At 41.5% G+C, this 57,671-nt stretch carries 52 protein-coding genes and 1 pseudogene (1 of these 53 running past the window's edge); 28 read left to right on the top strand and 25 right to left on the bottom strand.

The features are described from left to right. Together V7K53_RS16155 and V7K53_RS16150 are read left to right on the top strand one after the other, a co-directional pair. Positions 1 to 855 carry the 3' portion of a baeRF3 domain-containing protein gene (locus V7K53_RS16155; protein WP_335198519.1) on the top strand. The gene continues 318 nt to the left of window position 1, outside the view, so 855 of the gene's 1,173 nt are visible here — the last part of the coding sequence; its start codon lies beyond the left edge, outside the window; the stop codon is at positions 853 to 855. 51 nt (positions 856 to 906) lie between these two features. Then, positions 907 to 1,725 (top strand): hypothetical protein, encoded by an 819-nt coding sequence (locus V7K53_RS16150; RefSeq protein WP_335198518.1) that lies wholly within the window; start codon positions 907 to 909, stop codon positions 1,723 to 1,725. A gap of 36 nt (positions 1,726 to 1,761) precedes the next feature. Here V7K53_RS16150 and V7K53_RS16145 read toward each other — a convergent pair whose 3' ends face one another. Further along, a complete protein-coding gene (locus tag V7K53_RS16145) occupies positions 1,762 to 4,110 on the bottom strand; it encodes a putative PEP-binding protein (protein WP_335198517.1) in 2,349 nt (782 codons plus the stop codon). Between the two features lie 704 nt (positions 4,111 to 4,814). Here V7K53_RS16145 and V7K53_RS16140 point away from each other — a divergent pair. Next, positions 4,815 to 5,285 carry an MgtC/SapB family protein gene (locus V7K53_RS16140; protein ID WP_335198516.1) on the top strand — a complete coding sequence of 157 codons (471 nt, stop codon included), beginning with the start codon at positions 4,815 to 4,817 and terminating at the stop codon, positions 5,283 to 5,285. Between the two features lie 62 nt (positions 5,286 to 5,347). On the opposite strand, the gene recF is transcribed toward V7K53_RS16140, so the two are convergent. Both recF and V7K53_RS16130 read right to left on the bottom strand, forming a co-directional pair. Continuing rightward, positions 5,348 to 6,469, bottom strand: a complete 1,122-nt coding sequence (recF, locus tag V7K53_RS16135) for a DNA replication/repair protein RecF (RefSeq protein WP_335198515.1) — start codon at positions 6,467 to 6,469, stop codon at positions 5,348 to 5,350. Positions 6,470 to 6,619: 150 nt separating this feature from the next. Beyond that, positions 6,620 to 9,478, bottom strand: coding sequence for a cation-translocating P-type ATPase (locus V7K53_RS16130; RefSeq protein ID WP_335198556.1), 2,859 nt, complete (start codon positions 9,476 to 9,478; stop codon positions 6,620 to 6,622). 439 nt (positions 9,479 to 9,917) lie between these two features. On the opposite strand from V7K53_RS16130, the gene V7K53_RS16125 reads away from it, so the two are divergent. Further along, entirely contained in the window at positions 9,918 to 11,588 is a 1,671-nt protein-coding gene (locus V7K53_RS16125; RefSeq protein WP_335198514.1) for a transglutaminase family protein, read from the top strand. Between the two features lie 204 nt (positions 11,589 to 11,792). Here V7K53_RS16125 and V7K53_RS16120 read toward each other — a convergent pair whose 3' ends face one another. The 3 genes from V7K53_RS16120 to V7K53_RS16110 form a co-directional block, all read right to left on the bottom strand. Beyond that, positions 11,793 to 12,488, bottom strand: a complete 696-nt coding sequence (locus V7K53_RS16120; RefSeq protein WP_335198513.1) for a hypothetical protein — start codon at positions 12,486 to 12,488, stop codon at positions 11,793 to 11,795. A 64-nt stretch (positions 12,489 to 12,552) separates the two neighbouring features. Beyond that, positions 12,553 to 13,269 carry a hypothetical protein gene (locus tag V7K53_RS16115; protein ID WP_335198512.1) on the bottom strand — a complete coding sequence of 239 codons (717 nt, stop codon included), beginning with the start codon at positions 13,267 to 13,269 and terminating at the stop codon, positions 12,553 to 12,555. A gap of 229 nt (positions 13,270 to 13,498) precedes the next feature. Beyond that, positions 13,499 to 14,362 (bottom strand): PD-(D/E)XK nuclease family protein, encoded by an 864-nt coding sequence (locus V7K53_RS16110; protein ID WP_335198511.1) that lies wholly within the window; start codon positions 14,360 to 14,362, stop codon positions 13,499 to 13,501. Positions 14,363 to 14,508: 146 nt separating this feature from the next. On the opposite strand from V7K53_RS16110, the gene V7K53_RS16105 reads away from it, so the two are divergent. From V7K53_RS16105 to V7K53_RS16090, 4 genes are all read left to right on the top strand, one after another. Next, a complete protein-coding gene (locus tag V7K53_RS16105) occupies positions 14,509 to 15,933 on the top strand; it encodes a phosphoglucomutase/phosphomannomutase family protein (protein ID WP_322663061.1) in 1,425 nt (474 codons plus the stop codon). Between the two features lie 138 nt (positions 15,934 to 16,071). After that, positions 16,072 to 16,347, top strand: a complete 276-nt coding sequence (locus V7K53_RS16100; RefSeq protein WP_335198510.1) for a LapA family protein — start codon at positions 16,072 to 16,074, stop codon at positions 16,345 to 16,347. A 13-nt stretch (positions 16,348 to 16,360) separates the two neighbouring features. Then, a complete protein-coding gene (locus tag V7K53_RS16095; RefSeq protein WP_335198509.1) occupies positions 16,361 to 16,567 on the top strand; it encodes a DUF433 domain-containing protein in 207 nt (68 codons plus the stop codon). Then, entirely contained in the window at positions 16,564 to 16,758 is a 195-nt protein-coding gene (locus V7K53_RS16090; protein ID WP_335198508.1) for a DUF29 family protein, read from the top strand. Before V7K53_RS16095 ends, V7K53_RS16090 begins: the two co-directional genes overlap by 4 nt. 2 nt (positions 16,759 to 16,760) lie before the next feature. On the opposite strand, the gene V7K53_RS16085 is transcribed toward V7K53_RS16090, so the two are convergent. Together V7K53_RS16085 and V7K53_RS16080 are read right to left on the bottom strand one after the other, a co-directional pair. After that, entirely contained in the window at positions 16,761 to 17,165 is a 405-nt protein-coding gene (locus tag V7K53_RS16085; protein ID WP_335198507.1) for a hypothetical protein, read from the bottom strand. Between the two features lie 2 nt (positions 17,166 to 17,167). Next, entirely contained in the window at positions 17,168 to 18,139 is a 972-nt protein-coding gene (locus V7K53_RS16080; protein WP_335198506.1) for a hypothetical protein, read from the bottom strand. Between the two features lie 141 nt (positions 18,140 to 18,280). On the opposite strand from V7K53_RS16080, the gene V7K53_RS16075 reads away from it, so the two are divergent. From V7K53_RS16075 to V7K53_RS16065, 3 genes are read left to right on the top strand one after another with little or no spacing between them, the layout of a single operon-like run. After that, positions 18,281 to 18,415 carry a hypothetical protein gene (locus tag V7K53_RS16075; protein WP_335198505.1) on the top strand — a complete coding sequence of 45 codons (135 nt, stop codon included), beginning with the start codon at positions 18,281 to 18,283 and terminating at the stop codon, positions 18,413 to 18,415. 18 nt (positions 18,416 to 18,433) lie between these two features. Beyond that, positions 18,434 to 18,655, top strand: a complete 222-nt coding sequence (locus V7K53_RS16070) for a hypothetical protein (protein ID WP_335198504.1) — start codon at positions 18,434 to 18,436, stop codon at positions 18,653 to 18,655. Further along, complete coding sequence (locus V7K53_RS16065; protein WP_335198503.1) at positions 18,655 to 19,026, top strand: type II toxin-antitoxin system PemK/MazF family toxin; 372 nt, start codon at positions 18,655 to 18,657, stop codon at positions 19,024 to 19,026. Before V7K53_RS16070 ends, V7K53_RS16065 begins: the two co-directional genes overlap by 1 nt. A 98-nt stretch (positions 19,027 to 19,124) precedes the next feature. Here V7K53_RS16065 and V7K53_RS16060 read toward each other — a convergent pair whose 3' ends face one another. Continuing rightward, a complete protein-coding gene (locus tag V7K53_RS16060; protein ID WP_335198502.1) occupies positions 19,125 to 19,847 on the bottom strand; it encodes a hypothetical protein in 723 nt (240 codons plus the stop codon). 150 nt (positions 19,848 to 19,997) lie between these two features. Beyond that, positions 19,998 to 20,720 carry a Uma2 family endonuclease gene (locus V7K53_RS16055; protein WP_335198501.1) on the bottom strand — a complete coding sequence of 241 codons (723 nt, stop codon included), beginning with the start codon at positions 20,718 to 20,720 and terminating at the stop codon, positions 19,998 to 20,000. A 406-nt stretch (positions 20,721 to 21,126) separates the two neighbouring features. Between V7K53_RS16055 and V7K53_RS16050 the strand changes: the two genes are divergently transcribed. From V7K53_RS16050 to V7K53_RS34060, 3 genes and pseudogenes are all read left to right on the top strand, one after another. After that, the gene (locus V7K53_RS16050) at positions 21,127 to 23,727 is read left to right on the top strand and encodes an ATP-binding protein (RefSeq protein WP_335198500.1); all 2,601 of its coding nucleotides are present in this window, start codon (positions 21,127 to 21,129) and stop codon (positions 23,725 to 23,727) included. A gap of 46 nt (positions 23,728 to 23,773) precedes the next feature. After that, positions 23,774 to 24,207: pseudogene (locus V7K53_RS16045) on the top strand (hypothetical protein); the annotation flags it as partial. A 22-nt stretch (positions 24,208 to 24,229) separates the two neighbouring features. Then, positions 24,230 to 24,364, top strand: coding sequence for a DUF4351 domain-containing protein (locus V7K53_RS34060; protein WP_442940496.1), 135 nt, complete (start codon positions 24,230 to 24,232; stop codon positions 24,362 to 24,364). A 192-nt stretch (positions 24,365 to 24,556) separates the two neighbouring features. On the opposite strand, the gene V7K53_RS16040 is transcribed toward V7K53_RS34060, so the two are convergent. Then, positions 24,557 to 26,134, bottom strand: a complete 1,578-nt coding sequence (locus V7K53_RS16040; RefSeq protein ID WP_335198499.1) for an NAD(P)H-quinone oxidoreductase subunit 4 — start codon at positions 26,132 to 26,134, stop codon at positions 24,557 to 24,559. 369 nt (positions 26,135 to 26,503) lie between these two features. On the opposite strand from V7K53_RS16040, the gene V7K53_RS16035 reads away from it, so the two are divergent. From V7K53_RS16035 to V7K53_RS16025, 3 genes are all read left to right on the top strand, one after another. After that, positions 26,504 to 26,755: a hypothetical protein gene (locus V7K53_RS16035; protein WP_335198498.1), complete on the top strand. Its 252-nt coding sequence runs from the start codon at positions 26,504 to 26,506 to the stop codon at positions 26,753 to 26,755. A gap of 80 nt (positions 26,756 to 26,835) precedes the next feature. Next, a complete protein-coding gene (locus V7K53_RS16030; protein WP_335198497.1) occupies positions 26,836 to 27,027 on the top strand; it encodes a hypothetical protein in 192 nt (63 codons plus the stop codon). 66 nt (positions 27,028 to 27,093) lie between these two features. Continuing rightward, positions 27,094 to 27,963 carry a hypothetical protein gene (locus V7K53_RS16025; protein ID WP_335198496.1) on the top strand — a complete coding sequence of 290 codons (870 nt, stop codon included), beginning with the start codon at positions 27,094 to 27,096 and terminating at the stop codon, positions 27,961 to 27,963. 37 nt (positions 27,964 to 28,000) lie between these two features. On the opposite strand, the gene V7K53_RS16020 is transcribed toward V7K53_RS16025, so the two are convergent. The 5 genes from V7K53_RS16020 to V7K53_RS16000 form a co-directional block, all read right to left on the bottom strand. After that, positions 28,001 to 28,621, bottom strand: coding sequence for a hypothetical protein (locus V7K53_RS16020; RefSeq protein ID WP_335198494.1), 621 nt, complete (start codon positions 28,619 to 28,621; stop codon positions 28,001 to 28,003). Positions 28,622 to 28,876: 255 nt separating this feature from the next. Further along, complete coding sequence (locus V7K53_RS16015) at positions 28,877 to 30,979, bottom strand: NAD(P)H-quinone oxidoreductase subunit 5 (protein WP_335198493.1); 2,103 nt, start codon at positions 30,977 to 30,979, stop codon at positions 28,877 to 28,879. Continuing rightward, positions 30,979 to 31,113, bottom strand: a complete 135-nt coding sequence (locus V7K53_RS16010; RefSeq protein WP_322663086.1) for a hypothetical protein — start codon at positions 31,111 to 31,113, stop codon at positions 30,979 to 30,981. Before V7K53_RS16010 ends, V7K53_RS16015 begins: the two co-directional genes overlap by 1 nt. A 303-nt stretch (positions 31,114 to 31,416) precedes the next feature. Beyond that, a complete protein-coding gene (locus V7K53_RS16005; RefSeq protein ID WP_335198492.1) occupies positions 31,417 to 31,803 on the bottom strand; it encodes a thioredoxin family protein in 387 nt (128 codons plus the stop codon). A gap of 604 nt (positions 31,804 to 32,407) precedes the next feature. Then, complete coding sequence (locus tag V7K53_RS16000; protein WP_335198491.1) at positions 32,408 to 33,124, bottom strand: NnrU family protein; 717 nt, start codon at positions 33,122 to 33,124, stop codon at positions 32,408 to 32,410. 212 nt (positions 33,125 to 33,336) lie between these two features. On the opposite strand from V7K53_RS16000, the gene V7K53_RS15995 reads away from it, so the two are divergent. Beyond that, the gene (locus V7K53_RS15995) at positions 33,337 to 34,350 is read left to right on the top strand and encodes a LysR family transcriptional regulator (protein WP_335198490.1); all 1,014 of its coding nucleotides are present in this window, start codon (positions 33,337 to 33,339) and stop codon (positions 34,348 to 34,350) included. A 304-nt stretch (positions 34,351 to 34,654) separates the two neighbouring features. Continuing rightward, on the top strand, positions 34,655 to 36,055 hold the full coding sequence (locus V7K53_RS15990) for a serine/threonine-protein kinase (protein WP_335198489.1): 1,401 nt from the start codon (positions 34,655 to 34,657) through the stop codon (positions 36,053 to 36,055). Positions 36,056 to 36,154: 99 nt separating this feature from the next. Here V7K53_RS15990 and V7K53_RS15985 read toward each other — a convergent pair whose 3' ends face one another. Further along, complete coding sequence (locus V7K53_RS15985; protein WP_335198488.1) at positions 36,155 to 36,316, bottom strand: hypothetical protein; 162 nt, start codon at positions 36,314 to 36,316, stop codon at positions 36,155 to 36,157. 60 nt (positions 36,317 to 36,376) lie between these two features. On the opposite strand from V7K53_RS15985, the gene V7K53_RS15980 reads away from it, so the two are divergent. Continuing rightward, positions 36,377 to 37,774 carry an ABC transporter substrate-binding protein gene (locus V7K53_RS15980; RefSeq protein WP_335198487.1) on the top strand — a complete coding sequence of 466 codons (1,398 nt, stop codon included), beginning with the start codon at positions 36,377 to 36,379 and terminating at the stop codon, positions 37,772 to 37,774. 287 nt (positions 37,775 to 38,061) lie between these two features. Further along, positions 38,062 to 39,108, top strand: coding sequence for a PstS family phosphate ABC transporter substrate-binding protein (locus tag V7K53_RS15975; protein WP_335198486.1), 1,047 nt, complete (start codon positions 38,062 to 38,064; stop codon positions 39,106 to 39,108). Positions 39,109 to 39,164: 56 nt separating this feature from the next. Here the strand turns inward: V7K53_RS15975 and V7K53_RS15970 are convergent, their stop codons facing one another. Further along, entirely contained in the window at positions 39,165 to 39,884 is a 720-nt protein-coding gene (locus tag V7K53_RS15970; protein ID WP_012412419.1) for a Crp/Fnr family transcriptional regulator, read from the bottom strand. Between the two features lie 525 nt (positions 39,885 to 40,409). Here V7K53_RS15970 and V7K53_RS15965 point away from each other — a divergent pair. Further along, positions 40,410 to 41,081, top strand: a complete 672-nt coding sequence (locus V7K53_RS15965) for a DALR anticodon-binding domain-containing protein (protein ID WP_335198485.1) — start codon at positions 40,410 to 40,412, stop codon at positions 41,079 to 41,081. A 180-nt stretch (positions 41,082 to 41,261) separates the two neighbouring features. Here V7K53_RS15965 and V7K53_RS15960 read toward each other — a convergent pair whose 3' ends face one another. Together V7K53_RS15960 and V7K53_RS15955 are read right to left on the bottom strand one after the other, a co-directional pair. Beyond that, positions 41,262 to 42,113, bottom strand: a complete 852-nt coding sequence (locus V7K53_RS15960) for a Cof-type HAD-IIB family hydrolase (protein ID WP_335198484.1) — start codon at positions 42,111 to 42,113, stop codon at positions 41,262 to 41,264. A 319-nt stretch (positions 42,114 to 42,432) separates the two neighbouring features. After that, positions 42,433 to 43,134 carry a choice-of-anchor E domain-containing protein gene (locus V7K53_RS15955; protein ID WP_335198482.1) on the bottom strand — a complete coding sequence of 234 codons (702 nt, stop codon included), beginning with the start codon at positions 43,132 to 43,134 and terminating at the stop codon, positions 42,433 to 42,435. Positions 43,135 to 43,685: 551 nt separating this feature from the next. Between V7K53_RS15955 and polA the strand changes: the two genes are divergently transcribed. The 3 genes from polA to V7K53_RS15940 all read left to right on the top strand — a co-directional run bounded on the left by polA (position 43,686) and on the right by V7K53_RS15940 (position 48,609). Continuing rightward, entirely contained in the window at positions 43,686 to 46,628 is a 2,943-nt protein-coding gene (polA, locus tag V7K53_RS15950; protein WP_335198481.1) for a DNA polymerase I, read from the top strand. 311 nt (positions 46,629 to 46,939) lie between these two features. Then, positions 46,940 to 47,863, top strand: coding sequence for an ABC transporter substrate-binding protein (locus V7K53_RS15945; protein WP_335198480.1), 924 nt, complete (start codon positions 46,940 to 46,942; stop codon positions 47,861 to 47,863). A gap of 173 nt (positions 47,864 to 48,036) precedes the next feature. Continuing rightward, entirely contained in the window at positions 48,037 to 48,609 is a 573-nt protein-coding gene (locus tag V7K53_RS15940) for a hypothetical protein (RefSeq protein ID WP_335198479.1), read from the top strand. A 216-nt stretch (positions 48,610 to 48,825) separates the two neighbouring features. Here V7K53_RS15940 and V7K53_RS15935 read toward each other — a convergent pair whose 3' ends face one another. The 5 genes from V7K53_RS15935 to V7K53_RS15915 all read right to left on the bottom strand — a co-directional run bounded on the left by V7K53_RS15935 (position 48,826) and on the right by V7K53_RS15915 (position 53,467). Further along, positions 48,826 to 49,263, bottom strand: coding sequence for a hypothetical protein (locus V7K53_RS15935; protein WP_335198478.1), 438 nt, complete (start codon positions 49,261 to 49,263; stop codon positions 48,826 to 48,828). Between the two features lie 279 nt (positions 49,264 to 49,542). After that, a complete protein-coding gene (locus V7K53_RS15930) occupies positions 49,543 to 50,511 on the bottom strand; it encodes an FTR1 family iron permease (RefSeq protein WP_335198477.1) in 969 nt (322 codons plus the stop codon). A gap of 127 nt (positions 50,512 to 50,638) precedes the next feature. Beyond that, positions 50,639 to 51,073: a ferritin-like domain-containing protein gene (locus V7K53_RS15925; protein WP_322663110.1), complete on the bottom strand. Its 435-nt coding sequence runs from the start codon at positions 51,071 to 51,073 to the stop codon at positions 50,639 to 50,641. Between the two features lie 159 nt (positions 51,074 to 51,232). After that, a complete protein-coding gene (locus V7K53_RS15920) occupies positions 51,233 to 52,270 on the bottom strand; it encodes a helix-hairpin-helix domain-containing protein (protein ID WP_335198476.1) in 1,038 nt (345 codons plus the stop codon). 171 nt (positions 52,271 to 52,441) lie between these two features. Then, on the bottom strand, positions 52,442 to 53,467 hold the full coding sequence (locus V7K53_RS15915) for a multicopper oxidase domain-containing protein (RefSeq protein ID WP_335198475.1): 1,026 nt from the start codon (positions 53,465 to 53,467) through the stop codon (positions 52,442 to 52,444). A gap of 702 nt (positions 53,468 to 54,169) precedes the next feature. Here V7K53_RS15915 and V7K53_RS15910 point away from each other — a divergent pair. The 3 genes from V7K53_RS15910 (at position 54,170) to cofH (ending at position 57,596) form a co-directional block, all read left to right on the top strand. Continuing rightward, a complete protein-coding gene (locus V7K53_RS15910) occupies positions 54,170 to 54,361 on the top strand; it encodes a CbtB domain-containing protein (RefSeq protein WP_335198474.1) in 192 nt (63 codons plus the stop codon). A 415-nt stretch (positions 54,362 to 54,776) separates the two neighbouring features. Further along, a complete protein-coding gene (locus V7K53_RS15905; RefSeq protein ID WP_335198473.1) occupies positions 54,777 to 55,946 on the top strand; it encodes a hypothetical protein in 1,170 nt (389 codons plus the stop codon). Positions 55,947 to 56,435: 489 nt separating this feature from the next. Beyond that, positions 56,436 to 57,596, top strand: coding sequence for a 7,8-didemethyl-8-hydroxy-5-deazariboflavin synthase subunit CofH (gene cofH / locus V7K53_RS15900; protein WP_335198472.1), 1,161 nt, complete (start codon positions 56,436 to 56,438; stop codon positions 57,594 to 57,596). The last annotated feature ends 75 nt before the right edge of the window (positions 57,597 to 57,671 follow it).

The raw sequence follows: 57,671 nt of genomic DNA, 5'->3' as shown, positions 1-57,671 counted from the left end.
TTAGTCGTGGTTACAGACCGATTTCACATCAAACCACTGCTACCCATTTTAAATGGCAATGGTCGCTTCTATATCCTGGCTTTGAGCCAACAAGATGTCAGGTTCTTTGAAGGAACACGCTACAGCGTCAAAGAGGTAGAAGTAGAAAATCTCCCTAAAAGTCTAGATGAAGCTTTGCAAAGAGACGAGACTGCTAAAGAAGGCCAGTTTCGCATTGCAACACCAAAAGGGGGAACCTCCAATTCTTTTTCGCAGCCGGGTACGTTTCACGGACAAGGAAGCCCTGACAGGGATAAACACCAAGAAGACATCCTCCAATTCTTTCAAATTGTCGATCGCGCATTACACGAAAAACTGAAATTGCAAAAAGCGCCTTTGGTGCTGGCTGGGGTAGAGTATCTCTTGCCTTTGTATAGACAGGCAAATACTTACCAGCATTTGATGGATGAAGCTATTATCGGTAATCCAGAAATTCTCAGCGCCCAAGAATTACACGATCAAGCTTGGCCGATTGTCGAGGCTGATTTCCAAAAGTCACAGCAAGCAGTTTTGGAGCAATTTCACGAACTGTTTGGTGGTGATACTGGTAAAGCATCTAACAACCTCCAAGAAGTTATCTCAGCAGCTTATTACCAACGCGTGGATTCATTACTAGTTGCAGTTGGTCAGCAACAGTGGGGTTTATTCGATCCAACCTCAGAAACGGTTTATTTGCACCCAGAAAAAGAAGCTGGTGATGAGGATTTGTTGGATTTTGTTGCTGCTCATACTTTATTAAACGGTGGCACGGTTTACGCTCTTCCCTTTGAAGAGATTCCATATAGCACAGCCGTTGCGGCAATTTACCGATATTGAACATTTTGCTGGTGTTGTATAAAGTTGAATGTGCTATATACAACACCAACGATGATTACTATTCGCTCCTTTCGCAGTCAATCTTTAATCGGTTTAGCTCTTTTGAGTGCAGCGGCTATATTTACCCAGACGGCAATAGCAGAAACAATAACTGGGCAATCAGGCAATGTTCGGGCAGAAATATCTTACGAGAAGCCAGAGGAATATCAGTATAAAAATGTCCGCTTGAAAATTATCCGAGCAGATAAAACTGTTTTGGATCGAGAACTGCCGCAAGAAGATGAATATGACAGACCTGTAGGGAATATATCTGGACAAGAAAATAACTTACCAGTGCGAGACTTGGACGGTAACAAAGAACCAGAAATAATTGCCGATTTCTTTACAGGTGGAGCGCACTGTTGTACTTATTCATTGATTTATCGCTACGACAGCAAATCTCAAAAGTATCTTAAGATTCGTCATGAATGGGGCAATGGTGGTTATCAACTTAAAGATTTAGACAAAGATGGACTGCCAGAGTTTGATAGTCGAGACGATCGCTTTGCCTATGCTTTTACAGCTTATGCTGCTTCTGCCTACCCTCTGCAAATTTGGCGTTATCGCCAAGGGAAAATGGTGGATGTGACTCGTAGCTATCCCAAATTAATCTCCAATCATGCCTCAGAGCTATGGCAAACTTATACTCAGGCACGACAACAAGGCGATGATGGCAAGGGCTTTTTAGCAGCTTATTTGGCAGATAAATATTTGCTGAATCAAGGAAAGGATGGTTGGCAACGGGTACAACAAGCTTATAAAAAAAGCGACCGTACCAAATTCTTTGCCGATTTACGGAAGTTTTTGCGCGAAACTGGCTACATTAAATAAATTAGCAGCGAGCAATTAATTCATAACTCCTAACTCCTAATTAAGTTTTCGTCGTGCTGCTGCTAAAATGAGACGTTGTTCAGCACGAGCGATCGCTTGGTATGTTCGCTCGACTGCTTCCGGTTCAACAGAAATGGAAGTTATACCCCATTCCACTAACTTATCGATAATTTCTGGATAAAGGGCTGGTGCTTGACCGCAGATTGAACAAGGGATATCGGCACTTTTAGCCATCTGGATCAGTTGAGCGATCGCACTCATAACTGCTGGATGACGTTCATTAAATACTTTTGCTAGCTGTCCTTGTTCTCGATCCACTCCGAGCAATAATTGGGTCAGGTCATTTGTACCAATAGAAATTCCGGCTGCACCTGCTTTCACATATTCTGGTAATAAAAACAGTACACTCGGCACTTCTGCCATCATCCACAATTGAAACTGCGCCACCTCGGTTAAAAAAGCTTGCTCAACTTTGCGACGGCAAAAGACAAATTCTTCTACAGTCCGCACAAAGGGTAACAGTAGATTGACATTGGTGTAGCCAGCTTCCTGTACACTCGCCAAAGCTTTCAGTTCCAACTCAAATACTGCGGGATTTCGTAAATAGCTAAAAGTGCCGCGTTCACCTAACATCGATTGTGGTGAAGATTCTAAACTATCACGCAATGATGGTAAATCTTGCGATCGCCAATCTAAAGAACGATAAAAAACTGGTCTTGGTGCAAAAGCACGAGCAAATTGCATAATCTGCTCAGACCATAGCTCTAACAATTCTGCCTGACGCCCGCTTAAAATCCAACTATTAGGATGTTGCCCGTTCAATATATTTAGTACCATCAATTCGGAACGCAACAATCCCACTCCATCCACAGGCAGGTTTTGCACTTGTTCTATTAAAGTGGATTGACTCAAGTTAACCAGCAGTTGGGTAGCAATCATAGGTAGATGAGACGTAACAGCAGGATGAGGCGCTTTCGCGTTGGGGTGATGGAAGGGAAGAAGATTTTCTTCTCTCCCTCTGTCCATCTCCTCCTTTGAGTCTCCTTTGATGCGATAAACTTCTCCTCTGTCGCCATCAAGCAGCAATCGTTCGCCAGTTTGGATTAAAGTTGTGGCAGATGTTGCATTTACTACTGCTGTGATCCCTAATTCTCTAGCCAGAATTGCCGCGTGACTGGTTAATCCCCCTTGTTCTGTGATAATACCACCAACTTGTTGCAATAATGGCAACCAATCGGGTGTAATCGTTGGTACTACTAAAATTACTCCTTTAGGTAGTTGTTCGGGTTTTTGTTGCGGATTAGTAATTACTAGGGCGGTAGCTACAACACGTCCTCCTGCTGCTCCTAGTCCCTTAATGAAGTGTGTGTGGGAAATTGATTTTGAAGGACTCACTTGTGTTATGTAGAGCTTGCCAGATGTAATTTTCCCGGCGATAGTCCATTTAATGGTAAAGGTTTTACCTAGTTCGCTTACCAGTTGAGTTCCCAGAGCAATTATTTGTTGTAAGTATTCTTCTTGTAAAGAGTACTGTTTTTGTTGTGCTTCTGGAAGCATATAGGTAATCAGACAGGTACGATCTGGTGTTAACGCTGAGTTCGGCATGGGTTGCAAAAAAGCTCCAGAGGCTGCATCATCAACGCCATAACCCAGCATTTTATTGCCCAGTTGTTGCTCAAGCACAACCCCAGTTCCCGGTTGAATGTAGTAAACATCTGGCTGGACTTCACCAAGAGCGATCGCAATTCCTAATCCCAAAGTAGCTTCAATTTCCCACCCAGAGGCATTGGTTGTGAGCGAACCACTGGCGATCGCATTTTCAACAGGTTGTACCAAAACTGCGAGATTAATTTGTTGCAGATTAATTCCTAAGTGCTGCCAATATAATAGACTCCGGGCCCGAAAGATTTGACTCCAGGTACGCTTTAGAGCCAGTGCGATCGCTTCTGGTTCGCACTGGCAAAATACCGACTCCAGTAAACCCGATATATTGTTGTTTATACCTGGAGTAGCAGTTGATACTGCCAAAGAAGGTCGAAGAATCAAACAGCTAGTTTGCCATTCCCTAGCGGCTTGGAAAATTGGACTCACCCACTCCTGGGTTACAGTCGCAGTCAGAATTTCTTGGCGCAAGCGACTAGCCACCTGCTGAAGTTGACGCCAATTAGTGACATCCAGGTGTAGCGAAGAATGGGGTAAGTCAGCCACTAATGATTCTGAACTATTGAGATGTTCGAGAAATTGCCACAAAATTTCTGCCGAAACTACAAAACCAGGCATCACCGGATAGCCACGCTGGATAATTTTGCTCAAGTAAAAGGCTTTGTCACCTACTTTGGCACGGTCTTGTAGTTTAATTTGATCTAGCCAGTAGAGTTTATTCACTCAATTTGTTAGTTGTCTATTTGTAGCCACAGCCATTTCTTTTTGGTATGTTATCAGGTTAATCCATTGACTTCTGAATAAAAACTACTCAGGACTTACAGCAGTTTTCTTTTGCATAAATTACAAAGGTACGGGTTTTGAAGCAGGATAGAGGAGAATTCGGAATGGGCTACGCCCCGCTACGCTAACAGGAGTCAGAAATCAGAATTAAAACAGGCTTGATAGCTGGCTTTGAGACGAATCGTTGTGTACTTTAGTAACTTTAAATACGCTGTATAGCTGATTTGCTCTACTTATACATGGTCGTATCGTATTTAATTGTTGAGTATATAGGTTAAATCTAACAATTTAAGGTATAATTTCGTGGCTCAGTCATTTTAAATAGTCAAACAACTATTTAATAAACTTAAAATTCATGTAGTTTGCCCAAATGACTATCGTTGCCACAATTTAACAATGCAAATCTCCATTTATTGACCAGAATAATATTATCTTGTTACAAAATAATCCTAATAATGGAAAATATTAATTCTCTGTTTCAAAACCATTCCTAAATTGATAGATTCCAAATATTGAGGTAGGCTATTGCACTACACCCATTGGATCAAACTCCATTAATAAAACATTAGAATAGTTTTGTACTTTTTTCATAAAAATATTACGATTTAACCTAGCATATAGAATTCTCCATATCAGACTAAACATTGTCAAATACTTACTACCTTGCAACTAATGATTGGCTGAATATCAGCTTCCGGCTATGTATTGCATTGCTTATTGGAGCAATCATTGGCTTAGAACGTCAAATTAGGCGCAAACCAGCTGGTTTAAGAACTCACATGCTGGTGAGTTTAGGTTCAGCCTTATTTACCTTGATAATCATGCAAACAGAGGGACTGCAAGCTAGTCCTGATGCACTTAGCCGCGTGATTCAAGGGATTGCAGCTGGTGTAGGATTTCTCGGTGCTGGAGAAATTGTGCGCCAATCTTCCCAAGACTCACAGCAACTTGAAATTCACGGACTCACCTCAGCAGCGGCTATTTGGGTTTCGTCTGCATTGGGAATTGCTGCTGGCTGTGGTTTATGGCAGTTAGGATTAATCAGTGCTATCCTGACTTTTTTGGTTCTCAACGTTTTTAAAAGGTTAGAAAAACATCACAAAAAATCAGAGTAGAGGCATACAGATGGACGCTATAAATCCCCGGATGAAAATGTCTTTAAATAAATTTTTAATTTTTAATTTTTAATTGTTAACTCTCCTGCTTTCACCAAAAGAATTTGGGATGACTTCAACCATTGGGAATCAAAGGAACCCAAGTGAGTGGTAGTAATCAGGGTTTGAAAGCGGTCTTGAATGGCATCAAGCAATTGATTTTGGCGCGATAAATCTAGTTCGGCAAGAACATCATCTAGTAATAGTAATGGTGGCTCTTTAACGACTTCTTCAATTAATTGTAATTCGGCTAATTTTAAAGCTAAAACCAGGGTTCGTTGTTGACCTTGAGAACCATATTGACGAGCGGGTGTCTGGTTAATAGTTAATTCTATTTCGTCTCGATGCGGGCCGACAAGAGTCGTGCCTTGGTGCATTTCAGCAACGGCTCGCTGCTGAATTTTTGCTAAAAAAGCTTGCTGTACTTCTTCTGGCTGGTTATCCTCTAAAGGAATATTCGGCACGTACTTGATTTGTAGAACTTCTGTACTGCCGCTAATACTGCCGTGCCAGGTGGTAGCGATGGGAGCTAATCTTTGAATGGCGCGATCGCGTCGTCTAATTACTCTAGTTCCTGTGGTCGCTAACTGTGCATCCCACACCGCTAGTTCTGATTGCTCTGTATCCAGTGCTGAGTCTTGAGTTTTTTTTAAAAAGGCATTGCGCTGGCGTAACACATGATTATACTGCTGCAAAATGTGAGCATAAACTGGTTCCAGTTGAATTAAAAGTGTATCTAACCAGTTGCGGCGACCTTCCGGGCCGCCGCGTACTAGTTCTAAATCTAAGCTGGAAAATTGGACTGCATTGAGAACGCCGAGAAAGTCCATTTGACGGCGGATCGATTCGCCATTGAGAGCAACACTACGGCGACCATTGCGGCGCAGGGTTAATGTCATGTCACTAACACCTGTTTGTCGTTCAAGGGTGGCATCAATTTGGGCTATGGCTTCCCCTTCTTGAACTAAATCGCGATCGCGGGTCATGCGGTGCGATCGCAATGTCGCCAGCAACTCCACCGCCTCCAACAAATTCGATTTTCCCTGAGCGTTATTACCTACCAAAATTGTTTTGGCAGCAGTAAACTCAACCTTTTGGTCTTGATAATTGCGAAATTGTCGGAGGTTTAGAGTTTTTAGGTACATAACGAAAAGTTAGGAGTGAGGAGTTGAGAGTTAGAAATTATGAGTGAGGAGTGAGGAATTTTAAGTTTTGAGTTTTGAATGCAAAATATTCTTCAACTCATAACTCATAACTCCTAACTCCTAACTCCTAACTCCTAACTCCTCACTTTTTCAAACGGCCTTCTTGCCCATAATCCGCAAAAATATCTTCTCCCCTTCAATCCACACAAACATTAAGGCACTGAAGCCAATACAAACCCCCAATTCCTGCATATTGAGGTAATGAGTACCAAAGAAATCTCGCAGGGGTGGGACATAAACTAGCATCAACTGCAAAATCGTGGTGACGACAACAGCCGCTAGTACAAAGATATTCGAGAAGGGATTCATCTCAATGGTCAGTCGGTTGTTGGAGCGAATAGCGATCGCATGACCCATTTGGGCAATACACAAGGTAGTAAATACCATTGTTTTCCAAGCTTCAGGATTTCCCTGATACCCGGCAGCATGGGTATGTTGATAAGCCCACCACATTAAGGCAATGGTGATAATCGCAAAAATTATCCCAATGCGAATCATATAAGAACCCAATCCTCTAGCGAAAATACTTTCGCGCGGACTAAAAGGCGGACGTTGCATGACATCTGGTTCTGGAGGTTCCACAGCTAATGCTAAGGCTGGTAAACCGTCTGTAACCAAGTTCATCCACAAAATTTGTAAGGGAGTCAGGGGAACGCCTCCCAAACCGATTAAGGGTGCGGCTGCAATTGTCAGAACTTCACCAATGTTACTGCCGAGGATGTATTTAATAAAGCGGCGGATGTTGGTATAAACAACCCTGCCTTCCTTGGTGGCGCTGACAATGGTGGCGAAGTTATCATCAAGTAACACCATGTCACTCGCTTCTTTACTGACATCAGTACCAGTAATACCCATTGCAATACCGATGTCGGCTTGTTTGAGGGCTGGAGCATCGTTAACACCATCACCTGTCATTGCCACAAATCGACCCCGGCGTTGCAGTGCTTGAACAATTCGCAGTTTGTGTTCTGGGGAAACTCTGGCATAGATGCTCACCAGGTCGACATTTTGCTCTAATTCCTGGTCAGTCATCCGTTGCAATTCTTGACCTGTGAGAACGCGATCGCCTTCTTGAGCAATTCCCAAATCGGTGGCGATCGCTCGTGCTGTTAATTGGTGGTCGCCAGTAATCATCACTGGGCGAATACCTGCTTCTCGACACTCTTGCACAGCTGCTCTTACTTCTGGGCGTGGCGCATCTAGCATTCCCACCAATCCCAGCCATACTAAGCCTTGCTCGGATGTCTCGTCTGAACCTTCCGGTGGAATCTCCACCAAGGGTTTGTAGGCAAAACCTAGCACCCGTAGACCTTTACTCGCCATCAGGTCATTTTCTGCCAAAATTTTCTGGCGTTGTTCTTCGGTCAAAGTACCCGTGTCATTACCCAAATGAATCTGAGTGCAACGCGCCAAGGTTAACTCTGGAGAACCTTTGGTAAACATTAAATAAGGTTCCGATTGGAGAAAACCAGCGATCGCCGGGTCAACACCTCTCGAAGATGCGTCACCTGTAGCGACTCCCTCCACTTGAGAAATCACGCTCATCCGCTTCCGTTCCGAGGAAAAGGGGAACTCCGCAACGCGAGGTAACTTACTGTTCCACTGGTCTTTTTCGATTCCGGCTTTTCCCGCCAGTGTTAACAATGCTCCCTCTGTCGGATCTCCCAAAATCGCCCATTCACCTTGTTCTTTTTGCAATACTGAATCATTGCAAACTGCACAGGCTACTGCTAACGCGGAGATTTCTGGAGACTCCTCTAGGGAAATTTTTTGACCATTTAACTGAAAGTCCCCTGTGGGAGCATAACCTTCGCCAGTGACGCGAAAAGTTTTGTTATTGGTAGAAACCGATTGCACCACCATTTTATTTTGAGTCAGGGTGCCGGTTTTATCAGAACAGATGGTCGTTACAGAACCCAACGTTTCCACTGCTGGCAATTTGCGAATCAAGGCATTTTGGCGCACCATTCGCTGGGTTCCCAGTGCCAAGGTGACGGTAATTACAGCTGGTAAACCTTCTGGAACTACAGCAACCGCCATACTCAAGGAAACTTCCAAGAGTTCTTGAATATTTTTAAAACCCCCGTCTCTGATGACACCGCCAGCGACAACGATCGCCACCAGAATTAAAGAACCCGTAACTAGGACATTACCCAGTTGAGTCATCCGCTGCTGTAAAGGCGTAGGTTCGCTTTCCACCGCCTGCAACATCGCAGCAATTTTACCCAATTCTGTAGTCATGCCAGTGTTCGTCACCAGAACCTTGGCGCGTCCTTGGACTACTTCAGTTCCTTGATACACGACATTGAGGCGATCGCCTAATGATGTGTCCTCCGGCAATTTTAATGATGCCTGTTTATTCACCGCTTCGGCTTCACCAGTTAATGCCGACTCCCGCACTTGTAAATTAGACTGTTCGATCAAGCGTCCATCTGCGGCTATCTGCATCCCAGCTTCTAGCAGCATTACATCCCCTGGAACTAGTTCTTTAGCTGCTATCTCCACCAATCTGGCGTCGCGGAGCACCCGCACTAAGGGAGAAGTCATTTTTTTCAAGGCTGCCAAGGCTTTTTCGGCGCGGCTTTCTTGGACATAGCCGAGTATGCCATTGAGGATGACAATTGCTAAAATCGCGATCGTATCTTTAAATGGCACTTCACCGGGCTTTAATCGGCCCTCCCGCAAAGCCATCAGGTCTAAAAACCCAGAAATGAGAGCTACGCCAATCAGCATCAACAACATAATGTTCTTGAACTGATCCAGCAGAATTTCCCAAGCACTACGGCCAGCAGTTTCTTCAAGTTCGTTGGGGCCGTATTTTTGCAATCTCTGTTGAGTTTCTTGGGGTGTTAAGCCGCTGTCTGCATTACTATCAAGCAGGTCTAGCGCTTTATCAACTTCTAAACTATGCCAAACGGCGGCACCTTCAGGCAGAGAATTAGCAGACATCGTGTAGGTCACAGCAAATGGTTACAAAATTCGATCATAATTTAGTGATGGCAGGAATTCCATCTTCTAAAGTTACATTAAGGCGATCGCCCAGTTGTATGAGTGTATATGTAATTCTTAACATTTGTAAATTCCTCCTGTTTTGACATAGTATTATTTCTCACGAAAGAGTTTATCGGAACACATTGTACCGATAATTATTTAGTCCCTCGCCGTAAACGTGGCGATCGAAAACCACTAATTGATGTACTTGGTAAGAGCAACGCCCATTGTGGGTAGTCTTTTAACTCAGCACTCTTCATCCACCCCGATCGGGGGAGCCATTGCTCGACTAGGATTTTCCATCTCCAGCAATTGGTGTGACGGCGGTAAAACCGCTTGAGTCATGTTTCCTCCCCTACCTAAAGGTGAGGGTTTTTTACACTTACCACAAGGTTTTATGAGTTTTGCACTCCCCACTTTGACCGTTAGCCAGATGTTTGGGCAAAAAACAATTCGACCGCTTACTGCTGCTGCTCTGTGTGGCATTACTTTCATCAAAGATAGATTGATTGCTATTGACAGTATCAAAGGGCATCTACTGGAGATTGATCCCACCTCGGACAACAGCAAAATTCTCAATTCCCATCAAGTTGAAGAATTTACCGATGTCACTGGTTTAGCGGCGTGGGATGATACCCTGTGGATGAGCCGAGAAAATAGTGTTTACTTGTGCAAGCTCGATGCTTTGGGTCTAGAACATTTTGTAACATTGCCTTATCCCGCTGATGGCGTTGCTGTTTGGGAAACAACAGTTTATGTCAGTTGCCAAAGGCTGGGCTACATTCTGGTTTTTGACCGCGAAACGCGAAAAGAAATTACCAGATTTTATGCCCCTGGAGTTGGCATAGAGAATTTGGCAGTCAACCAAGAAATGCTATGGATTTGCGATCGCACCGAACAATCAGTTTACGCGATGGACAGAGCCACGGGAGAACTGCAATTTAGCGTTCTGACACCCTTTGAATGTCCCACAGGCATAGCGCTCCATAAAAATGCCGAAACAGGCAAAGAAAGTATTTACGTCGCCTACGCCTCAGAGGAGCCTTATATCCGGGATAACCCCAATGCCGATCCGAGTCATGAATTAACATTCCGCGATCGCACTTTTATTCATCCTCTGTATTATCATTACCAACCAGATAAGCGTTACGCCCTCTCTAATGGCTATCTCATCGAAATGTCTTATGCTGAGGAAATTGCGCCCTTAGACGAAGTTTATTTACCCGATGTCGAATGGCGCATCGCTCTACCATCGGAAACTGAGCGTCAAAAGGTGAAACACGTTGAACCCATTGGTATACCCTTCACCGAAGAAGTGATAGAGGGGCAACGTGTAGCAGTCTTTAAATTTGATTCTCTTGCCCCAGGCGAACGGCATATATTTGGCTGGAAAGCACTTTTAGAAGTTCGAGGGATTAAATATCGGATTACACCCAGAGATGTAGAAGACGTTCCTGAACTTTCCCCAGAATTACAAACACGCTACCTAGTAGATGACGACGATTTAGCAATGGATACTACCATTGTTCGCCGTGCCGCCAGAGAAGCGATTGGTTCTGAAACCAATGTGCTGCGCAAAATGCACAGCATCCGCAATTACGTTTATGATGAGTTATCCTACGGAATTAAACCTTATATTGATACACCAGATACGGTCTTAGAGCGGGGTGTTGGTTCTTGTGGCGAATATGTCGGCGTCTTACTTGCCTTATCTCGTTTAAATGGCATTCCCTGCCGCACCGTAGGCAGGTACAAATGTCCTCCCCATAGTGACTTCATAGGAGTACCGCTACAACCCGACTTTAATCATGTTTGGCTAGAATTCTACGTCCCGAATTTTGGCTGGTTGCCGATGGAATCAAATCCTGATGATATAGCTGAAGGTGGCCCTTATCCGACGCGCTTTTTTATGGGCTTATGCTGGTATCACATTGAAATTGGCAAAGGTATCACCTTTGAAACCGTTACAAGTCAAGGTGAGCGGTTAACCAAAGAAGATATTCCTATCGGTGATTTGGCGATAAATCACATCCGGTTCACAATTCTTAAAGAATTACCGGACTTTTAAATTAGGGTATTGGACATTCTGGAAAGGCGCTGAGAAAGCGAGTAGTGGCGTGGCAAGTCCAAAATGTTGCAAAAAAATTGTAGGTTGGGTGGAGGCTTTGCGTAACCCAATAAAAGTCTACGTTTAATGCACTTATTTTATTTAAGCTTGCTACGCCAGTAGGGTGTGTTATGCCGTAGGCTAACGCACCTTAATACACTCTGCTTAACCATTATTTTCGTCTACTTCTAAGCTCTTATTCCTATTCAAGTATTCTTCAAACAATTCAAAAAATTTCTGTAGTGCCTCAGGCTCATCTACAGAATAGAAAAGAATTATTTTAGACCATGACTGACCTGAGTTAATTCCATATTTTTCTTCAACCCATGATTGAAAACCTTCAAATTGTCTTTCTGGCTCAGTTGGGGGTACGCCAACTTCTCTTCGAGCCAGACTATATCCTCGCAAAAGCATATCTAGTCTAGTAATTGAATTAGCTCCTAAAAACATTCCTGGTCTTTTCTTTATATTAGTGAGAATCTCGTTATAAATATCAAACCGAGGAAACCTCATCTCCTCACTAAGCCTTGAAATGCCTTCACTATTTTGAATTTTTGAATTACTTTTCTGCTTTAAGAACTGCTCAAATTCTTCAAAAAACCTATTAAAACCAGCTCGTTCACTTCCAGAGTAAGAGAGAATTATCCCAGCCCAAGATTGAGTCACATTAGTTTTTGTTCTTTCTTGTATCCACTCTTGAAACCCTTCTATTCCACAAGAGTCTATTGTAGTAAATCCGAGTGTGATTAGACCATCTATATACCCAGTTAAGAATGAATCAAGACAAGTAATTGATGGCTTATCGATGTATATGACTGGGTTATCTTTAATCTTTTGAAGAAGCGTATAAAGCTTATTCATGCCAGCAACCTCTAATTTGGTGAAAATTTAGTAATTGAACAGCCACATCGCGCTTTTATTGAAATCAATCTTTCGTATCACGAGGGGATGAATTATCTGACAGTATATCAGCACGAACCACATCGCTAATCCATTCTCCCTCAATATTATTGTTAGAATAATTTGCATAATCATCCCATGTCATGGTGTCGCCACTTGAATATTCATAAACGACTCCACGAGTTTGATTATTACCATCTCCATCATTTAAATGAATCCAGGTTACATAATCACCAGATGGAGGATAACCACCACCAAATTCAATACCTGGAGGTTGAGCTAAACTTCTAATTGCCCCTGGTACAGGTCGCCAACTTCGAAAATGATGAGTTACAAATTTGTCAGGAGAACCAGACCTTCTGTAATGTACTGTTTGGTGAAATTTGTAATTATAAAGAACTGAAGGTTGACCTTGTGGCCCACAAACTAAATTAAGTGGATAAAAAGAACAATATCTCTCTTGAACTTTATTTGGAACCTGCTCATTTTGAGCTTTAGTTGTGCTAATTGCAGCCTTCGCAGTAGGAGCTAATTCCGAGCCAGCAGCGGCACATTCAGGTTGAACAGTACAAGCGTCTAGAGACGACAGCAATGCATAAACAGTTTGAGGTAAAATCCCCTTAAAAATGAGAAGTAAAAGAAACGTCGAAATTCCTACTAATCTAAATACAGATTTCTTGGCGGTTAATCGCACTAGTCTTAACTCCTTACAACCAAAGATAAAAATCGGTGTATCTGACATCTAGGTTGTCTGATAGGAGAAGAGAATCAGGTCAGTAAAAACACGAGTATTTAGTAGATTTTTTTGAAAATTGAACTAAGGTAAATAAATAAACTAATTAGGGACTTCCAAGAAATAAATTATCCAATCTTGTGGGGTGGGCATCTTGCCCGCCTTTGACTTTGACTGTGGGCGGGCGAGACGCCCACCCCACAATATAATAGTTGTATATTTTTTTATTTGGAGTCCCTTAGCTATTAACTCTTAAACTTCTTAAACTGGGCAGTGGATATGATTGATGCTGCTTAAAATCGGCAAACTCACAGATGGAGTTAAATGGGCAAAAGCGGCAGTGAGAGCCAGGATTAGGAGGGAATATTTTACTAAAATTAGTAGTTTCTTCCTGATATTTTTGCAAATCGTGCTGATGTTTATGAGCAATATTTGCTAACTCAAATTTTAAGGATTCTAATTCACTACTATTAATACTAATTAAGTCAGATTTTTTACATATTTCTAAATTATAAAATGATGCAACAGCTTCTCGTCCAGGGTAAAGATAACGAGCAGCTAACAAGTAAACTAATGCCTGTCGTTTGTCGAAAGCTGATTTACCAGTTTTGAAATCTAAAATATGTAAAGTGCTATCAGACTCAATAAAAACGCAGTCCATAGCCGCGTATAAGCGAAAGCAATAATTTTCTTGTTCAACTACTATCGGTTTGGGAAAGCCTTCATCACCCGGTGTTAATTGGATAATATCTTTATCCAAAAGCAACGGCGAATCGTGATATTTTTGCAAAATTTGCAGCACGCGTTGCTGGACTTGAACGCTTGAGTTGCCTAATTTTAGTAGCTGGGCAACTCTTTCTACACCATCTGCTTGCTTCAACAGATGCGTGTGATGATGAAACTCATAAACGCCTTTTTGGGCTAGTATGCCAATCCGCTGGGGCGCGGTGGCTTGCGTTAAAAGCGCTTTGACTTGTGGTTCGTGTTGCCGTGCTTTGATAAACCCCCGTCTCATCTGGCAATGCCAGCGTTCTTGCCCAGTCGCTGGGGCAACTAGAGACCAAAGGTGATAACTGGCAAAAGGTCGATCGGGGGTTGACATTGCTCAGAAACAGTGAGAGAAAATACGGTGGGGAGAAGTTTAAGCTAAGACTTGCTTAGAAAAGAACTTCGGAGGATACTTGCTGCTACACACGCTTTGCGGGAAGCTTTTATAGTACTGATAATGTACCGGAGCAAGTGGCAAAAATGTCTAGCAAGATAAAATTTGGTACCGATGGATGGCGAGGGATTATTGCCGATGACTTTACTTTTCCCAATGTGAGAAAAGTAACAAGGGCAATCGCCACTTACTTAGAAACAGCCTACACAAAAGATAGACCAGTACTTATTGCCTACGATACTCGCTTTTTAGCTGACCAGTTTGCCCAAACAGCGGCCCAAGTATTAGCAGATTTGGGTTGGACTGTAAAAATTACCGATCGGGATTGCCCTACACCAGTAATTGCCTACAATGCCCGTCACCTAAATTCCGCTGGGGCGTTAATGTTTACTGCTAGCCATAATCCAGCACCCTACTGTGGAATTAAATATATACCCGATTATGCTGGGCCTGCCACTCCAGAGATTACTGATACTATTGTGGCAAATATAGAAGGTGCATCGGATGAGTTGCCTGGAAGCAACCCATCAGGTTCAATTTCAATTTTCGATCCGAAACCAGAGTACCTGAAATTTATCTACACTCTACTTGATGTAGAAAAGATCAGAAGCGCTAATTTAAAGGTAAAGTACGATGCTTTGTATTCTACCTCTCGCGGCTATTTAGATGAAGTTTTGCAACATAGTGGCGTTCAATTAGAAAGTTTCCACGATTGGAGAGATGTTTTATTTGGCGGTGGAATGCCAGAACCCAAAGGAGAACAGTTAGTTGAGTTAGTGGAAGCAGTAGTTCGCGATCAAGCTGATTTGGGCTTGGCGACGGATGGAGATAGCGATCGCTTTGGTATCGTTGATGAACAAGGAAACGTCCTCACTCCCAATACTGTGCTGCTACTTCTAGCACGTCATTTAATCAAAAACAAAGGTAAAACCGGCGCCATAGTCCGCACTGTGGCTACAACACACCTGCTGGATAATTTCGCTGCTAAAAATGGGCTGCAAATTTACGAAACAGCAGTTGGTTTTAAATACATCGGTGAAAAAATGCGGGAAACTGCCGTATTAATCGGTGGAGAGGAATCAGGTGGTTTGAGTATTATTGGGCATATTCCCGAAAAAGACGGAGTATTAGCCGATATGCTGGTGGCAGAAGCGATCGCTTATGAAGGCAAACCGCTAAGTCAACTTGTCAAAGAAGCGATCGCTGAAGCCGATGGCCCACTTTACAACAACCGCCTAGACTTGCACCTCACAGAGGCGCACAAAACCGCCGTCATCGACTCCTTTACCAAAAATCCACCTACAGAAGTAGCAGGAATTAAAGTCAAAGAAGTGGGGCGTAAAGACGGTATTAAGCTGTATTTAGAAGAAGGTAGCTGGGTTTTACTGCGTCCTTCCGGTACAGAACCACTGGTGCGCGTCTACCTAGAAACCAACACTCCCGAAAAACTCACCCAAATCGCCCAAGAGTTAGAGAGTGCCATTGCTAAACTAGAGGCAGTAGCAGTTTAATTTGTCAGAGTTAGGAATTAAAAGTTAAGAGTTATGAATTAGGAGTTAAGAGTTGTTAATTTACAATTCTTAACTCCTCGTTTCTAATTTCGAGCAAAATATAACTTCTAACTTCTAACTTCTCATTTCAATCAAACTATGAAAATCGCGCCTTTTTTGACATCTCTAGTTTTAGCGGTTTGGGTAATTGCGATCGCAATTATTTCAGTCCAAAATGCCACACCCGTATCGTTAAAATTCTTAACATTCCAATCGATTCAGATACCAATGGGTTTAGTGCTAGCTTTTAGTGCCGTTGTCGGGTTAATTGGCATGGCGCTGCTGCAACCTCTGTGGGGACTTGCTGGTATTGGGCAAGGTAATTCTCGATTGGAAGACGATGCGGAATTTTTTGTTGACGATGAAGACTTTTGAAGCTTGAATAGCTGTGCAGTATCAAAACATTATTACAATCGAACCAGGAAAACGAGGTGGTAAGCCTTGTATTCGAGGAATGCGAATTACTGTATACGATGTTTTATCTTATCTGGCCTCTGGGATGACCTACGAGGAAGTGCTTGATGACTTTCCTTATTTGACACAAGAGGATATTTTGGCTTGCCTAAGCTATGCAACCGATCGAGAACGGCTATGAGCGCAACTTATAAAGCAGATTTTAACTTGTGGATTGAACAGACAGCCCAACTATTGCGATCGCATCGCTGGCAAGAAGTTGATGTAGAACGCTATGAAATAATAACGCTTGTAAGCCTCACACTATATGAAAAAAGCCTGACAACGCAGGCTTTTTTAGAAACTTGTGGCAGAGCGATCGCACTGTTATAAAATTAAAATTTCCATTCGCGATCTGGATCGTTTAGGGCGGCGCGAACAGAAGCTAAGTTAGCAAGGTCTTTGAAAGGGCTTGATTTAGCTATTTCTGTGATTGAGTTTAAGGTAAGGGCTAGTTGTTCATTATTACCGGATGCGATCGCATTATCGACGACAGCAAACAAGGCGCGAAAGTTTTCTGCACGTTCATCAAAAGAGCGATCTAGATACGCCATCAGTAACTCTCGCTGGGCGTTAATCGTGATGATTGTTTCTTTTTCCCAAGCTTCAATCTCTCGTCTTTTTGTCTTTTCCTGTTCGGTAATTATTTTATATTCAGTATAAGCTGAAACCATTTGCTGTAAGCATTCAGCAGGATTGATAAATTCCTTGGCTACTGTGGTAACTTTTTTGACCGACATTCCTAATTACCTCCCCAAGTATGATACTTGGCTTGTATAGTCGCAGTAATAGGATTCAACTGCCCTTCACTATCTAAAACAGGAGTTTTCATGATTTCTGCAAGTGCCTTAACAAAAAGTGCGACTTTTTGAAACTTACTAGCGTCCCTGTTTTTGTCAAATGATGGTAAAGATTCAAGTTCTTCAAAACCTAAAATAGCAGATTTATTTAGACATTCAAATACACCCTGCAATTCAGTAATCCGCCGTCTTACTTGTTGCATAAAGTCTTTTGCTGCTTCGATTTTAGCGATCGCAGTGTTGACTTCAGCATTGTACTCCGATGCCTTTGTCAATGCTTTTTCGCCTTCACCAGCAAGCACAAAGCCTCCAATAAGGACAGCAGGGCCAACCGTGATGCCACCTAACACAAGAGAACCAAGAGCCATGCCTCCCCCACCGACAGCTAATGAGCCACCGCCTAGCCATGCTAGAGTTGCATTCCAAGCTGCTGCACCGCTAAGTCCTCCTATAATTGTCCCAGTACTGGCTACTCCTACAGAGGTAGCAAGACTCATTGCACCACCGTATCCTGCTGCTGCTGCCCCAATCGCCTTAGTGCCACCATTGAAAAACTGTTCAGCTTCTACTGCGGCGGCTTTGTACTCCTTAATCTGCTGAACTGAAATTCCTTCCAGCCCTTCTAAAAACTCCTTCTCGCTTTGTTTTGCTTTCCCAATATTTCGTTCAATAAAGTCAAGAAAGCGCCCAACTGTAGTCATCATCACATCAAGCTGAAGTTGACCATACTCTTCTGCAAGCTCGTTAGTCGCCTCCCAGTCTGCTTTCAACTCACTGACTGCATAGGAGTGACGATTTTGGGCACGTTCACCAATTTCCTTCGCTTCATTCATATTCCCAAAACCTTCAGCACCTTTTACTGCTCCGAAAGCAGCAGTTCCTAAAGCAATAGCACCCAAAATCAGTGGGATCATGAAATACTCCTGATGTGATTAGTATTTGGTTAGTACTTGTCTAAGGGTTGAACATCAAAACAAGGCATCACATTATACTTATTTTTCCCGGGGATACCAACTAATGAATATTCAGAAGGTATAAACTTGATACTGCGATGAATGCAGTTGTCAATTGTTTTGGTGTTGAGTGCGATCGCACGGGGGCTAAAATCTCAATGCAATGGACAAGCGATGTCTACGACGGGCTGCGCCTACGCACTCGGCTTGCCGCAGGCATGGCAACTGTTAGGATAGATGACAGGAGGATTAATTATGTCCAATACTGCCCAAGAGATATACAGCCAAGTTGTTTGTAACTTGTCACCAACTGAGCGGCTACGCTTGGCAACCCTGATTCTAAATGAGCTAGTCGAACAAAACTTGTCTATCATCGACCAAAGTGATACTTGGACTGAGCAGGATCAGCATGATTTAGTATCCTTCTCTTTGGAGTACGCAGCTTCAATTTTTCCAGAAAGTGAGGAGACAGTTTAGTGACATTCAATCCCGGTGATGTAGTCACAGTTGATTTTCCTGGTGTCACTGGTATTAAGCGCCGTCCTGCTGTAGTTTTATCATCAGCCACTTATCATGCAATCCGTCCCGATGTAATCATTGGACTAATTACTACTCAGACAACTACCCTTGGAATTACTGACTATGCACTTCAGGATTGGGCAGCAGCAGGTTTGCGGGTTGCGTCTGTTTTCAGAAGTTTTATCGTCACCTTACCACCCTCTGCTAATTTGGTTTTGATTGGTCACTTGTCAGAACTTGATTGGAAAAGTGTTCGTGCGTGTGTTGAGATAGCTCTAGCTGAGTTAGATGATTCTAAACCATCATCGGATACATCATCTGCCTCATAGAAATTTATCTATCTTTAGTAAGTATAGTAACTAGACTGCTTGTGCGTAGACGCTTTTTCCCAGGCATCGCAGTTACCCAAAGCTAACAACAACAGCAGCTAAGTTGGGCAGTTTTGGGTTAGTTGTAGCTTCAGGTAATCAATGAAATCCAGAATTTCTGTATCAGTAAGTTGTAGACGCGATCGCTTCCCATATTTTTGGTGCAAATACTCCCTTCCCTGCTCTGGAGTCCAATTTAATTGGGCTAAATATGTGTCAGTTTTAGCTATAAAAACATCACGTGGTTCAGGCGTTTTTATATTGTCACTTGCTTCTGATTGAGATTGATTTTTATCTTGATTAAAATTATGAATATTATTAATTTTTAAACTTACTCTTTGTCCTAAAGCTTGCCAATCTAATTCCTTATGTCCATCCCAACTAACACCTATAGAGCGATAAGTTACTGGATCGTAAATATTACAGAATACTACTTTTTTATCTCCAGGACTAACGGCAATAGTAAGTGGATAACGCAGTTGTTCAAAAGTAAGAATATCTAAAGACAGCAATAAACCTTTACAAAAATAGGTCTCACTTCCTGAACGGATAATATAGGGTTTGTCTGCCAAAATATTTAAATCTGTTCTGATAACTTCTCCAAATGTATTTTCAACCTTTTTATTAACTTCTATCCCTGTAATTATTCCAGTCAAGGCTCTCTCATAAATTGGGATGCGTCTTTCATCTTCAGCCAGCATATACCAACAGTGATCGGGTTCTTTGCTGACAAAGACATATTGAGGTTTTGGGACTGCTCCAAATCCTAATTTGACTTCCATATTTTTGATAAAGGTTTTGGTAAATATATTTATTGAGCAACTAGCTTTGACGATTTGTACCGTCAAGCTATAAGTTGCTTTATAGATATAATTCCCTAGTCAGGAAGCTAATTAACATTAAGGCAGCGAAAACTACAAAATTTAGTGAATCTATAACAAAGTTTCTGGATCAACACCTAGCGCATTCAATCTTTCAATTAACATTTTCACCTGCTGTTCTGCTTCCACTCGTCGCTGTTCTTCAAAAGCTGTGCGTTCTTCCGCTTCCCTAATGCGTTCTTCTGGTGTTAGCAATCTTTGCCCTTCTTCGTCATACCAGTAGAGCCATTCCCGCACTATACCTTGATAAATTCCCCGTTCTCGCCCAATTCCTAAACCTATTTCTGGTAGCCAAACGGGATTTCCTGACATTAAGATATATTCCCCATCGACTAAGCGATACACTTCCAAAGGCGATTTTTTCCGCCGCAGGGGACTATAGACAACGTAGTACAAAATTCCTAAATCTTTGGCATAAAATTCTTTCTTGATGCTATATTCTTCTCGATATATTTGAGAAACAACTTCTAGCGCTAAAATTGGCAGTTGCTTTTCTTCCCACAGCACATAACTTAGGCGTAAATCCTCATCAACGAAGCGTTTAACTCCTAAACTGAGAAATCCATCAGGGACAATAGCTGGTTTATCTGGGTGATAATAAATACCCATATCAACACCAAAGAACCAATCCCAGCGATCGCACCAAACCAAAGCTAGTATCGTTTTTAGCAAGCCGGGAATTAAATTTTGGACTTCATTATCCACAGGGGTATCATTTGAGTCAGGTAGCTCTTCGGAAGATGGCAAACAATGCAGCGGATTGTAGTTTAACATGAGCGGTTTTGCCAAATCTGATTTTAGATAGATTGTACGTAATCTATTGATGTGCGATCGCAGCACAAGAATGAAAAACCATTTTTAGCCTAGACATCGCCTTCTAGCTCTCTTCTCAGTATCAAAATATTTATAAGTGTAAAATCCTTACATCATATTCGTGGTTTTTCGGTACTGATTATCAGAGTGTCTAACTGACAATAGCAAAAAAGGGCGGAACTTTGTTCAACTAGAACATTCCAGAAGTCGCAGAGTATTCAATTTCATGGTGAATTTGGTAGCTGGGCTGATTACCTATACCTACCAGGAGAAAAAGTCTTTTCTCAACCTTGACTCAGAAAACGTGGCGTAGCTGGAAATTAGCTAATTTTCAGCCCAATTTTTGAGTTGTACCTAAGTATCAGATATGTCACCACAGATCCATTCACGAGTTTTAATCAAAAGCTTCCTAACGGTTTTTTTGCCTTTGTCAGCTTTAGTTGGGGTTGTTATTGGGACTATCTACTACCAACAGGTACAAACCGAGAAAGTTTTGCTCAAAACAAATGAACTCCGTAAGGTAGATTTACAAACTAAAGTAATCAGCGGAGACTTTCACTTGGTTGTCTCAGATTTGATGGTTATCTCTAAACAAAACGAGCTAGAAAGAATTTTAGACGGAGTGGATAGGCAAGAACAGGCACTTTCACAAGAATTTTTATTAATTTCTGGATATAAAAAACTTTACGACCAAATTCGCTTTTTAGATCGATCGGGTAAAGAAGTTGTTAGAGTCAACTTCAAGCAAGGTGAACCAGTAATTGTCCCCGAAGAAAAACTACAAGTTCAAGCCAAGCGCTACTGGTTTAATGACACTTTGCGGCTGAACCAAGGACAAGTATTTGTCTCTCCCCTTGACCTCAACATCGAACGAGGTCAGGTTGAACAACCCTTGAAGCCAATGATCCGCTTTGGCACTCCCGTTTTTGATCGTAGTGGACAGAAACGGGGCATTGTGGTGTTAAATTATTTCGGCGCAAAACTGCTGGACAATTTTAATCAAGCTTTCGCTAGCGCCTCTAGTCAGGGAATGCTACTGAATGCTGATGGCTACTGGTTAAAAGGAGCAAAGCCTGAAGATGAATGGGGATTTATGTTTCCCGATCGCAAAAACCGCACTTTTGGCACAGCTTTTCCTCAAGCATGGCAGCAGATTTCTCAACAAGAATCGGGACAATTCCAAACTGCTGAGGGAATGTTCACTTTTACCACAGTTTACCCACTTGTCGAAGGGCAAAAATCTAGTACGGGAGCAGGACAAGCTTTTGCGCCAAGCCAAAATCAAATCGATCCTAAATCCTATCACTGGAAGATTGTCTCGTGGGTGTCGCCAGAGACGTTGACAACCAAATCAAACCGATTTTTGAGTCAATTGCTACTGCTATATGCTGGATTAGTAGGACTAATTGGCATTGGTTCTTGGCTACTAGCAAAAGCTAGTGTCAATCGTCAGATGGCCCAGCTAGAGTTAAAGCAGTCTGAAGTCGAATTGCGAAAGCTAGTTGAACGGGAGAAAATTCTTAAAACTCGTTTATCTAGTCAAATTCGCAACTCGCTGGATCTAAATACGATTTTGAGTACAGTAGTAGTTGAAGTTCGGCAACTGCTACAGATCGATCGATGCCAGTTTTTTTGGTGTCATCAAGAAGATGAATCTATTAGCTTGGAACTGAGTCAGCAAGCTTGCGCTCCCGATTTAACAGAACCTTTAGGCTGTTCTCCTATTCAGAATGTGGAAGCCCTGAGTGAGGCTGTTATGCAAGGAAATTTGCTTTGCTTCGATGACATTGCGACAGATTCATGGCTTGATTTCAAGAGTCGGAATTTACTTGTGACATTGGGTTTTAAGTCTCTACTAACAGTTTCAGTTCAAACTCAGTCGGGTCACTTGGGTGTGATTGTCTGCGAACATAGTAGAGAGCTTCGCCCCTGGAGTGATGATGAGATAGAAATTATTCGAGGCGTGGCTGACCAGTTAGCGATCGCTATTGACCAAGCCCAATTGTATAATCAAAGCCGCGCTGCTACTGCTGCTGCTACTATTCAGGCAGAACAACTCAACCAAGTACTACACAATCTCAAACAGACTCAAGCTCAACTGATTCAGACCGAAAAAATGTCGAGTTTAGGTCAATTAGTGGCGGGTGTCGCTCATGAAATCAATAACCCAGTTAACTTTATCTACGGTAATTTGACTCATGTAAGTGAATATACACTGGGCTTATTGGAACTAGTAGAACTTTATCAACAGTCCAATGCTCATTCAACACCTGAAGTACAAGCTCATATCGAAGCGATCGACCTTGACTTTATGGCTGAAGATTTACCTAAAATATTAGTTTCAATGAAAATGGGAGCTAATCGCATTCGTGAAATAGTTCTCTCCTTGCGGAATTTTTCTCGACTTGACGAAGCGGATATGAAGCCTGTTAACATTCATGAAGGTATTGATAGCACACTACTGATTTTACAAAATCGCTTCAAACAAACGTCTGGAAATGCCGGAATTCAAATAGTAAAGGAATATGGTGATATCCCTTTAGTAGAATGCTATGCCGGACAACTAAATCAGGTGTTTATGAATTTGATTAGTAATGCCATTGACGCTCTGGATAGTTATAACAGTAAGCGAACTCTTGAGGAGATAGAAGCTAAACCCAGCCAGATTGTAATTCGTACTGAGTTACGCAACTTGGATCGTATAACTGTGCAAATTGCAGATAATGGCCCTGGTATGACCGAAATAGTTAAGCAACGATTATTTGACCCTTTCTTTACCACTAAAGCCGCAGGTAAAGGCACTGGATTAGGATTAGCAATTAGCGCTCAAATTGTCACAGAAAAACACAACGGAGCTATTTGGTGTATTTCGGAAACTGGACAAGGAGCAGAATTTTGGGTTGAGATTCCGATTAAGCAAAGTTCTAAACTAGCGACTGCAAGTACTGCTACTCTATCCATAATTTGAAAAATGACATGACTAATATTAGTGATGTCTACGATGGTCACTGAGCTTGTCGTTCGCGCAGCGTCTCGTAGAGAAGTGCGGACTACGCCTACGCTCTGATTTTGATAGCCCTTGGAAAGAAATAATAGAAGCCTATTTCCCCAAGCAATGCATTTCTTTTTTCCAGAAACTTATGCATTAATTGATTGGGGGCGTCCATACGAGTTTTTAGATAAAGAATTTTAGCAAATAGCTCGTGAAGCCGAACAGGGTAAGCGATATGCCGATCAATTAGTCAAGGTTTGGCAAACCCAAGGGGAAGAACTTTGGTTATTAATCCATGTTGAAATTCAGGCACAAAAAGAAGATAACTTTAGCAAGCGGATGTTTACCTACAACTTTCGCATATTTGACCGCTTTGATTGACCAGCAATAAGCCTTGCAATTCTCTGCAATCCAAACCGCGAATGGCGACCAAGCAATTACAGTTACAATTATCCTTTTAAGGTTACTACAAAGACGAGTGGGAGAATTATCACCAGAATTGCAAGAGCGCATCAAATCTCTTTCTTTAAATCAATTAGAAAACCTTGGCGAAGCTTTATTATATTTTACTGCTATGGAAGATTTATTTAACTGGTTGCAAACAAATCAATAAGCTTAAAATCTATTTTTATAGAAATTCTAAAAAATACATCTAATGACTTATCTTATATACGATTTTTTAACTCAGTTCGATGGGTTATTTTTTACTTTACCGAATCAAAAATTTCGATTTAGTAAAAAAAAGGGCAGGTAGAAAACCCGCCCTCTAAGTAATAAATATTTACACTAAACTAGCGATTGCAACTTAATTACCAATTTCCGGCGCACTCAAAGAAACCTTTAGTGCGTCGTCTTTTTGCTGTGCTAATGTCGGTACGGAATCACGCAATCTTGCCGTCAATTGTACAGTTGTAGCGTCGTACATCTGAGTCAGCAATTTTGGATAGAAACCAATACCAATAATTGGAATTAACAAACAGGCAATGATAAATACTTCACGGGGTTCGGCATCTATCAAAGCTTGGTGAGACACTAATTCCTCGTTTTCTTTACCGTAGAAAATTTCTCGCAACATCGACAGCAGATAAATGGGAGTTAAAATCACTCCTACTGCCATCAAGAACACCACGATAACTTTGAAGGTAGAGCTATAAGCATCGCTAGTAGCAAAGCCAACAAATACCATTAATTCTGCCACGAAACCGCTCATCCCTGGCAATGCCAAAGAAGCCATTGAACAGGTAGTGAACATGGCGAAAATCTTCGGCATTCTCTTAGCAACACCGCCCATTTCATCCAACATCAGAGTGTGGGTGCGATCGTAAGTTGCCCCGACAAGGAAAAACAAACTCGCCCCAATTAACCCGTGGGAAACCATTTGCAATACTGCCCCACTCAATCCCAAATCGGTGAAGGAGGCAATACCAATCATTACAAAGCCCATGTGAGAAATTGAGGAGTAGGCAATTTTTCGCTTCAGGTTGCGCTGGGCAAAGGATGTCAAGGCAGCGTAGATGATATTAACTACCCCCAAAACCACCAACACTGGTGCAAAATAAGCGTGGGCATCGGGAAGCATTTGGGCATTCATCCGAACTAAAGCGTAACCGCCCATTTTCAGCAGAATACCTGCCAATAACATGTGTACTGGGGCTGTAGCTTCACCGTGGGCATCAGGTAGCCAGGTGTGCAAAGGAATAATCGGCAACTTGACAGCGTAAGCAATCAGGAAGCCAGCATAGAGGGCAAGTTGGAAATTCAGGGCAAAATCTTTTAAGGCGATCGCTCTCATATCGAACGTCACCGTATCACCGTAAAATCCCATTGTCAGGGCAGACAGCAAAATAAATAGCGAACCGCCAGCAGTGTATAAAATGAATTTGGTCGCTGCATATTGCCGCCTTTTGCCTCCCCAAATCGACAGCAGAAAGTATATCGGTACTAGTTCCAGTTCCCACACCAGGAAAAACAACAGCATATCCTGAACAGCGAACACGGCAATCTGACCGCCGTACATTGCCAAAATCAAGAAGTAAAATAGCTTGGGCTTGAAGGTGACAGGCCAAGCTGCTAAAATCGCCAGCGTGGTAATGAATCCAGTCAAAATAATTAAGGGCATGGACAAGCCATCAGCCCCTACTGACCAATTCAAGCCCAATTGTGGTACCCAAGGGTAACTTTCCACTAACTGCAAATCTGGATTGGAGAAATCATACCCAGTATAAAAAGCATAAACAATTAGTGCAAAATCTATCAGCCCTACGACGAGGGAGTACCAGCGCACTGTTTTGCCTTCTTTGTCAGGGATGATGGGAAGAAGTAGCGACGCGGCTATCGGAAACAGAATAATCGTCGTCAGCCACGGAAAATTAGCTATATTCATCACAATTCGTCTGCTATCAAAATCATGTTTGGCAAAAAGTCACTAGTTATTAAGTAACAGCTTTTTGGGGATTTCGTCTTCCTCGTTAGGTTGATTTAATTAAATTGGCAATTCCCCCTTTCTTCTGTTGGGAGTCTCTTTTGACCTTTGGGCGTGCGGAATGTGGGTTGTGATACTCCCAAGCAAGTCAACAATTTACCCTAAAAAAGCCGGTAAAATTATAGTTTAGTGGTGCGATGTCTACGACAAGCCGCTCTGCGTCTACGCGTAGCCCAACCTATCACTAAAAATACACGATGCTGTTTGGTGGTTGTTGAAAAAAGCGATTTGGTGCAAAAATGCATCAAAGGAGAAATAACCATAATGATAATGGCACAAATTAAAAGTCAAATTCGTTATCTCACTAACGTAGATGGAGAAACAACAGATGTACTCGTCCCTATAGAACTTTGGCAACAGCTTATAAGTTCCATAAATTCTGATAACGTCAGTGGTTTAGGTTGGATTGATGAACAAGAGCCAAAAGCACAAATATTAGCCGACCTACAAGAGTCTGTGCGACAAGCAGCCGTAGGGCAAACTTTCCCAGTTTCAGAACTTTGGGACGATATCGAAGCCTAGATTTATGGCAGAAGTTCGTTTTACTCCTCCCTTCAAACGCCGTCTCAAAACTCTGACTAAACGCTATCGACAAATTCAAATTGACATTCAACCCATTATCGAATCAGCTAGAGGCTGGAAATTTTATCGGCGATCATATCTCTGGGATAGACTTGACTGTTTTTAAAGTTCGAGCAAAAAACAGTGATATCCCAACGGGTAAAAGTGGTAAATATCGGGTGATTTATCAGGTTGTCTCACCTGAATTTGTCTTACTTCTACTCCAAGAGTAGCTGGAAAATTTGTAAGATCAACTTCTAATAGGTTATACCAAGTAGTGTTGTCTATATAACATTTAAATGCCACTTCAATTTCCTGATTCATGGCGCTTTATATCTTCACCAGATTCAGTTATTCCTAATGAAGCGATTGATGAATTTGAGAAACTTATTGGCATAATAGTAGCTAAGGGAGATCGCTGGAAGTTACTAGAGTATTTTAAAGAGTATTTTGCCCATGTAGTAGGCTCTACGAGTGACTGGAGTACTTCAGAGAGTTGGGCAAGCACAGATTTACGGTCATCTTTGGAAGACGCGGCTAAAAACTCACCTCTGTTTCTGGAGGCGTTCTACGAGGCGTGTGAGAATCTTCGGGATAAATATGCAATCCCTGACATTGAACGTATCAACAGTATTTGTCTTGAACACAAGATTGCTTATCAAATCCATCCACCAAAACTTGTGAAGCTATCCGAAGGTGAAGAAGCTATCCCTGTGGCCGAATCCCCATCAACCTTTACTGAGTCTGCAAAGGAACTCATTACTAAGTCTCTAAGCCGTTCTGAACAACTACTGATTGAAAATCGGGCTAGAGAAGCAGTTCAAGAACTGCTTTGGATTCTAGAATCAATTACAACTGCTTTTAGAGGTGAGCAATTACCATCTGGCACAATAATAAAAGGGACATACTTTAACCTAATTGTGAAGGAACTCTGCAATGCAAATGAAGGGACAGCAATCAAGTATATATTAAAATCTTTAGAAAGTTTACATGGTTATCATTCGTCACCAACTGGTGGTGGTGGTCGGCATGGACTTGATCTAAAAGAGGGCAAACCAATCACTCTTTCTGAAGGTCGCTTATTCTGTAATCTTATTCGTTCTTACATTTCTTTCTTTCTTACCGAGTATGAAATACTCATAAATAATGATGTGTCGGACAATTTATGATAATGTGTTGCAGCGAATTTCAGCGAGAACCGATTATTCAACTAACAGACATAAGAAAAACTTTGTGTTTATTTGATATTTGAACCTTTCCTTGCTCACTTAAGCATTTAATAGCATTGTAGTTTCCAAACCGCGTATGTCCTTCTACAAGCTGGTATGGGCAATTTAATTCTGCATAACTTGGTATATTAATCATGTTTTCAGTTTTTAATACAATTATTGGAACTAGCCAAGTTCCAAAGTGCCTCCAATGATCTTTATCTTCATCAGTGCATGATAGATGCTCAAAATTTGATATATAACTTTTGCGGTCTACATAATCCTTAAAGCCTGAAAATATCTGCACTTTAGAAAACTCTTTTTCAGACCAATAAACAAGGTTGAAAGTCACTTGATGGTAATTAATCCAGCCATAGTTATTTACCATATCCAAGTCATAAATATGCTCAAATTGCCACTGAAGAAGTACATCTATAGGAATATTGTTAAATATTGATATTATCCTTTGTGAATATTCTAGAGGTGTTTCATTAGATGGGTCAAGTCGATAATTAAAGTTGAGTCTTGGCTTGAGTTGTTTCCATGTATTATGACTTCGTTGCCAAACTTCATCATCTGGTATATGGTGCCGCCTGATTCTGATCTCTTCTTCTGTCATAAATAATTAAATGTTCTGAACGATTTTATTCTTTGAAGATTATTAAACATCTTGAAAAAATCAGAGCGGAACTAGAAAGCTAAACTTTTATAGGTTGTATTAAAAAATTTTGGTCATCTTTTGAAACTCAACTCTCAATTTCTTCGTGTGCCTCTGCGTGAAACAAAAAAGATTTAGTTCACTTACCTAAAAAGGCTGTATCACAAAATTCAAGAAATTAATGTAGGGGCGGACATTTGTCCACCCCTGTGAAAATCAGGTAACACCAAAGACAATCACTAAGCCCAAAACAGCCCCAAACACAATCAAGGCATAGAATTGAGCGCGACCGTTTTCTAGGTACTTCAGACCTTCACCGCTGACAAGGGTGAAAAAGCCTGTGAGGTTAACAGCACCATCTACAACGCGGAAGTCAACTTCCATAACTTGTCTAGCTAGGCGACGCAAGCCGAGGACAAAAACTCGATGGTAAATGTCATCAAAGTACCACTTGTTGAGCGATAACTCGTAAAGTGGTTGGATTTTAGCAGCGATCGCAGCCGGGTCAATTTTACGGCGCAAATACATCAGCGAAGCTAAGGTAATCGCAACCAAGGAAATTCCCACTGACGCACCCGCCATAATGTAGAATTCCGTCGGATTGAACTCGGAAGCCTTTTCTAGAACTTCGGAGAGAGTTTCACTAGGAGGAAAGATAAACTCTTCAAAATAATTGGCGTAGGGAGTTCCCACCAAACCAATCAAAATCGAAGGCACAGCCAACAGTGCCAACGGCAGCGTCATTGTCCACGGCGATTCGTGCGGGGAGTCGCTGTGATGCCCGTGGGAGTCATGGGAATCATGATGCTGACTAGTTGCCGCCAATTCTCCTTTCTTCATCGCCCCAGGCCCAAAATTCGGGACTGGTTCTTCTGACTCTAATTCCAGGACAATTGTCGCCGCAGCTTTCTTGAGTTTTTCCTTGATTTTCTCGTCAGTACCCCGGAATTTGCCTTCAAATGTCATGAAATACATTCTAAACATATAGAAAGCTGTAATCCCTGCAGTTAGCCAGCCAATCATCCAAAGAAATGGGTTAGCCTCAAAAGCCTTCCCTAGAATTTCATCTTTTGACCAGAAACCAGCAAAGGGTGGAATACCAGAAATTGCCAAGCAACCAATTAAGAAAGTAGTTGCTGTGACAGGCATATATTTTCGCAGTCCACCCATCAAGCGCATATCTTGCGCTAAGGCGGGGTCGTGTCCAACGACACCTTCCATACCGTGAATTACAGAACCTGAACCCAAGAACAGCATCGCCTTGAAATAGGCGTGGGTCATTAGGTGGAATAGTCCAGCACTGTAGGAACCTATTCCCATTGCCATCACCATGTAACCAAGTTGGGAAATGGTGGAGTAAGCCAAGCCTTTTTTGATGTCGTTTTGGGTAATGGCAATGGTTGCCCCCAAAAACGCCGTAAACGCCCCAGTAAAGGCAATGACATTCATTGCGGCTGGAACGTCTTCAAATACTGGGTACATCCGGGCAATCAGGAAAACACCAGCCGCCACCATTGTTGCCGCGTGAATCAAGGCAGAAATGGGGGTGGGGCCTTCCATCGCATCTGGTAGCCAGACATGGAGGGGGAATTGGGCTGATTTTGCTACTGGGCCTAAGAAAACTAAAATCGCAAACAGGACAGCGAGAAAATTGCTGATAGAACCTGATTCGACAAGTTGGGCGAGGCGATCGCCCATGATATTAAAATCAAAGCTTCCTGTTGCCCAGAACAGCCCCAAAATGCCGAGTAATAGACCAAAGTCGCCCACCCGGTTGGTTACAAACGCTTTTTGAGCGGCATCTGCTGCTGACTTGCGATCGTACCAAAAACCGACCAGCAAGTAGGAACACATCCCGACCAGTTCCCAGAATATATAAATCTGTACTAGGTTGGGGCTGACCACCAGACCTAACATTGAAGAGCCAAACAAACTGAGATAGGCGTAAAACCTCACGTAACCGGGATCGTGAGCCATGTAGCCATCGGTGTAAACCATGACTAAGCAGGCTACCGTTGTGACAATCACCAGCATTAGGGCTGTCAGGTGGTCAATAGTGTAGCCCATGCTCAGGTGAAAATTACCTGCTGCCGCCCACTCAAAGGTGCGAATATAAGACGGGTGTCCTTGAATTTGACTCCAGAGCAAGGCAAACGACATCCCCATAGCTGCTGCCATCATGGAGATAATCACCACAGCATTAAGCTGGCGGAGGCGGTTTGTCACCTGATTCAACGAGATTAACCCTAGACCGACCAGCATTGCCCCAAAAAGAGGAAACACCGGAATCAGCCAGGCATACTGATAGATTACTTCCATCACTGACGCCTACTTTTAGAATTCATGATTAGCGTGTCGAAACTGTTAATAATTGTGACTACACCCTTTAGGATAAAATAACCCACCCAAGACTGATTGGGTGGGGTATTAAGCATGGTTTTAGATTTAGTCATTAGTCATTGGTCATTAGTCCAATGCCCAATGACGGCAGTTGCTCCACTTGGGGAGACCCCACGACCCAACGGGATAAGGCAGTCCCCCAGACGCTCGACGACTCGCTTGCCGCCGGCGCTATCGACGGAAACCGCCAGACGCTCGCGGACTCGCTTGCCGCCGGCGCTATCGCGCTTCGCGTCTCCCCTTCTCCCAAAGGGAGAGGCTAGCGTCAAGGGAGAAGACGGGGCTGCCTCACCGCACTGCCTCCCCCATGCCCCATGCCCCATGCCCCATGCCCCATACCCCATACCCAATATCCATCAGGCCGATCGGCATTCTAAGTCCACTATTTTTGAACTTTTGTAGATTTTGGGGTAATTGCTGTAGCTGGCTTTAATCTCTTCTAAAGCTAGACGTAAATCTTCTCTGCCGCGAAAGCATTCCAAGCGATGGCGAATAGTGCCATTTTCAATCAATAGTAAAGTGGGTAGTGATTTTAGCCTATAGGTAGTAGACAATTTAAAATTTTGATCTGCGTTAACCCCGACTAATTTAATTTCATCCCCGCACTGGGCTTGAAATTGCAACAATAGTGGGTGGATAACTCGACACAAGCCACACCAAGGTGCTTCAAAGTTAACTAAAACAGGAATAGGAGATTCTAAAACTTCTTGAGTAAATGTTCGCTCACTAACCGACAACACCATGACGCCTCTTGGATTATAAGGTTTTTATATCAAACTAGCTATCAGTACTGAATTGAGTAGTGCTGAGTTCCGAGTTCTGGTTGCTGAGTAGAAGTCCATAACAAAAAGTTAGGGGATTGAATGAGGAACTCGTTTCTTTTTCTTTTAGAGTAAAGCGGGAATTGGGACTACTTGCCAAGCAATGAATACTAAGTTGCTTGCTTTTACTCAGGACTCAGGACTCAGGACTGCTTCAGTGGAGGATTGGCAAGTCATTAACTGCCGATAGATGCTTTCAGGACAGAAATTTCAGGACACAGAATCATTGGCAAAAATTGAGCGCGTTAATGTATCTCTGACAGAAAAGCGACCTTAGAAGTCGCGTTGGCTTTTTTGGATGTTAAACTCCTGATTGCCGTGATCGCCTGGGGATTTGACTGAATCTGCCACTTTCTTTCAAGGAAAGGCAACTGACCAACGACTACCAATAATAAAATCTCAAGCTGACTGAACGCACCCTCCACTGTTACATGTTTGAATTTATCCTACATTGATTTGGAGCAATTGATAAGCTGAAATTTCCATCTATTTCGGATTTTCTGCTGACACTGGGGATCGTCTAAAGCTACCATCCTATCCTACTAGTTGCTTCCATTAACAGAGGGTGCGACCACCAAAGCAAAGCTATAAAAATGGCAACTCCCAAATAGGCAGGGCGCAGAAATTCCTGCCATTGGAGAGATTGACGCCCGTCAATAATTGCTTTAAAGGGAATAATTGAAGTCCGCTGTTTGGCAATTTCAAAAGCTTCCCCATAACGATCGTTCAGGCGGCGATCCCCATGCCAAACCCCAAACAAGTGATGCAATATCAAGCCAATGGAAGTCACAAGGGTAAAGGTAGTACCCAACCAGAGAGTATGGGCAACACACCAAATTATTTGTCCTACCATCTGGGGATGACGGGTAATCCGAATAATTCCTGTTTCGTAGAGATGAACTTGGGGCTTTTGAATAGCAGCAATTTCTAGTAGATTGAAGGTAGCAGGATATAAAAACAAAAACGAGATTGCTGATAGCAGCCAAACAAATTCTCGCACTCCTGGCACCCCTTGTACCTGCCAAATTTGCAAACCATCATAACGGTGCCCAAAAAAGTAAATAATTAATATCACAGCCAACGATAGGCTGACTAATGCAAAGAGAATGCGATAAAACCTTGGGCCAATATATTTTTCTGCCCAAGGGCGTAAAGCAGCGCCTCCACTGTGAGCGATCGCAAAAACTATTTGTAACCCCAGTATGACAAAATGACTGGGTGTCAACCAAGAAATCAGCAGCATATACACAGGTGAAGTAATTTAAAGAAAACTGAATTCAGTACAACCAATACCACAAAGTATTCAAAAGGGGACTTTAGTCAAGATGTTGTGCTACTGTCTTTTTCGAGTCAAGCCTTCAAGTTTAATATGCAACAAATCATGTCCGGCTGATTGCTGCCAAACCGGATTTATTACGTGCATCTGCTCCTTTAAAAGTTTGTGGGTTGAGCCTTATGTCTGACCTTCCTTTCACTTTAGATCAGTTACGTATCCTGAAAGCGATTGCTCAAGAAGGAAGCTTCAAGCGTGCCGCTGATAGTCTTTACGTTTCCCAGCCCGCCGTTAGTTTACAAGTCCAAAATCTCGAACGGCAACTCGATGTCCCCTTATTCGATCGTGGAGGACGACGCGCCCAATTAACCGAAGCTGGGCATCTACTCTTAAACTACGGTGAAAAAATCCTCAGTCTCTGTCAGGAAACCTGCCGCGCCATTGAGGATTTACAAAATCTCCAAGGTGGTACTTTGATTGTCGGTGCTTCTCAAACCACCGGCACTTATCTTTTGCCCAGAATGATCGGTATGTTCCGACAAAAATATCCAGATGTGGCAGTGCAATTACACGTGCACTCTACCCGACGGACTGCTTGGAGTGTCGCTAACGGACAAGTCGATCTGGCAATTATCGGTGGTGAAATTCCTGGTGAACTGTCAGAATCTTTAGAAGTTATTCCTTACGCTGAGGACGAGCTAGCGCTGATTTTACCTGTCTTTCATCCTTTTACAAAACTTGAAAAAATCCAGAAAGAAGACCTGTATAAATTACAATTCATTGCTCTAGATTCCCAATCAACTATCCGCAAAGTAATTGACCAAGTGCTAGCACGCTGTGAAATCGATACCAGACGTTTTAAAGTTGAAATGGAATTGAATTCCATTGAAGCGATTAAAAATGCTGTGCAATCTGGTCTAGGGGCTGCCTTTGTTTCAACTAGTGCGATCGCTAAAGAGTTACAAATGGGCGTTTTGCACCGTACTCCCATTGAAGGCGTTGTCGTCAAACGGAACCTATGGCTGATTTGTAATCCCAATCGCTATAGATCCAAGGCCGCCGAAGCCTTTAGTCAAGAAATTTTGCCCCAGTTTGCTAACCCAGGATGGAATCAAGATGTGTTAAAATTAACACAAAAAAGTCTAGTGTTAACTACATTGGAGGTAGCAACACCCACCTCATCTGGCGAAGACTAAAATCAGGTTATTAGTCCCTTGTCATTTGTCCTTTGTTTTTTGTAAATGACCAAATAATTCGTAATGACGCTCCTCTGTCGCTAACTTAATTCGTAATTATTAACCCATTGTGTTTGTGCAGCGCGCTGATGGCAAACCAAGAGTTTGATATCAGGAAAAAAATTCGTGTTCCTCATTAACAAATTTAGTTTCTCTGTAACCTGAACTAATTACGAATTACGTAGCTTGCTTCTTGCCATTCACGTAGCATCTCGTAGAGAAGGCGAGTATCATCAATTACGAATGATTTTGACTAATCACGAAAATGGAAGTTTACTGCACTCGTCCACGTTGTCCACGCCCACAAAACTATTTTGCCGATTTAGATGATGTTACGACACTGAAAACAACCCAGCAAAAGTATTGCACTACCTGTGGTATGCCATTGATGCTAGATGGTCGATACGTGCCAACGAAGCTGCTGGGAAGGGGTGGGTTTGGAGCAGCATTTTTGGCGCGCGATCGCCGAATACCAGGAATGCGTCAATGCGTGGTTAAGCAGTTTCAACCAGCGGGAAATTTAACTTTAAATCAACTGCAACAAGCACAGTTGATGTTTGAGAGAGAGGCAGAAGTTTTAGCACAACTTGGTAACGATCACGAGCAAATACCAGACTTATTTGCCTTCTTTCCAGTGATAGTTAATAGTTTGCAACCAGGACAACAAGATCAATTTTTTTACTTAGTACAAGAATATATTGATGGGCAAAACTTAGAAGAAGAATTAGTTCAACAAGGCAAATTTTCTGAGCAGCAAGTGTTGGAGGTGCTGGAAGAAATCCTAAAGGTACTAAAGTTTGTCCATCATAGAGGTATTATTCACAGAGATATTAAACCCTCTAACATCATGCGCCGTCGTGATGGTAGACTTTTTTTACTAGATTTTGGTGCAGTTAAGCAAGTAACAAATGTTGCGCTGGGTTCTGCTGCTTCTTCCACAGGAATTTATTCGATGGGATTTGCACCGCCTGAGCAGATGGCTGGAGGTCAAGTATTCCCATCTACAGATTTATACGCCTTAGCTGTAACTCTTATTACCTTGTTGACAAATCAGGAAGCAGTTAAACTATTTGATGCCTATAGCAACCAGTGGAAATGGCGATCGCAAGTGACTGTTAACCCTCGCCTTGCTGACATATTAGACAAAATGCTGTTACCTGCTGCCAATCAGCGCTTCCAGTCAGCCCAAGAGGTTCTAGATGCACTTAACTCACAGCCTCAAACCCCTACACAACTTAATTCGCCCTCTGTAACCCTCCCGCCACAACCACCCCAAGGTTCTAGTCCTGTTGTTCCCCGTCGTCCACCAACTCAGCCAGCGTTTTCGACATTGGAATTATTGGGTGGGGCGGCATTTAGTGGATTTGAGGGTGCATTGATCGCGATCGCCCTCTTCAGTCTAGTAAAATCACCAATAGTTACTTTGACTACTTCCGCCCTGATTTTAGGTATACTAATTTTTGCCCAAACTAGGCGGTGGATTGAAAAGTTCGATTTATTAATTATTCCCACAATTACTTTTACAATTATTTTTTTTGTCCCCTTGTTACGGGGAGGTCTTGATCTTCCGTCAGTGGTGATTTTAGCAGTTGGAGCAGGCTTAGTAGCTATTTCACTAACAGCTGTATTTCGACTTATTTATAAATTATTATCTCTCTTACTTTAAAAAATTCTGGTGCTAACAGCTACATTAAGGTCTCAGAGAAACGAAATATTTAGTCTTTTTTTAGCTGTTGTCATCACTATTGGTTTAATCTTTAGTGGTCTATAGTTTTTTGTGAACGGTGGGCGCAATTAAACAAAATTTATATTTAATAATAGTTTCATCCACCAAGAGCGAAAGCGTGTAGCGAGACGTTCGCGGTAGCGTCTCGTAGAGAAGTACGGTTTTAACCCAATATTCACCACTCAGTCGTACAGAATTCATACTGACTCCTGAGTTCTGAATTCTTCATAATAAATATTTTTACTTTATTGAAACTTATTTATGTCACAAAAGAATGAAACCACAATTTTAGCTTTGGCTCTGCTGCTGACAGCTGGCATAGTTGGCGGTGGGTTTTGGTGGTTTAGTAACAATGGGGCCAAAATTGGTAATAACATCATTCCAAATCAACAACCAGGCAACAATCCATCCTTACAAGACCGTATTAGTTTTGGAGAAAAATCTTTTACTCCAGGTGATATTTCTCCAGTAAAAAAAGAAGGAGTACAGGCGATCGCAGCTAAAAGTTATGATAAAGCGATCGCCAATTTCACAGCTGCTCTAAAACTCAACCGTAACGATCCAGAAACGTTAATTTTTCTTAATAATGCCCGAATCGACTCCTCCAAGAGCTATACCATCGTGGCTTCTGTACCATTTGGCACTGACCCCAATACTTCTTTAGAAATTTTACGTGGTATCGCCCAAGCCCAAAATCAAGTTAATAACTCTGGAGGAATCAAGGGAGTATTTTTGAGGGTAGGTATAGCTAATGACGACGATAATCCAGAAATAGCCAAGCAAATTGCTTCTACCCTAGTCAGCAATTCCAAAGTATTAGGTGTAGTTGGGCCGAATACTAGCGATTGCACCTTAGCCGCAGGTACTATCTATACTTCTGGACAACTTGTAGCTATATCTCCGACTAGTACATCTGTTAAAATTTCTAACTTTAGCCGCTACGTTTTTCGCACAGTTCCCAGTGATTTTATGGCTGCGAGAAGTTTAGCCAACTATATGGTGAGAACCTTGCAGAAAAAAAATGCAGTGGTTTTCTTTAATTCTCAGAGTAACTATAGCCAATCGTTAAAGTCGGAGTTTGTTTCATCCGTTTCCCTAGAGGGTGGACAGGTAGCCAGCGAATTTGACTTATCCAAGGCTGATTTTAGTGCGGCTAAAAGTCTAGAACAAGCAACTAAACAAGGTGCAGAAGTATTGATGTTAGCTGCTAACACTGAAACTCTCGATAAAGCACTGCAAGTAATTCAAATTAATCAGAAAAAGTTAACTTTGTTGGCGGGAGATGATGTTTACACCGCTAAAACTTTGGAAATTGGCAGAGAACAAGCTGTGGGGATGGTAGTAGCTGTTCCCTGGCATATTGATAGCGATCCTAAGTCAGATTTTCCCCAGAAATCGCGGCAGTTATGGGGCGGTGATGTGAGTTGGCGAAGTGCCCTCAGCTATGATGCCACTGTAGCTCTAATTGCGGCATTAGAACGTAATCCCACGCGAGTTGGAGTCCAACAAGCACTCTTGTCATCTGACTTTTCTGCCAGTGGGGCTTCTGATACAATTCGCTTTTTAGCATCAGGCGATCGCAATGCACCAGTTCAACTTGTAAAAATTGTTCCTGGTTCTCGCTCTCGTACTGGTTATGACTTTGAACCAGTGCGTTAATCGGCAATAAAAAATTAAAAATTAACCAATACTTAACCTGGAAAACCTCTCAAGATGGGAAATTGAGTTTTATGGGGAAAAATCTTACTGTCAATTTATTCTTACCACTACTCAAACCTTGAGATCAGAGACGAATAATCCAAATGCAATTTATTATACATTGACTTCTAAATTACTTAGAAGTTAGGATTTGCTAACAAAATCCCCGTCCTCCAAATACAATCTCAAGTAGCAAGCACTTGTCAAGTCAAGCACTTATATTGAATGGACGCGCGGGTAATTATACTATGTCCCAAAAAAATGAAACAACTATTCTTGTATTATCCATCCTAATCACCGTCGGGCTAATAGCTGGCGGTTTTTGGTGGTTTACTAGAAAATCTGGTGTCGATCTAAATACAATTAATTCTGGTAGCACCAAAACGCCCCAAACTGCTTCAGAACAACCTAGTGGCAATACTTTCACTTCAGTAAAGGATGTTCCTACAGGATTATTCAATTACGGAGGTAGTACATCTTGGGCACCGATTCGACTAGTAGTCGATCCGGCAATTCAAGCCGCGCGGCCAGAGTTACGGCTGCGCTATGTAGAACCCAGCAATGCATCGCCTGGTTCTGGTACTGGCATTCAGTCTTTGATAGACGGTCAACTAGCCTTTGCCCAGTCCTCCCGACCAGTTCTAGATCAGGAATTAAGCCGTGCCCAGCAGCGTGGATTCAGTTTAAAACAAATTCCTGTAGCAATTGATGGTTTAGCGGTCGCAGTTAACCCCAACTTGAATATTCCAGGACTAACAGTAGACCAGTTAAAGTCAATTTACACAGGCAAAATCAATAATTGGAGCCAGGTGGGCGGCCCCAATATCCCGATTAAGGCCTATTCGCGCCGCATTGCTGATGGCGGTACTGTAGAACTTTTTGTCCAAGACATCTTGGGTGGTCAAGCTTTCAGCTCCAATGTAGAATTTATCTCCACAACCACCCAAGCCTTGCAAAAATTGGCTGATAGTCCTGGTAGCATCTACTACGCTTCTGCCCCAGAGGTGATTCCTCAATGCTCAATCAAGGCCTTGCCGTTGGGGCGCACGCAAGGGCAATACATTGCTCCATACCAAGAACCTTCTGTCCTCCCGTCTGAATGTCCTGGTAAACGGAACAAGTTAAACATTGAGGCATTCCAATCAGGAAAATACCCGATTACCCGCAATCTGTTTGTGGTGGTCAAACAGAATAGTCAGACTGAGCAGCAAGCAGGTGTCGCTTACGCCAACTTACTGCTGACTGAGCAGGGACAGCAACTGATTACCCAAGCAGGGTTTGTCAAAATTCGCTGACACCTGCGAATCGCACTCAAGACAGAGTGGCGGAAATCGCCGCTCTGAACTGTACCTTAACCAGCTCTATTAATCGACTCTGCTGGCAAGCAAATGAGATTATCCCCTTGAGTCAAGATTAAACCACGTTGACGCAGCTTACCCATCAAGCGGGTGACGGTGACACGAGTCGAACCAATCGCGCTACCAATTTGGGCATGAGTGAGGGGAAAGGGCAGACAATAACCGCGAATCACATCAGGATCGGTGTCGCTCATTGCTGGCTCTCCATATTCCTCAATTAACAATGTGAGAAATCCTAAGAGTCGGTCAATTGTGCGGCGTTGTCCCAAGGCACTCAGCCACAGCAGCTTACGCTGGTGCTGATACCTAAAGGCATCCATAACTTCGCGACGGAAGTGAGGCCAATTGTCTAAATCATGCCAGTACATCCACAGCACCGCTGTTTGATCGACATGGGCGTAAGCCTGGAGTGTGAATGGTGATTGAGCAACAATTTCAAATGGCTGTCCCGCTCCCACAAAACCCAAGAACGCTTCTTCTGGAGTTCTGTTGATTCGTCGAGACGTTAGCTGACTGGCAGTCGCACTAACTTGGGCGGTTCCTACCATACGGATCGCACCCCTTTGCACCAAATACAGCAATCCAGGCCGGGCTGGAATGCGCTCATCTTTGCTAAAGGTGCGGCAGCGATAGTGTTCTTGAGCCCAGTCAAGAATGCGTTGCCAAGTCAAAAAAGGCCGTGATGCCTCAGAAAAGGAGGATGGAGATTGCATAGGTAACAAAGAGCGTTCGGCTGAAGACAAAGACGTAAATAAAAGGGTGCAAGGAGTGTCTTTGTGTTGACGAGGCAGGCTTAACGCCTAACAGCGCCAGCCAATCCAAAGAATAGAAAGCAAATTACTCTCTACTCTTTTGTTATACTTCCTACTGTACAATGGTGGTAGTAAAGTTTACTTACTATTCATCGATTATTCATCAAATTTTATCCTCTTCTCATTTTTCTTCATCTAAATTAAATTTATACCGCAAGACAGATGACAGAAATGTAACAAATATATCTTACATGACTATTTAAATAATATTACGTGCATTATAAATTACCAGTTAGCAAATATAAGTCAATCAAACAGCTATTATATAGTTATCTAAAAAAATCACTAAGCATTGATACTTATAATGCAAAAAAGATATGCATAAAATGGGAAAAAATTCCTCTATATAAAGGTATAGATGACAATAGAGTTTTCTATACCTCAAGTGTGTCTTTGCGACTATCAAAATCTCAGAATCGAAAAGCGATGGAGCTTGCCAGTGCGATCGCTTCAGATTTATCAGGGATTTGTGAGGACGTTTTTAGTATCCAAATAGTTCCCCCTGGTTGGATAAATTTTGAATTAACTCACGCAACCTTAGCGACTTGGTTACAAAGTCTCGTAGTCGGGAGTTTGGGGAGAGCAGGGGAGCAGGGGAGCAGAGGAGCAGAGGAGACAATTGATGCCCAATGCCCAGTGCCCAATTCATTGTTTGCTGTTGAATATGCTCATGCACGCTGCTGTTCGTTAGTGCTACTGGCTCATCGAGAGGGTTTGATTAAACTTAGAGAACCAGTTTCAAATACTAGTCCAGCTTTTTGGGATGTTATCTCTCCTAACCCAGTGCCTTGGCTTAATTGCGACGGAACACTACAACTCAATCACCCAGATGAGCGTCGTCTAATTGGCGAATTAATACAAGTGGTAGACAACATAGAGTGCGCTGATGTTAGCGGTTCTGTGAAATGGGAAAAAGTAGCGCTGAATTTGAGCCAAGCTTTTGAAAAGTTTTGGTCTAATTGCCGGATTTGGGGTGAGGTGAAAATTACGTCACTAGAACTGGCCCAAGCTAGACTCGGATTGCTCATGGCTACTCAGTCAGTATTAAAATTTGTCCTAGAGGAAAATCTGGGGGTTTTTGCGCCTTTGGAGCTATAAATCGGTAATGTCGCTTAGGCAAAAATAAAAACTTTTTATATAGCTATTGACTCAATGCACCACCTCGGATACATTAGCAGGTGTGTGAGGAGCGAACCAGCAGGGGCACCGAGACGAAACACGGCCAGTCGTCGGTGTCCTTTCTGATTTGTATGGGTTAGGTTTGAAAAAGTGCCCTCACTACAGCAAAAACTTTTCAATTGCTACTGCTGCCCCATCTTTTTCTACGCTAGGAGCTACCCAATTAGCGATCGCTTGTACTCCTGCTGGTGCGTTGCCCATAGCTACACCAAGTCCGGCATACTCCAGCATTTCCACATCATTGAAGTTATCGCCAATCGCCATAACGTTGGCTAACTGTAATCCCAGCAATTCTTCGGCTAGGTAACGTATAGCAGTCCCCTTATTTACAGAAGCGTTAGTTGCTTCAAAAAAGGTAGCAACAGAGGTTGTCAGATAAAGTTCAGCTGGTGTGTATTGGCGGCGCAAATTTCCTAATAACTTATCGATTACGTCAGTGTCATCAGATAAAGCAAGAATTTTTGTCGGTTCATTCGTTAAGGCTTGACGCAAATCACCCACAGGAATTGGGATAACACCAGAACGTTCTGCATAAATTTTGGTTTCTTTAGTTAACTCACGAACGTATAGCCGATCGTTGATGTAAAAGTGAACAGATAGAAGCGATCGCAACTCAGGCTTTTCAAAATAGTCGAGTAACTGGTGGGCGATTTCTCTGGAAACAACCCAATGGCGATGAATTTTTTGGGTGATTGGGTCTTGAATCCAGGCTCCCTGATAGGCCATTAATGGTAGGGTAGAGCCGATATCTTGGTGGAAGCGCAAGGCTGAACGATACATTCTACCTGTGGCGATCGCCACTTGAATTCCTTGTGCTTGCGCTGCAAAGATTGCTTGCTTTACAGGTTCGCTGATAGTGTTAGAGTGTCCAGCGATCGTGCCATCTATATCCAAAACTAGTAGTTTAATGTCTTTTGCAGCAGCCTGATTGTCTGTAGATGCTTTCTGCATGATTTCCTAGATTTTAAGTTCCAGTAAGAGGTTAACAGGCTCTAGTGACCAGTGGGGAGTAGTAGAAAAAATGGCATCTCTAGTCAATCTAATTTCCTTACCGTGAAGATGTTGAATTACACAATTTTAGATTTTAGATTGACCCCAGCGAGCAATACACTTGCTTTGAGGATTTTGGATTTACTTAAAAAGTTTTAAAAATTATGGCTATTAGGCACAAGAAAAAACCCGATTCTCGAAAAAATCGGGTTTTTTCATTTAAATTAGAGAGCCTGCTTGATAGATAGGATAAAAAAATCTACCTATTCAAGAAAGTCTATTAATTAAACATCTTGATCCAACTTTTTTTGCGTTGTGACAATAGACAAAGCCCAGCAATTAAACCAATTCCCAGTGTGGCAGAGGATTCAGGTACTGCTTTAGCATCGTAGTCATAAGTTACTTTGATACCTGCTTTGGCATAAGTATCAATATAGGATCTCATGTTGCCCGAACCCGTAACTACTGAGTTGGCTAAAGCTGAGAACAAAAAGTCTATGTCGCCATTACCAGTGAAAGACTGCAAGAATTGGGTATTGGTGAAAGACTGAGTTGCAGATTGTGTAGCAGTTAAGTTAGAAATAGTCTTTCCAGAGGCGCCACTATAATCAGTGGTACCGTCATATTTAGCAGCTTGATAACTCGATATATCTTGTGGATTGAGCGCAAACAGAGACTGATTATTTAGTTTTAAGCTGAGTTGACTAGCAAGATTTACTGTCACCTGAGTCGGGGTTGGACTCCTGTTTTCAAAACCTGCATTTCCAAGTATGTCGCCAGTAAAACTTATCGTTACACCCTTGAGTGTACCCAGGGATGAGTCAAATTTTTGGACGCTCAGAGGTGCATCAATGATATTTGTGAAATCGTAATTAGTGGAATTAGTGTAGGAGAGAGATGCTGCATTAGCTGCTCCAGATGTTGCAACAATTCCTGCCAAAGTTGTAGCAGCAGCTAGAGTGTTGAATAGTTTTGTTGTCATGGATAAAAGATGCCTTTCTGAAACGAATCATTACGGGATTACTAACCTATTTCTAACTCTGAAACTTTGCTTGTAGTCTTGATAAATACACGTAACTTTATGTAAAGTTATTATGTTCAAATTCCTTCGATAAATAGACTTTTTGATTGGTACATATAAAGTTTTATTAAGCAAGAGGTTTTGATAGTGGTAATATTATGTCGAAATATTAAGCTAGTTTTTGTTGGTTCCTGAGAAGTAAGCTAGGTCAACCTAATTAAACATAAAACGCTCAGGAGATAGATCCCCGACTTTTGCTGATAAGTTGAGGATCTATTTACTATCCGGTTACTATGCTTATACTCACGTACTTAATTGAGCTGGTATTTCTGCCAAAAGTTGTTTCTACTTCCCTTCCGTACTAAAGTTGCAAATGCGTAAATATAAATTTGTCTAAAATCATACTCAAGAGCAATTGGTACGCAAAAACTGGGCTATTGTCGCCAAAGCCAAGTAGAACAAGCATCTGAAATTGCTAACTATGTGACAAGGCTTCTGGCTAAAATAGGGCTATGTCTGAAACTTTGACTTCCGCAACTACAACACGCCCCACGTTCATCCTCGTAGATGGGCACTCGCTGGCTTATCGTTCATACTTTGCTTTCGCCAAAGGGCGAGATGGAGGACTGCGTACTAAAGCAGGGATTCCTACGAGTATATGTTTTGGTTTTGTGAAGTGCCTGTTAGAGGTAATGGCAACACAACAGCCTCAAGCAATGGCGATCGCTTTTGATTTGGCTGAGGCAACTTTTCGCCACGAAGCGGACGAGACTTATAAAGCCGATCGCCCGGAAACACCAGAAGACTTCATTCCCGACTTGGAAAACCTGCATGAGTTGCTGAATGGCTTTAATCTACCCTTTTTCACTGCCCCTGGTTTTGAGGCTGATGATATTTTGGGAACCTTAGCACAGCGAGTCACTGCGGTTGGCTATAGGGTGAAGATTCTGACTGGCGATCGCGATTTATTTCAACTAATCGACTCTGACAAAGAAATCACTGTTCTGAATTTTAGTCCAGATGCCCTAAAGCGCTCTACAAATAGCATCACGGAATTTGAAGCAGAACAAGTTAAAGAGAAGATGGGCGTTTTACCTTCACAAATTGTTGATTTCAAAGCTCTTTGTGGTGATAAATCAGATAATATTCCTGGTGTTAAGGGAATTGGGGAAAAAACAGCAGTACAGCTGCTGAATACCTATGGTTCACTTGAGAATGTTTATGCTGCGTTAGAAGAAATTAAAGGCGCAACTCAGAAAAAACTGGCAGCGGGTAAAGAAGATGCTGAGAAATCTCGCTATTTGGCAACCATAGTATTAGATGTCCCTATAGAATTTGATTTAGAAGATTGCAAATTAAAAGGCTTTGATACAAGCGTCTTATCACCAATTTTAGAAAAATTAGAATTTAAGTCTTTTTTAGGCAGGATAAACGACCTTCAGCAACGTTTTGGTGGGAAAATTGAAGAAAAGCAAGAAGCCAAAACAGATGCAATTAATCCCAATATTAACTCAGAATTCAGCGCAAATGAAGATAATGATTTGTGGTTTTTCAGTGCTAGTGATACAGCAGCAGTTCCACAACAATCTACTTCTCCAATTACACCACGCATCATCAACACCGAAGCCAAACTAACTGAGTTAGTGAAACTTTTGCAAAAATTCACTAATCCAGAAACACCCGTTGCTTGGGATACTGAAACCACCGATTTAGAACCAAGAGACGCTGAGTTAGTAGGAATTGGTTGCTGTTGGGGAACGGAACCAGATGAAGTAGCCTATATTCCCGTGGGGCACAAAACTGGGGAAAATTTGCGTAAAGGTTTGGTGCTAGAAGCATTACGCCCAATTCTCGAAAGTGCTGATTATCCCAAAGCTTTACAGAATGCCAAATTTGATCGCTTAGTTCTCAGATGTCAAGGAATTAATTTGGCGGGAGTCGTATTTGATCCCATGCTGGCAAGTTATATTCTAAATCCAGATTCAAGTCATAACTTGATGGATTTGTCGCAGCGATATTTGGGATTGATAGCTAAAAGTTACTTAGATTTAGTTCCTAAAGGCAAAACCATTGCTGATATAGATATTCCCGCCGTTGCAGATTACTGCGGGATGGATGCTTATTCTACCTTTGGTTTAGTGGCGAAATTGCGTGAGGATTTAGAGCAATTTCCAGCTTTGTCTAAGCTATTTGTGGAAGTCGAACAGCCACTAGAAGCTGTTTTAGCCCAAATGGAATATACAGGCGTTCGGATTAATTCGGCTTATTTACAAGAGCTTTCGCAGCATTTAGAAACAGAGTTAGCCAGGTTAAAAGAAGAAGCAACCGAAATAGCTGGGGAAAATTTTAACTTGGGTTCTCCTAAACAGTTGAGCCAAATTTTGTTTGAAAAGTTGGGGTTAAGCACCAAACATTCTCGTAAAATTCAAACGGGCTTCTCTACAGATGCAGCAACACTGGAAAGACTTCAAGAAGATGATAAAACTGGATTTGTTGAAGCGATCGTTGAATATCGCACCCTATCTAAATTAAAGTCTACTTATGTTGATGCATTACCTGCATTGGTGCGTCCAGATACCCAACGGGTGCATACTGATTTTAATCAAGCAGCAACATCAACGGGTAGGTTATCTTCTTCTAATCCGAATTTGCAAAATATCCCTATTCGTACAGCTTTTAGTCGCCAAATTCGGAAGGCATTTTTGCCAGAAGCTGGTTGGTTAATGGTGGCTGCTGATTACTCACAAATTGAATTACGGATTTTGGCTCATTTGAGTCAAGAGCCGATATTGGTGCAAGCATATCAGCAAAATGAAGATGTTCACACTGTGACGGCGCGGTTAGTGTTTGAAAAAGAAAATATAACCTCAGAAGAACGAGGGATGGCGAAAACTATCAATTTTGGTGTGATTTATGGAATGGGTTCTCTAAGGTTTTCGCGCTCAACGGGGATAGATAAGACTATTGCCAACGAGTTCATTAAGCGGTTTAATGAACGATATCCCAAAGTTTTTGCATATTTGGAGCGAGTGAAAAAAGAAGCGATCGCTCTTGGTTATGTAGAAACTATTTTCGGTCGCCGTCGTTATTTTGACTTTACTAATAACAGTTTACGCAAATTAAAAGGCAGTAATCCAGAAGATATCGATCTGAGTAAGTTGAAGAATTTGGGTGCTTTTGATGCGGGTTTATTACGCTCTGCGGCTAATGCACCAATTCAAGGTTCTAACGCTGATATTATCAAAATTGCAATGGTGAGATTGCATGAGGTTTTGAAGAACTATCAGGCGCGTTTGTTGTTGCAAGTTCACGATGAATTAGTGTTTGAAATTCCTCCTAATGAGTGGGAAGAATTACAACTACAAATTAAATCGGTGATGGAAAAGGCAGTGCAGTTGAGTGTGCCTTTGCTTGTGGAGGCGCGTGTTGGTGACAATTGGATGGAGACGAAGTAAGTTTGATTGGGGATTGGGGACTGGAAAAATTACATTGAGATGGGCGTATATTGATCTTAGCAGTTACAACAGGCCTAATCGATATCAATTTTAAAGGATGCTTTAAAAGTATTGGGCGATTGGAAATCGCGGCTACACAAACAAATTCCACCTCCGTGGACTAAGAAAAATTAAGGTGTTTTAACCTGCAAAGGCAGGTTTTGTATTTCGACTCCGCTCAACACAAGTCTGTGTAGCCGCGACTTCTAGTCGCCAGTGCTTTACAAACATTCTGTTATACATTCTTACTCATATATATAAGGAATTTTAATATGCATCGTCGTTGGCTCTTATCTGCTGTAGCAATTTTGTTGAGTATAGTTTTAGTTGCTTGCACCACTGCAAATACTCAGCAACCACAAACCCAAGTGGAAAATACCACTGAGGCGACTAACACGAACTCTCAGCAATTACCAAAAGTATCGGCAAAAAGAGTGGTTGCTCTTTCTTCTCTTTCTGCTGACATCATCTCTCGACTCGATCAAACAAAAGTTGTTGGAATCACTGGTAGTAAATTATTTAAGAATGACTCAAGATTCAAGGATATTCCCCGCGTTAGTGAAGGTCAGAGCCCGCCAAATTTAGAGAAAGTTGTAGCACTCAAACCAGATTTAGTTATTGGTGCTGAAGGTTTTTCTAACATTCCAATTCAAAAACTTCAGCAGCTAGGAATTGCGACTTTGCTCACTAAGGTGAATAGCTGGGAATCTCTAGAAGAACTTACTAAAAAACTGGCTGGATTAATTAATGCCGATCCTCAGCCTTTGTTAAACCGTTATAAAACTTTTTTGCCAGATAAGCCAACTCAGAGTCCTTCCACTCTAGCACTGGTCAGTCGTCAACCAATTTTAGCGCCGAACAAAAATAGTTGGGCAGGGGATTTGCTAGCGAAGTTTCAGGCGAAAAATATAGCAGCAGATTTACAAGGAAAAAGTCCAGTTGGTGGCTATGTGACGCTTTCGGCTGAGAAAGTTTTAGAAGCAAATCCAGAAGTGATAATTTTAGTTAATCCTCCACAAGGAAATTCGGAAGCTGCGCTTTTAGATTCTTTGAAAAAGGAAGCTTTTTGGCAGCAATTGCAAGCAACTAAAAATAACCGAGTCTATGTGTTTGATTATTTTGGTCTGGTGAATCCAGGTAGTATAGATGCAATTGAAAAAGCTTGTCAGCAGCTTAAGCAAGCGTTGTTTGCATAACAAGGCACTTAGCTCGATACTGAAAGAACAGTCAATAAAGAATGCATTTATCGGAGGTGATTTTAGATAAAACCCTGATAAAACAGTCTTTTCAGTGTCAGTATGTTTTCAAAAATAAAATCTGAGTCCTATATTAAAGAGTATTATTTATTTATAGATATCAGTATTGAAAAATGCAGATTGCTAAACTTATCAAAAACTTTTGGCGATGGATTCGCTGGTTCTTGATAAGTAGACTTGATAGACCCTCAGACAACTTAGTTGTTATTATAATTAGTCTAATACCACTCATTTTTAACTGGGATTTAAATTGGTCAAGCAAAATTATTTTCGAGTTTGATCTATTCAACCAAATTACCACATTATATTTTTATATCACACCTTTATTACTATTTATCAATAGCTTTTTGTTCAAAGAAGACTTGCTAAAATTTTTTAGTATTCTAGTAGCAGGATTTTTTGGCTGTTTCATTCTTTTTGTGTTTTTAGTACAATTAGCTCTAGGTAATAATATTAATCTTGTTGAGCGAGTAGAATGTTCAAATGGGAAAATTTTTAGTGTTTATGAGAACTTTGAACCGAGTTTCATCACTTCTGATGACGCTATTTGCCGATTTGAGTTACAACAAGAGAGAATTTTTATAGGAACTATCAAAAACAGCAAGGAAGTTGGAACAAAGAAGTGTCAAGTTAATACTAGAGAACCTAGTTTTCCAAACCGTCTTATAAATGCGTGTACTCAATAGTAAGACAACATAAATTTGACAATTACTATGATTACTTCAACATTCAAATTACTTTGAAACTGCTGCAAAGCATTTTTATTGTTATTTTGTACTAAAAAATCCTTAATAAATTCGTGTTTTAAAGTATTCTTTGCACTCAAGATTATTACTCAACAACACTTTGTATTACAAAGCAGTTAAATCAGGGCGCTTCAGCTTTTACATCTACTAAACTAGCTATTTACAGTGTTGTTGAAGAAGAGATACAGCTAATTCAAAACTATTAGGTTGAGTTTGCACTGCATAAGCTTCTTTTTCTAAATCTTGTCGTTTGACATCAGTATAGCGCCTAAAAAATGGTCGAGCATAATTGCTTGGTTGAATGTCTAAACCTAAAGTTTTTATTTTTCCTTTTCCGGCACATACCTGGGCTGCATGAACAGTTTCATGGATTAGTGTTTGAGTTCCAATATGTAATTCAAACACTACGGGATTAATCCAGATTTTTTTGTCAGTTTCTCTTAGTAACCCATAAGCTCCTCGCTTTGGTGGTAGCGCAATGATTACCTGAAACCCTGTTTTTTCCAATTGATTTTTTAAATCTAAAAATTTTCCTTCTAAATTGGGTATTTGAGAAAGTAACAGTAAGGAATTTAATATAAAAATTTTGCTCATTTCCTTTTTTGATTATACCAATTCAATTAATGATTGCAACATATGCTTGGCTAAAGACGCGATGAATCGCGTCTCTACAAATAGTTGATTTGTTGCATTATTTTTTCAAATTGGTATTACTTGAAAACATTTGTATTCAATTACAATGGCAAAAATATTAACTGTGGTTTTAACTAAGGCAGCTACTTCTAAATCGACATTAGCGTAGCTATGCAAAAGCGATTCCCAGCCATAGACTGGGAATAAGGGAGACTGCAAACAAGGTAACTGACTGTGCTTTTAATCTTTTGCAGAACTAATTGGTTTTTGACCAAAAGGGACATTCTTTTTACCTTCAGGAGAAGCACCCCCAAGGCTGCGGAAATATAGTCCTCCAATGATGAGTAAAAATCCCACGTATCCTACTGCTTGCACAAGATAGAGGTTGTCTCTATAGCCAAATAAAGATTTGAGAATAATGCCAGGAAACTGTTCGTCAGGCAAGATTGTGGAAGTATTGGAAACCATTGGCCCCAAAATACAGGAATGGACTTTTGTAAAACGTTCGTAATAAAAACAAAGGTTTTCTGTGGCACGACTGCTAAGGGCAAGGTTAGCTACAGCTTCGTCAAAGTGTTTCAAGGCTGAAACTACCAATCCAGCCACAATCAGCACTAATAAAATGCCCATTACTTGGAAAAACTGGCGGATGTTAATTTTGACACCCCATTTAAATAGCAGCACTCCAATAGCAGTTGCCGCTACCAAACCAGCAATAGCGCCCAAGGCTGGCATTAATCCCTGTTGAAAATTAGCTGCAACGAACAGAACAGTTTCAAACCCTTCGCGAACAACGGCAATTAAAATTAAAGTAAAAACACCCCAGCCAGCATTTGAGTTTTGTGTCAGCGCTTCTGTTACTGCTCCCTCAACTGTAGCTTTCATGAATCTGGCTTGTTTAGTCATCCAGATTAGCATCCAACTGAGCATTGCGATCGCTAATACACTAAATACACCTTCTAGCGCTGGTTCAACTACGGTGGTATATTGAGGATTCGCGGCTCCCAGTACTTGAATTATCCAACTGAATAACACGCCTATTAAGGCACTGACGACAATACCAACACCGACACCAGCATATACCCAAGAGTTGAGTCGGGATTGTTTAGCTTTTTTTAGCAAAGCTAGCACAATACCAACAACAAGGGCAGCTTCCACTCCTTCTCGAAGTGTTATTACAAAAGTAGGTAGAGCAGTACTAAAATTCATCTTTTGTCCTTTGTCTTTTGTCCTTTGTCATTAGTCCTTTGTCCTTTGTCATCTGCCCTTTGTCCTTTGAATTTATTTTTGACTAATGACCAATAACTAATGACTAAGGACTAATGACTAATGACTATTAACCAAAATCGCGTAGCATCTTTTTCAGTTCGAGATTATGCATCTCTTCTTGTCCAATCATACCGCGAGCGAATTCTTCAAGGTAAATGCTGGCATTGGTGACAGTTTCGAGCAATTTTTTATACAGATCCAATGCTTTTTTTTCATGGGATAAACTTTCTTCCAAGATATCCTTGACTTTATGCTGGTAGGTTTCTTCCATTGGGGCAATTTTCAGTGAAGGATGCCCATCTAAACCCGTGAGAATTTCTCCCACTTGTTCAGCATGAAGTAAAGATTCACTTGCCTGTGCTTTGAAAAAAGCCACAATTGGAATACGGTTAGGGCCAGTTACCATCAAAGAATAATGTGTGTAGCGCACTACTCCTGCTAGTTCAAATTCCATGATGGCGTTCAGCAGGTCAATAGTCTTTTTATGGTCAAGTTCTTGCATCAGTTGTTAGTTAAAGTAACGAAGGGAGTGTAATTAGTTAGGAGTGAGGAGTTGGAACTGTAAGAGTTAGTATTCTGGAATTCATAACTCATAATTCATAACTCCTAACTCCTAACTATTTTAAACTCCTTAACCTATACTTTCCATTAAATTAAAGTGTTATCTCTGTGCTTGGGTATTGGATTTGTCAACCACTTTTTGAGAGTTTTCCTCAATGGTTTTTACTAGTTTGGTAACATCATCAGGTGTTTTGACTGCTTTTGCTGGTGGGATGGCAGCAGGCCAAACTTTTATTAGTTCAGCAAAACTAGTATCGATCGCTTTGTGTGCTTCAGGATCTGCTTGAGCTACTTGACTAGAAATCCCTTTGTATAATTCATTAGCGTAAAAGACAAAACCACGGGAATCTTGATACTCAATTGGCGCGGTTACTTTACCATTTGCGATCGCCGCGCCATATTCGGAGTTGGCCGAATCTAGTAGTTCGTTAATTACCTGTAGCGTAAATCCTGGTTTTGAGCGTTGAGCTTCTGGCAAAGCTGCGATCGCTCCATCAACTGCTTGCATTGAAGAAGTAAAATTAGTCTTAACTTTGCTATCCTTCGGACTAGATTTCACTAAATCTTGCAAACTTACTAAAGTGGTCTTAAATTCTTTGACTTTTCGTTCATTCAATTGATCTTCTACATCAACGTAAATCTCTTCTACTGGATGCCCAATATGAGGTTCTGCCTGTTTCGGCTGATTCTGATCTAGCAGTTCTTTGGCTACCAAAAGATGCCCTTTCATTAAGCCTAATTTAGACATATAATCAACATCTTTTGCCTCACCTGTGAGTACTACTTCCTGAACGCCAACCTGGTCTTTAATTTGGTCGAACTGTTCTTGAGTAATTATTTTTTTAGTAACTAAATCTTCTGGTTTACCATAAGGACGACCTGCCTGGATTTTGTTAGATAAAGCTGGAACACCTAGTTTGGCTTCAAACTTATCTAATTCTGACAAGATAGCACTATTAATGTTAATTTTTTCTTTGCTACCGTGACCACTATGACTGTTATTACTTACTGCCTCTGTAGCTGGAGTGCTAGCAACTGGTGCTGATGGATTTTCTGCGGTTGGGGTATTACTACAAGAACTCAAGGTAACTATTACCGCTGCTGCTGCTGCTAAACATATATAACGAAGTTTTATCATTTTTGCTCCTCACACTAATTAAAAGGTATTAATTGAAACATTTCAAACTATTATCTAGAAAGTAGTTTGTTTGACAAATTGTCATAGATTTTACTGTTGCATATAATGAGATTTTTTATCAACTACTTACGGAAACTTTAATAAATTAATTACAAATTACTAATAATATTGTCAGGAATGTTTAACATTATTTTGAGAGTTACTTTCAGCAAGTACTTCAAATTGACCCATGCAACCGTTTTCTGCGATCGCATCTTGATGGGGATGGAACATATACTTACCTGGGTAACGAAAAGCAAACTCTAAGATGTGCCTTTCTGCGACACCCATCGTAATCACATCTGCTTTCTCGCTAGGAGTCATAGTCATGCCATAGCGATAAACATCAAAGAAGTTGGCGTGGAGATGAAACGTCACAGCTGGATCGTATTCAATGATGTTGAGGACATACAGCCGAATCAACTGATCTTTGTAAATGCCGATGGGATGATGCATGTAATAGTGAGGCAGACCGTTGAAGGCGTAATAATCGTTATGGCTATCATCATTCACGTCATATCCACCCATCACTAGTACGATTTCATCAGCCGGGGGACGGGGAGTCGGTGGATCGATGATAAACATTCCGTACAGTCCCTTGGCAATGTGACGGGTCACTGGTTCAATATGGCAGTGGTATAAATGAACGCCATAAGGTTCAGCATCAAATTCGTAGATTGTGGCATTACCATTGCTGATTGGGCGAACACCATCCATTTCCGCTGGATGAACGCCATGAAAATGCAAAGAGTGAGAATGTCCCGCGTTGTTGAGAAATAGTACCCGGATGCGATCGCCCTGTTTTGCCCGTAGCGTTGGCCCTGGTATGCGACCGTTTAAATCCCAGATGTTGTAAGAGACAGCACTATTGAGTTTTATGATGGAAGAACCAGCAGTTAACTGAAATTCCCGGATAGTCCGTCCATTTTCTTGCTTTACTGTCCCATAATCAAAATCTCTCAACATCTTCATTGGGTTAGTAACATCATCTGGTGCTGACCTATCGAATGGTGGCACTTTAACGATTGAGTTACTTTGTAGATTTAGCATCTGCCAAAGTCCAGCTGCACCAGTTATTCCAGCACCGGCTAGTCCCAGCTGCAATAATTGACGGCGGCTCCAAGGTTTTCCGTTACCTAGAGCGAAGTTGTTGGGCATGACATTTAGTTACAGTTAGCGCCAAAAAAGAATTGCAAAAGATTTGCAATTGCTTTTAGATATTAGAGGAATTAATAATTATTGTCAATAATTTTTCAGTGCTTCTAAATTGCCAGTTAAGTTGTTGAATCTAGATCGAACTCTAAAAACTATCGCAATATTTTCGTGATTTTAACTGTAGTTATACGCTTAGTTATGTATAAATAACCTTCACACAAAACTAGCTGTTTCATACATATTCCTGATATACTTATTCCTTCAGCAATACTTACAGTATAAACAATGAGTATAATAACACCTTGAATATGGACACAAGCAAAAAACTATTGCTAATCTCTAGTGTATTGAATTGGTTTAGAGATAACATAAGTTACCTTTATTCAAGGATTTTTGAATGCTTGGCAACGTAAGAACTTTTAATTTTTAATTTTTATCTGTTACCTTCGTGTTAGCAGCGCTGAAAATGCCGTCACTCAAAATCATGTGTCATTCTTTTGTTATTTGTATGGACTTTATGTGTAGATTTCTGCATCGCGATCGGCCGATGTCAAAGGATAGTATAGTATTCACTAAAGTCGAATTACACAATACATTTGATACACACTTGTCAAATACAAAGTTGATGGTATATCTTTTTGCAATCAAGCGGCGTTATGCCCTTTGATTGATGAACTACCGAAATTTATTATTAGGAGGTCAAAAATGACTAATTTTTCTCATATTTCACTATTGCAGAAGACCGCAGGTATTACCTTATCCAAACCTGTGCAGGTAACACTTTATATAATGCTATCTTCTTTAGTTATCTGGACTGTTTTGTTCTCCACCTATCCTGCGGTTCATAACACAGCACACTCAGCGCGTCACCACACATTAGGCGTTGCCTGTCACTAAATTATCATAATCCCAAGATTTTTAGGTGCATGAAGCTTTGCGACATCACATAACAAACTTACGACGCTAAAATAGTGCAAATTTCGCGCCAGGTTTTTGCTGGGAAATAACTTTTAGGTTTTGTAGAGATGCTTTGTTTATCATCTCTACATCACCTTAACTTGATACCAATTCTGGATGAAGATGCACAGAATATTAAACGAACCGCCAACAACGCCAACAACGCCAAGAATAGAGAGTTACTGATTTAGTGCAGCTTCACATTAAATTGGTATAAGATGATGTCTGATTTCTGACTAATTCTTTAACTGGAATTTTTTTACTTAGTAAAAATAATCTGGAGTAACTTTCATCCACTGCTATGAAAGTTTAACTTGCAGAAATGACATGAGCTTCACATTTACCGTAGGTTCGTATGAAAAAATATCGAATTTTTGGAGTTATCAGCGCTGTTTGCATTGTTTTGTCAGTTCTTTATTCTTTTGTGGGAAGTTCCCAAATTCCTACATCTAGAGTGCTACTTTCCACCAACCCACCTTTAGAACGTATTCTTCCCTTTGAAGCAGAGGCAGAAAAACCGCAATCTCCTGTTACTTTGACTTTACAAGCTGTTGATGCTGCGGGTAAATCTTTAACAAATGCCAAAATTAATTTACAAATTCTGACACCGCCGCATAATCCTTGGTTAACAACAGATTTTCCCATTGTTGAGGGGACACAATTGTTGCAAATGAATGCCAATGCACCTGATGGTAAGCTAGAAATTCAGCAGATGTTACCCATTCGTGGTAATTACCAACTGTTAGTTAAAGTGTCACCCTTGGTAGCAAACACTTTTACTGCTTATGAACAAACCTTAAATCTCAATGTTCACGAAAACCCAATCAAATATAAATATTTTGTTGTAATCGCAGCTATTTTACTGTCACTTGGATTGTTGGGTGGTTGGGTTATCGGTGGACAAGAAGAACTACAACAAGGAGAAATCGCACCACAGTCAGTCCGCCTTTTATTAAGTGCATTAACTGTAGTGGCTATAGTAACCCTATTAGTTATCAATATTAGTGCAGAAGTTGCAGAAGCTCATGGCAGCGGACATCACTCAACTAGTACTGAAACCATCGCACCATCATCTCAAAAATCTCAGGGATTAGAAATTAACCTTGGCGGAGATAAAAACGCAACTGTCGGAAAACTTGCGAATTTAGCGTTACAGGTGAAAGATACCGCAACCGGACAGCCTATTACAGATGTAGCTTTGCAAGTAAAAGCGATCGCTATAGAACACAATTTAACAGTCTTTGACTATAAAGGTATTCCTGACGAACAAGGTAAGTTAACATGGCTTGAACAATTTTTTGATGGTTCACCGCACAAAATCGAGGTGGAAGCCACTCCTTTATCAGGATCTAGCCGGCAATTTGCACCAGTGAAAGTAGCGCAAGAAGTTGAAGTTGAAGCGATCGCACCACCAATTTACATCCGATTAATTGGTTTATTTTACTTTACAGCTTTTGTTGGTATTGGCATGGCGATTGGATTGCTAATACAACATCGACGAAAACCACAAGCAAGGACAAATTAGTAATATCAGAGTTTTACTAAAAATTTCTGCTAATACAAAGATGTAGATTACTCAATGAAAATAGTTGTGGTTGAACCACAACTATTTTTTTTGTTAATGGATTGTATAAACATAAAATAATACAGTTCAGTGAAAAAAAATGTAGGTTGGGTTAAGCAAAGTGCAACCCAACAAAGCCCCGGATAAGTTGGGTTTCGTTCCTCAAACGCCACTTGCTTCTCCCAAGAGGAGACGCTGCGCGAACAAGTCGGGAAACCCGCCCAACGCAGTGGCTCCTCAACCTACATAGTTTAAGGTTTTTGGCGCTAACTGAACCATATCGAACTATAAAAAGGTAGTGTGATAGGACAAGGGAGGCGATTGCAATAGGTTTAAAGGTAAAACTTATGTTAGAGCTTAAGATTTTCGCCAAATTGGTATATTTATTAAGTAGAATTTTATTATTTACAAGCTCATAAAATTAAGATTTACCGAGAAATTAAGAAAGTAATGCTAACAAAAATTGCGTTTGAAACAATTTTGGAACGTGCTTTGATGGGATACGACTTATCTCCCGAAGAGGGAGTGGTATTGTTACAACAAACTGAGCCAGAAGCGATCGCAGCAATACGTACTACATCCGACACACTCCGCCACACCCAAGTAGGAGATACTGTCACCTACATAATTAACCGTAATATTAACTTTACTAATATTTGTGAGCAGCACTGTAGTTTTTGTGCTTTCCGTCGAGATGATGGTGATGCCGATGCATACTGGTTAGATTCGGCGCAAATTTTGGAAAAAGCGACAGATGCAGTAAAACGGGGTGCGACAGAAATCTGTATGCAGGGGGGATTAAATCCACAAGCACTGATAAATGGTAAATCTTTGCCCTACTACCTGAAAGTCGTAGAAACCATTAAACAGGAATTTCCCCACATACATTTACACGCTTTTTCTCCCCAAGAAGTGCAATTTATCGCCAGACTTGACGGACTGGAATATGCCGAGGTGATTACTGCTTTGCGCGATGCTGGTGTTGGCTCAATGCCGGGAACAGCAGCGGAAGTATTAGACGATGAAGTAAGGCGGATATTGTGCCCAGAGAAGATTGATACAGCCACTTGGCTAGAAATTGTCAGCACCGCTCACAAATTAGGCTTGCATACCACTAGCACCATGTTATCTGGGCATATTGAAACCCACGAACAGCAAATCGGACATTTAGAAAAATTGCGATCGCTCCAAAAAACAGCCATCAATCGGGGATATCCAGCCAGGATCACAGAATTTATTTTATTACCCTTCGTAGGTCAAGAAGCCCCCAAATCCTTACGTCGCCGTGTCGGACGCGATCAACCAGTTTTAAACGATGCACTGCTGCTAGGAGCTGTAGCGCGAATTTACTTAGGTAATTGGATTCCCAACCATCAACAGAGTTGGGTAAAACTGGGGCTTACAGGTGCGACAGAATCTTTAGCTTGGGGTTGCAACGATATCGGGGGCACTTTGATGGAGGAGCATATTACCACAATGGCAGGTGCTTTGGGCGGTACGTGTATGGAAGTAGAAAACTTACAAACTGCGATCGCATCTTTAGGACGACCTTACCAACAACGGGATACTCTTTATCAAAAAGTTATTAGTCGTTATACCAATTTAATATGAAGCTGCATATAATAGAGGGAAGCAAACTTGATAAATTTGAATACTCATGAGCCGTCCTTTTGAGATTGAAATCGC

It is taken from the genome of Nostoc sp., from assembly GCF_036917355.1.
In the GTDB taxonomy this organism is placed as follows: domain Bacteria; phylum Cyanobacteriota; class Cyanobacteriia; order Cyanobacteriales; family Nostocaceae; genus Nostoc.
The sequence above is the reverse complement of the archived record's forward strand: the minus strand, read 5'-3'. Positions and strand labels throughout refer to the sequence as shown.

What these genes read in the sequence shown, in the direction of transcription:
- V7K53_RS15990 (WP_335198489.1), top strand. Translation starts at nt 34,655, where the DNA reads ATGGAAGTTTACTGCACTCGTCCACGTTGTCCACGCCCACAAAACTAT.
- V7K53_RS15905 (WP_335198473.1), top strand. Translation starts at nt 54,777, where the DNA reads ATGAAAAAATATCGAATTTTTGGAGTTATCAGCGCTGTTTGCATTGTT.
- V7K53_RS16020 (WP_335198494.1), bottom strand. Translation starts at nt 28,621, where the DNA reads ATGACAGAAGAAGAGATCAGAATCAGGCGGCACCATATACCAGATGAT.
- V7K53_RS16150 (WP_335198518.1), top strand. Translation starts at nt 907, where the DNA reads ATGATTACTATTCGCTCCTTTCGCAGTCAATCTTTAATCGGTTTAGCT.
- V7K53_RS15910 (WP_335198474.1), top strand. Translation starts at nt 54,170, where the DNA reads ATGACTAATTTTTCTCATATTTCACTATTGCAGAAGACCGCAGGTATT.
- V7K53_RS16100 (WP_335198510.1), top strand. Translation starts at nt 16,072, where the DNA reads ATGAAAATCGCGCCTTTTTTGACATCTCTAGTTTTAGCGGTTTGGGTA.
- V7K53_RS16010 (WP_322663086.1), bottom strand. Translation starts at nt 31,113, where the DNA reads ATGACTAAATCTAAAACCATGCTTAATACCCCACCCAATCAGTCTTGG.
- V7K53_RS16105 (WP_322663061.1), top strand. Translation starts at nt 14,509, where the DNA reads ATGTCTAGCAAGATAAAATTTGGTACCGATGGATGGCGAGGGATTATT.
- V7K53_RS15995 (WP_335198490.1), top strand. Translation starts at nt 33,337, where the DNA reads ATGTCTGACCTTCCTTTCACTTTAGATCAGTTACGTATCCTGAAAGCG.
- V7K53_RS15940 (WP_335198479.1), top strand. Translation starts at nt 48,037, where the DNA reads ATGCAGATTGCTAAACTTATCAAAAACTTTTGGCGATGGATTCGCTGG.
- cofH (WP_335198472.1), top strand. Translation starts at nt 56,436, where the DNA reads ATGCTAACAAAAATTGCGTTTGAAACAATTTTGGAACGTGCTTTGATG.
- V7K53_RS16125 (WP_335198514.1), top strand. Translation starts at nt 9,918, where the DNA reads ATGAGTTTTGCACTCCCCACTTTGACCGTTAGCCAGATGTTTGGGCAA.
- polA (WP_335198481.1), top strand. Translation starts at nt 43,686, where the DNA reads ATGTCTGAAACTTTGACTTCCGCAACTACAACACGCCCCACGTTCATC.
- recF (WP_335198515.1), bottom strand. Translation starts at nt 6,469, where the DNA reads ATGTACCTAAAAACTCTAAACCTCCGACAATTTCGCAATTATCAAGAC.
- V7K53_RS16070 (WP_335198504.1), top strand. Translation starts at nt 18,434, where the DNA reads ATGTCCAATACTGCCCAAGAGATATACAGCCAAGTTGTTTGTAACTTG.
- V7K53_RS16120 (WP_335198513.1), bottom strand. Translation starts at nt 12,488, where the DNA reads ATGAATAAGCTTTATACGCTTCTTCAAAAGATTAAAGATAACCCAGTC.
- V7K53_RS16130 (WP_335198556.1), bottom strand. Translation starts at nt 9,478, where the DNA reads ATGTCTGCTAATTCTCTGCCTGAAGGTGCCGCCGTTTGGCATAGTTTA.
- V7K53_RS15980 (WP_335198487.1), top strand. Translation starts at nt 36,377, where the DNA reads ATGTCACAAAAGAATGAAACCACAATTTTAGCTTTGGCTCTGCTGCTG.
- V7K53_RS16025 (WP_335198496.1), top strand. Translation starts at nt 27,094, where the DNA reads ATGCCACTTCAATTTCCTGATTCATGGCGCTTTATATCTTCACCAGAT.
- V7K53_RS16080 (WP_335198506.1), bottom strand. Translation starts at nt 18,139, where the DNA reads ATGATCCCACTGATTTTGGGTGCTATTGCTTTAGGAACTGCTGCTTTC.
- V7K53_RS16015 (WP_335198493.1), bottom strand. Translation starts at nt 30,979, where the DNA reads ATGGAAGTAATCTATCAGTATGCCTGGCTGATTCCGGTGTTTCCTCTT.
- V7K53_RS15915 (WP_335198475.1), bottom strand. Translation starts at nt 53,467, where the DNA reads ATGCCCAACAACTTCGCTCTAGGTAACGGAAAACCTTGGAGCCGCCGT.
- V7K53_RS15920 (WP_335198476.1), bottom strand. Translation starts at nt 52,270, where the DNA reads ATGATAAAACTTCGTTATATATGTTTAGCAGCAGCAGCAGCGGTAATA.
- V7K53_RS16060 (WP_335198502.1), bottom strand. Translation starts at nt 19,847, where the DNA reads ATGGAAGTCAAATTAGGATTTGGAGCAGTCCCAAAACCTCAATATGTC.
- V7K53_RS16050 (WP_335198500.1), top strand. Translation starts at nt 21,127, where the DNA reads ATGTCACCACAGATCCATTCACGAGTTTTAATCAAAAGCTTCCTAACG.
- V7K53_RS16055 (WP_335198501.1), bottom strand. Translation starts at nt 20,720, where the DNA reads ATGTTAAACTACAATCCGCTGCATTGTTTGCCATCTTCCGAAGAGCTA.
- V7K53_RS16115 (WP_335198512.1), bottom strand. Translation starts at nt 13,269, where the DNA reads ATGTCAGATACACCGATTTTTATCTTTGGTTGTAAGGAGTTAAGACTA.
- V7K53_RS16005 (WP_335198492.1), bottom strand. Translation starts at nt 31,803, where the DNA reads ATGGTGTTGTCGGTTAGTGAGCGAACATTTACTCAAGAAGTTTTAGAA.
- V7K53_RS15970 (WP_012412419.1), bottom strand. Translation starts at nt 39,884, where the DNA reads ATGCAATCTCCATCCTCCTTTTCTGAGGCATCACGGCCTTTTTTGACT.
- V7K53_RS16000 (WP_335198491.1), bottom strand. Translation starts at nt 33,124, where the DNA reads ATGCTGCTGATTTCTTGGTTGACACCCAGTCATTTTGTCATACTGGGG.
- V7K53_RS16090 (WP_335198508.1), top strand. Translation starts at nt 16,564, where the DNA reads ATGAGCGCAACTTATAAAGCAGATTTTAACTTGTGGATTGAACAGACA.
- V7K53_RS15955 (WP_335198482.1), bottom strand. Translation starts at nt 43,134, where the DNA reads ATGACAACAAAACTATTCAACACTCTAGCTGCTGCTACAACTTTGGCA.
- V7K53_RS16085 (WP_335198507.1), bottom strand. Translation starts at nt 17,165, where the DNA reads ATGTCGGTCAAAAAAGTTACCACAGTAGCCAAGGAATTTATCAATCCT.
- V7K53_RS15925 (WP_322663110.1), bottom strand. Translation starts at nt 51,073, where the DNA reads ATGCAAGAACTTGACCATAAAAAGACTATTGACCTGCTGAACGCCATC.
- V7K53_RS16040 (WP_335198499.1), bottom strand. Translation starts at nt 26,134, where the DNA reads ATGAATATAGCTAATTTTCCGTGGCTGACGACGATTATTCTGTTTCCG.
- V7K53_RS15965 (WP_335198485.1), top strand. Translation starts at nt 40,410, where the DNA reads ATGGAGCTTGCCAGTGCGATCGCTTCAGATTTATCAGGGATTTGTGAG.
- V7K53_RS15960 (WP_335198484.1), bottom strand. Translation starts at nt 42,113, where the DNA reads ATGCAGAAAGCATCTACAGACAATCAGGCTGCTGCAAAAGACATTAAA.
- V7K53_RS15985 (WP_335198488.1), bottom strand. Translation starts at nt 36,316, where the DNA reads ATGAATTCTGTACGACTGAGTGGTGAATATTGGGTTAAAACCGTACTT.
- V7K53_RS15975 (WP_335198486.1), top strand. Translation starts at nt 38,062, where the DNA reads ATGTCCCAAAAAAATGAAACAACTATTCTTGTATTATCCATCCTAATC.
- V7K53_RS15930 (WP_335198477.1), bottom strand. Translation starts at nt 50,511, where the DNA reads ATGAATTTTAGTACTGCTCTACCTACTTTTGTAATAACACTTCGAGAA.
- V7K53_RS16035 (WP_335198498.1), top strand. Translation starts at nt 26,504, where the DNA reads ATGGCACAAATTAAAAGTCAAATTCGTTATCTCACTAACGTAGATGGA.
- V7K53_RS15945 (WP_335198480.1), top strand. Translation starts at nt 46,940, where the DNA reads ATGCATCGTCGTTGGCTCTTATCTGCTGTAGCAATTTTGTTGAGTATA.
- V7K53_RS16110 (WP_335198511.1), bottom strand. Translation starts at nt 14,362, where the DNA reads ATGTCAACCCCCGATCGACCTTTTGCCAGTTATCACCTTTGGTCTCTA.
- V7K53_RS15935 (WP_335198478.1), bottom strand. Translation starts at nt 49,263, where the DNA reads ATGAGCAAAATTTTTATATTAAATTCCTTACTGTTACTTTCTCAAATA.
- V7K53_RS16075 (WP_335198505.1), top strand. Translation starts at nt 18,281, where the DNA reads ATGCAGTTGTCAATTGTTTTGGTGTTGAGTGCGATCGCACGGGGGCTA.